The organism is Frankia sp. RB5, from assembly GCF_059816245.1.
This window is the reverse complement of sequence record NZ_JCBATA010000003.1, coordinates 115,344-173,014: the sequence shown is the minus strand read 5'-3', so window position 1 is coordinate 173,014 and position 57,671 is coordinate 115,344. Positions and strand designations below refer to the sequence as shown.

Sequence of the window (57,671 nt, the reverse complement as noted above, 5' to 3'; positions counted from 1 at the left end):
TCGGGCAGGTAGAGCTGCTTGGCGTGGGAGTCGGGGCAGTGGATGCGGAACGAGCCACCGCGCTCGGCGTCGAGCAGGCTCGCGAAGACCGACGGCGCGTCGAAGCGCTGCGGGCAGTACCAGTCGATCGTGCCGTCCGTGGCGACCAGGGCCACGGTGCGCAGGTCGCCGATGACCGCGTGCTCCTCGATGGGCGGGTAGTCGGTGTCGGGCATTCGTGGGCTCCGCGGGGCGTGATCGGGCCGAGGGTCCGGCCTTCGGTTTCCGCCGGCGCCTGGTCGGAGAGGACGCCACCGCGCCATCAGGCGACCCAGCCGGGGGCCGCCCGCGTCCTCCCGGCCGCCGCCGGTCGCCACCCGAGTCGAGGGGCGACCACGAGACGGTAACCCGCCGTGGGGCACTCCGCCCACGCCTGGCGGCAACCGGCCGGATCGGTCGGATCCACAGTGTGAACACCGGATGTCAGGGGCGGGTCGGGCGGCCTCACACCCGCTCCCCGGAGGTGGTGCGACCCCGGCTCCCGTTACGGTCCGGGGGCGCTGGCACGCCCGGACTGGTTAGCGATCCCACACCGGTGGGGGTCTGGCCGTTCGGGTGGTGGGACACCCCACCTACGATCACGCTATGGCCGCCCACCCATCGACCGCCGAGGACGGTCACGCCGCACTGGTGATGTTCGCTCGGGGAGACCGGGTCTTCCCGATCGACGACCTGGGCGGCGGGATCTGGTCGCGGCGCGGAACCGTGCTGGCCGTGCACCCCGCCGGACGGCGTGAGCCGACCGGGCAGACGGGGCCCGTGCGGGTAGAGTCCGCCCGAATTCCACTGCCGGTCACCGCGCGGGCGACCGTGCTCTGGGACGACGGCAGCGCCGAGGTGCTGGCCGAGGACCAGCTGTGCCTCGTGTATGACCAGGAGGCTCCCGTCGGCGTGCGGGTCGTCACGCTGCCGATGGACGAGCCGGTCGACGTGGTCCAGCACGGCGGGCACGTCGTGCTGGTGCTGCGGGACGGACTGCTCCCGCCCGTCGTGCTCGAGACGCTGCGGGACAAGCTGCGTCGCGTTCGCGCCGCGCTGACGCCGGCACGGCCGGATCAGGCCACGGCGGCCGAGCTTCGCCGCCGGGACCTGGATCTGCTTCGCGCGCTGATCGCCCAGCTCACGGGCGGCTGAGGCGGATGACTGCCGCGCGATCAGCCCGCCGCGCCGCTCAGGAGGTCGAGTACGGCCCGGGGCGCACGCCGGGGCCGTAGGCGTTGCCGTTCATGCCGGCCCGCGGCTGCTCGGTCATCGCCTGGCTGACCTTGGACGCGATCGCCTCGGTGAGCCGGATCGCCTGCGTCAGCGACAGGTTCAGCACGATCTCGCTGTCATCGGTCATCGCGAAGCGTACCGACACATCCGCCATGGTCGTTCCTCCCAGACTCGGTCCGCCCGACACCCGGTTGTGGGGGACCGACCCACCATCCCCGATCGTGGTCTCCGGCCAGACGCGGCCCCCCTCGTCGGGCGCGACAGCCGAGCTGCTAGGGGCGTACGTCATGAACTCCGGGTCATCGGTCAACTTCATGCGTCCCCGTTTCGGTGTCGTCAACCGGGCGGAAATGCCCATTGGTGATGATGGCATCGCAACGGGTGTTTATTGCTTGACGCTCAGCAGATTCGGTGAGGAAGATCACACCGGGACCACGGAGGGGTGCCCCGACCGGGCGATCAGATCCAGCCGGGGAACCACATCCGCGCCCGCCAGGAGGAGTAGGGGATCACCTGCGCGGCGAGCACCGGGTAGAAGTACGCGAACAGCAGCACCACGATGATCGTGTAGATGCCGACGGACAGGGCGCCGGCCAGCCGGCGGGTGTCGGACGCGTCCCGCGGGCCGAGCGCGAGGCCCGCCAGCCCCGTGATCCCGAGGATCAGGAACGGCAGGCTCGGCAGCGCGTAGAAGAAGAACATCGTGCGGGCCGGGAACAGCAGCCACGGCAGGAACGCCGAGCCGAAGCCCACCAGCACCAGCGCCGCCCGCCAGTCCCGTCGGGCGACCCACCAGGCCAGCGTCCCGACCAGGCTCGCCGTCCCGACCCACCACACCGCCGGATTGCCCAGCGCGATCACCTCCCGGGAGCAGCCGGACGGATCGTGGCAGCCGGACGTCCCGTAGGCGGGCGAGGAGTAGTAGTACGCGACCGGTCGGGCCATCACCAGCCAGCTCATCGGGTGGGAGGCGAAGTCGTGCCCCTGGTGCAGGCCCTCGTGGAACTTCAGCACCGCCATCTGGTACGACCACCAGCCGCGCCACGCGGCGACGAAGCCGTTGCCATACAGGTGCCGGTCGTAGCCGCCGTCGGTGACGAACCAGCCCGTCCAGGTGGCGAGGAACACGACAATCGGTACGGCGACGAACATCGCCAGCCACGGCGCGGCGTCCCGGCGCAGCGCGCCGAGCACCGGCCGGCGGGCCCCGGCGGTGCGCCGCGCGCCGATGTCCCAGGCGATCGCGAGCGCCGCGAACCCGATGATCGTGTACAGCGCGCTCCACTTGACGCCCACCGACAGGCCCAGTGCCACCCCGCAGGCCAGCCGCCACGGGCGGAACCCGAGCCGGGGGCCGAACATGTCGCGGCGCGGATCGTCACCGGGTTTCGTCCCCTCAAGGCGATCGGCGAGGCGCGCGCGGCCGAAGTCGCGGTCGAGCAGCAGGCAGGCCAGGGCGACGACGACCCCGGTCATCAGGAAGATGTCCAGGATGCCGATGCGGCTCTGGACGAACTCCAGCCCGTCCATGGCCAGCAGCAGACCGGCGAAGCAGCCGAGCACCGTGGAGCGGAACATCCGCCGGGCGGCGCGGGCGAGCACGAGCACCGCCAGCGTCCCGAACAGCGCCGAGGAGAACCGCCAGCCCAGCTCCGGACTGCCGTGCGGCACGCCGGCGCAGTTCGTGTACCCGAACAGGCCCTCGGACGCCGCCATCAGCCACTTGCCGAACGGTGGATGGACGACGTAGCCGGGCCCCGAACAGGTGCTCGAATTGATCTCGTAGCCGGCGGTGAGCAGGCCCCAGGCGTCCTTGGTGTAATAGACCTCGTCGAAGTACACGCCGCGGGGCTCGGTGAGGTGCCAGAAGCGCAGCACGCCCGCGAGCACCGCCACCGAGACCGTCGCCAGCCAGCCCATGAGCGCAGAGCCCGGCATCGGTGGGCACAATCGGTCGCGCAGGCTCTCGGCGGATGGCCGCCGCCGGTCGCGCGGCCCCCCGGCCGCGACTGCGGCCGGCTGGTCCTCGCGTCCGCTCGCACTCCAGGGCACGTGGGCCGTCGTCGCCGTCACACGGATCAGGGTAGGTCCTGACTCCTGCCACACTGGTCAGGTGTCCGGGACCCTGGTGCTGTGCGGTGCTCCGATCGGTGATGTGCGCGATGCGAGCCCCCGCCTCGCCGAGGTTCTCGCGACCGCCGACGTCATCGCCGCCGAGGACACCCGCCGGGTCCTGCGGCTCGCGCACGGCCTCGGCGTGACGATCAGCGGTCGGATCATGTCCTGCTACGACGCGGTGGAGGGCGCCCGCGCCGCGCAGCTCACCGACTACCTGCGCCAGGGCGCGACGGTCGCGCTGGTCACCGACGCGGGCATGCCCGCGGTGTCCGACCCGGGCTTCCGGGTCGTCGCCGCGGCCGCCGCCGCCGGAATGACCGTCACGGTGGTCCCCGGGCCGTCGGCGGTGACGGCGGCGCTGGCCGTCAGCGGGCTGCCGAGCGACCGGTGGACGTTCGAGGGCTTCCTGCCCCGCCGCGGCGCGGAGCGCCGGGCCCGGCTGCGGGAGCTGGCCGGCGAGACGCGCACCATGGTCTTCCTGGAATCGCCGCACCGGCTGGCGGCCGGGCTGCGCGACCTGCTCGCCGTGTTCGGCGCGGACCGGGCGGCGGTGCTCTGTCGCGAGCTGACGAAGACGTTCGAGGAGATCGTCCGGGGCGACCTGGCGGCGCTGGGGGCCTGGGCGACGGATGGCCGCGTCATCCGCGGTGAGTTCACCCTGGTCATTGCCGGTGCCGCCCGCCGCCCGCCGGTGACGGTGACCGGACTCGCCGGCGCCGCCGCGGACATCGCGCGGGACACGGGCACAGACGTCGCCGCGCAGGCGGGCGCGGCCACCGTCTCGGCCGCGGCACTGGCCGCCGAGGTGGAGCGGCGCAGCGCCGCCGGGATGTCACGCAACCAGGCGCGGCGGGCGGTGGCCGCCGAGCTCGGCGTCTCGCGCAACGACGTCTACGCCGCGGAACTCGCCGCCCGGCCGCCCGGCCCCGGTCGCCACGCGTGATCACGGCGCCGTCCGCGTAGTCGGGTCGGTCAGCAGGTTCGCTGCAGGAGCAGGGCCTTGCCCAGCGCCGCCCACTCGTAGGCGATCATGTAGGGCCACATCGTGCGTGGCAGCGGCACGCCGATCATCCGGGTCTCGCCGGAATAGCAGCGGGCCAGGCGCAGGTGCGCCCTGGTGCTCTGCGACGTCGCCGTGACCACGATCAGGGAGTTCCAGCCGCGTGCCCGTGCGGCCTCGGCGACCCACCGCGACTCGCCCTGGGTGGTGCGGGGACTGGGGGAGAAGCAGATGACCTCGACCCCGGGGATGTCCGTCGGGCAGGGGTCCTCGGCGGTCGGCTGCGACACGGCCAGGACCGGCGCGTAACCCGCCTGGGCGAGGGCGACGGCGCGCTCGAGCCTGCCGGGGCTGCCGGCGAACATCACGATCGCGTCCGCCCGGGCCGGGCGGTCCTGATGCGGGAGGACGAACAGCCTGGTCGTCGCCACCACGAAGGCGACGGCCAAGGCGGCGGCCACACCGAGGACGACGGCCCGGCGCCGGCCGGGCGTGGTCGCCGCCCCGGTGCCGAGCGGTGCCGTCGTCAAGGACGCCTCCTCCCGCCGCCGGGGCCGACGCAACCGTCGCCTCATCCTCCCCGGGTGGGCTGCGCGGCCGGACCCCGCCACGCCGCCGGTCGGCTGGTGATGAGCCGCGGATGGGCGAACGCGGCGCGGGCCGCCTCCCGCGGCCAGACGGTGTGCGACGCCCCGTCCTGCCACTGGACGACCGGGATCTGATGGCCGACCTGCAGTCCGGTGGCCTCGTCGAGGCGGAACCGGCCGAGCAGCGTCGTCGTGTCGATGCCGCGGGCGGCGGCGAGCACGGAGGCGTCCTGGACGCCGCCGCAGAACCGGATCGCCCGGCCCAGGACCAGCCCGGTGACGTAGGCCCAGGCGGCCGTCTCGGTCGGCGCGACACCGTGCAGCGCGGTGTAGTCGGCGGTGAACTCGCGCGCGGTCGGGCCGGTGGCCGTCCCCCGGGTGTCCTCCGGGATCCAGCTGCCCGGGGCGAGCAGGCGTTCGCGCAGGTCACCGAGGCTGGCGGTGGCCTGCGCGCTGACCGCGGTGGAGAACGCGGCCGCCCGCCACGGGCGGCGCAGCAGGATGTTCGCCGCGGCCAGCTCGTCGTCCGGCGCGGCGTGCACGATGAGGATGTCGCCGGGTGGCAGCCGGCTCGCCGCCTGGGTGGCCCGGCCCGGCGGGAAGACGTGTGAGGCGACCTCGAAGGCCTGCGCCCCCGCGGCCGCCCGCGTCCCCGAGGCGATCTCCACCGCGGTGTCGCCGGAGGCGAGTAGCACCACCTTGCGGGCCCGCCGGTCGGCCGCGCGCACCACCGAGAGCACCCCGCGCGGCCAGGTGGACGTGGCCGCCGCGATGTTGACGACGTTGGGGAACGCCTGGCGGACGAACCGGGTCGACGGCGCGCCCGTGTTGAACACCACTCGGTCCGTCGCCGCGCAGGCGGCCAGCGCCGCGCGGTGGCCGTACGGCCCGAGCAGGGCGTCCGGCCGGGCGGCGACGGCGGCGCGCATCGCCGCGGCCGGGTCAGGGTGGGCGTCGTAGGCGGTCAGGCTGATCTCGTCCCAGGGTGCCGGCAGATGCTCGTCGCGGGCCCACAGGGTGACCCCGCGCAGGCCGGCCAGCCCCTGGGCGGAGTCCGGCCCGGTCAGGGGAGTGACGAGGGCGACAGTCAGCGGCGTCGTCATGGTCGGTGTTCCTTGCGGTCGTTCACCTGTTAAGCGTCCCATGCGAGATATGCGGAATCTTCGGGACGCCTGTCCCGCCGTAGACTGCGCAGGAATGCGGGGAACAGGACGCGGGGCCGGAAGGCGGTTGGTGAGGTGGCGCGTAGCTCCAGTCGGACGGGCGATCCGCCGCCCCCGCCCGATCCGCTGCCGGTGGCCGTCGTCGACAGCCACTGCCATCTCGACCTGATGGACACCGAGGTGGCGCCGGCACTCGCCGCCGCCACCGCCGTCGGTGTCACCCGTGCGGTGACCGTCGGTGTCGATCTTCCCACGAGCCGGTGGCAGGCCGAGGTGGCGCGGGCCCATCCCCAGCTCTACGCCGCCGTCGCCATCCATCCCAACGAGGCGTCCCGCGGCGTGAGCGAACAGACATACGCCGATATCACCGAGCTAGCCCGACAGGACAAGGTCCGCGCGGTCGGGGAGACCGGTCTGGACTACTACCGGACGCCACCGGAGGGGCACCTCGCCCAGCAGGAGAGCTTCCGGCGGCACATCGCGATCGCCAAGGAGACCGGGCGCGCGCTGATGATCCACGATCGTGAGGCGCACGACGACACGCTGCGTATCCTCGCCGAGGAGGGCCCGCCCGAGACGGTCGTGTTCCACGCGTTCTCCGGCGACGCGGCGATGGCCCGGAGCTGCGCGGACGCCGGGTACGTGATGTCGTTCGCCGGCAACGTCACCTTCAAGAACGCGGCGAACCTGCGCGAGGCGGCCGCCGTCGCCCCCGCCGAGCTGCTGCTCGTCGAGACCGACGCGCCGTTTCTCACCCCCGTGCCGTGGCGTGGCCGGCCAGGTGGGCCGTACCTGATCCCGCTGACCCTGCGGGTGCTCGCCGAGACGCGGGGAGTGGGCGTCGCCGAGCTCGGTGCCGCGGTGGCGGCCAACTCGGAGCGGGTGTTCGGGCCCTGGTAGGCATCGATGCTTCGGGCGCTGGTGGCGCTGGTGGCGCTGGTGGCGCTGGTGGCGCTGGTGGCGCTGGTGGTGGTGGCGGGCTGCTCGCGGCGGCGGAGTTGCGGGCGTTGGCGCGTGCCCTTGACCTGCAGCCGACGAAGCGGCGCGGGCAGAACTTCCTCGTCGATCCGAACACCGTGCGCCGGCTGGTGCGTCTCGCCGGCGTCGGGCCGCAGGACACGGTGCTCGAGATCGGCCCAGGCCTCGGCTCGCTGACCCTGGGGCTGCTCGACGCGGCCGGGGCCGTCGTCGCGGTCGAGGTCGATCCGCCGCTGGCCGCGGCTCTGCCGGTGACCGTCGCCGCCCGGCTGGACCCCGCCATCGCCGGCCGGCTGCGCGTGGTGCTCGGTGACGGGATGACGGTGGGTCCGGACGACCTGCCGGAACTGGTGGCCGCGCCAGGCGTACTCGCGGCGAACCTGCCCTACAACGTCGCGGTACCGCTGCTGCTCGGCGTGCTGGAGCGGTTCCCGTCGCTGTGCCGTGGACTGGTGATGGTGCAGGCGGAGGTGGCCGAGCGGCTCACCGCCCCGCCCGGCGGTCGTGTCTACGGGGCGCCCAGCGTGAAGCTGGCCTGGTACGCGCGGTCCCGGCTGGCGGGCGGGGTGCCGCGTCCGGTGTTCTGGCCCCAGCCGAACGTCGACTCCGCGCTCGTCGCCTTCACCCGCCGGGACGAGCCGCCCGGGCGGCCTGAGCAGCGCCGCGCGGTGTTCGCCGCCATCGATGCCGCCTTCGCGCAGCGCCGCAAGACCCTTCGGACGGCGCTCTCGCCCTGGGCCGGCTCGCCGGCGCTCGCGGCGGAGTTCGCCCTCGCCGCCGGTGTTGACCCCGGCGCGCGTGGCGAGACGCTCTCCGTCGACGACTTCTGCCGGCTGGCGGACGCCCGCGCGGTCTCCACGCCGTAGTCGGCGGCTGCGACCGTCACTCGCTGCCTCCTCCCTGGAGGATTCTCTGGACTCTTCGTTGTCCACAGCCGTCGGACCGGGCCGGTCGCCTCGTCCACAGTCTTCAAACATGCGTTCGACAGTCCGGGTAGCTCGTCCTATGGTCGTTCCATGGTCATCCACGCGGCGCGGGGCGAGATTCCCGGCACCACACCGGTTCCCCCCGACCCACCGCCCCAGGCCGATGCCGACCTGTGCGGCCTTCTCGACTTCACCGCACCACCCGCCCCGTCCAGCGCACCGGACTCCGCCGACCCCCACGGCCCACCCGACCCGTCGGCCCGGCCGAGCGGCGGTTCCGATTCGCATTCCGGCGCCGCGGCGGGGAGTCTGGGGGCCCGGCTGACGATGATTGTCGAGCACATCCAGGGGATGCTGGCCGACGAGGCGTGGCCGCTGTCCGATGGCGAGCTCGACGCGCTGTTGGAGGGCGTCGGCCGATTGGGCGGTCCGGTGGCCGCGGTCAACAACCGGCTGATCACCGAGGCTCTCGACCGTGGTCTGGCACCTCGTCGCGGGGCCAGCGACATACCCAGCCTGCTCCGCGACCGGCTCGCCCTGTCCACTCGCGAGGCCCGCCGCCAGGTCGCGCTGGCCCGCGCCGTCAGCGACGGCCCGTGCGAGGCCACCGGGCAGGCCCTTGCCTGCGGCGACATCACCGTCGAGCACGCCCACGTCATCCGCGAGGCGATCGCCTCCCTGCCCATCGATATCACCCCCCAGGAGCGGGCCGACGCCGAACAGACCCTGCTCGGCCATGCCCGGGTCTTCGACCCCTATCGGCTAGTCAGGCTCGCCGCCCGCATCAGGGAGGACCTCACCCGCGTCGACCCTTCCCCCGGCGCCGACAGCAGGACCGGGCAGTCCGGTGATTCCCCACACGACGACAGCGACGATCCCGGCCGCGGGCCTGGCGACAGGGACAGCGACGCAGACACGCCGGGCAGCGAGGACAGGGGGTCCGGCGAGGACAGCGGGTCCGGTAGATCCGAAGGAGGAGACGAGGACCAGCGGCCGTCGCCTGACCCGGCCGCGGTCCGACGCCTCTCCTTGCGCGACACGCCCGAGGGCACCACGCTGATCAGTGGTGAGTTGGACGCCGAGGCCGCCGCGCTGCTGCGCACCGCGCTGGACGGCCTCGCCGCGCCACGCCCGGCCGTCGACGGCATCCCTGACATCCGAAGCCCGCAGCGCCGCCGCGCCGACGCCCTCGTCGAACTGGTCACGCGGGCGCTGACCGGTGCCGTCGTACCCGTCAGTGGCGGGGTGCGACCCCACCTCGTCGTGCACGTTCCCTGGGACACTCTCGTCAGGGGCGGCCTCGAGCCGGCCATGACCGACTGGGGGCTTCCGCTACCTCGTGGGGTCCTCACGAGGCTGGCCTGCGACGCCGAAGTCAGCAGGATCATCCTCGATCCCGCCGGAGTGCCGCTTGATGTCGGACGATCCACTCGAGTGGTCCCGTCGAGCCTCCGCCGTGCCCTCGTCGTCCGTGACCAAGGGTGCGCGTACCCGGGCTGCGACGTCCCGCCGAGCTGGACGGAGTGTCATCACATCACCCCGTGGCAGCACGGCGGGCGCACCATGCCCCGCAACCTGGTCCTGCTGTGCGGCGCCCACCACCGGCAGGTCCACCACGACAGGTGGCGGATCCTCGTCGAGGACGATGATCGGCCCTCCTTCATCCCACCGCCGCACATCGACCCCCGTCAGCGCCCCCGCCGCAACCCCTACGGTCAGCCCCCACCCACCCGCCGCAGGACATGACCGCGGGCTGCGGCGGCGGTCTGAGCACGCACCATCGGCAATCGGGCCGGCGGCTCGGGTCGGCGGGTCACTGCGGGCGAGACGCGCGGCGGGCCGGGATCAGCTGGTGGCGATGCCGATCGCGCGGCGGACGCCGGTCAGGACCGGGCGGGCTCGGTCGCGCGCCTGCTCGGCGCCGGTGGCGAGGATCACATCCAGCTCGCTCCCGGGGGCGACCAGCTCGTCGTAGCGCTCGCGCAGCGGGGACAGCCAGGAGCTGACGGCCTCGAACAGGGCGTTCTTCAGCTCACCCCAGCCGGTGCCGCCCTGCTCCAGGCGGGCCCGCATGTCCTTGACCTCCTCCGGTGTGGCGAAGTTCTCGTAGAGCGCGAAGGCCGCCGAGGTGTCGGGGTCCTTCGGGCCCTCCACCGGGGTGCTGTCGCTCACGATGCCGCGAACGAGCTTGCGCAGCTGCTTTTCCGGGGCGAACAGCGGAATGGTGTTCCGGTAGGACTTGCTCATCTTGCGGCCGTCGACACCGGGCAGCGCCTTCGCCGAGACACCGGCGGGATAGATGCCCTTCGGAACCGTCAGGCTGAAGCTGTCTCCGTAGAGGTGGTTGAACGTACCGGCGATGTCCGCAGCGTATTCCACGTGCTGCGTCTGGTCCTGCCCGACCGGCACGACGTCGGTGTTCATGATGAGAATATCGACGGCCATGAGAATGGGGTAGTTGAAAAGCCCCATGTTGACGCCGGCGTCCAGGTCCGTTGCTCCGGACTCGGCGTTGCGGTCTCGTGCGGCCTTGTAGGCGTGGGCCCGGTTCATCAGACCCTTGGCGGTGACGCAGGACAGCACCCACGACAGCTCGAAGATCTCGGGAACATCGGACTGGCGGTAGAAGATCGTGCGGGCCGGATCCAGGCCCAGCGCGATCCAGGTGGCCGCCACCGACCGGGTGTACGTCGCCAGCTCCACGCGATCACGGATCGAGGTCAGGGCGTGGTAGTCCGCGATGAAGTAGATCGACTCGTAGGTCGAGGTGAGCTCCAGCGAGGGCCGGATCGCTCCGATGTAGTTCCCGAGGTGCGGCTCACCGGTCGGCTTGATCCCGGTGAGCGCCACCTTGCGCTGCTCCGCTGCCATGGATGCGCAGTCTACGGACGTCGCGGGTGCCGCCGCCGCTGCCTCAGGCGTCGCCGCCGAACAGACCGGTCACCGAGCCGTCCTCGAAGACCGCCTTGATCGCGGCGGCGAGCAGCGGGGCGATCGACAGCTCGGTGATCTTGTCGATGCGGGCCTCGCTCGACAGCGGCAGGGTGTTGGTGAGCACGACCTCGCTGATCTCCGAGTTCTTCAGCCGGTCGGCCGCCGGACCGGACAGCACCCCGTGGGTGGCGGCGGCGATGACATCCGCGGCGCCGTGCGCCTTGAGCGACTCCGCGGCCTTGGTGATCGTGCCGGCGGTGTCGATCATGTCGTCGACGATGACGCAGGTACGGCCGCGGACCTCGCCGACGACGTCGAACATCTTGACCTGGTTCGGGACATCCGGGTCACGCCGCTTGTGGATGATCGCCAGCGGGCAGCCCAGCCGGTCGGTCCAGCGCTCGGCCACCCGCACCCGGCCCGAGTCCGGCGCGACGACGGTGACCTCGGAGGTGTCGAGCTTGTTCTCGATGTAGTCCGCCAGCAGCGGCAGCGCGAACAGATGGTCCACGGGGCCGTCGAAGAAGCCCTGGATCTGCGCGGTGTGCAGGTCGACGGACATGAGGCGGTGGGCGCCGGCGGTCTTGAACAGGTCGGCGACGAGCCGAGCGGAGATCGGCTCCCGGCCGCGGTGCTTCTTGTCCTGGCGCGCGTACGGGTAGAACGGCGCGACGACGGTGATGCGCTTCGCGCTCGCCCGCTTCAGCGCGTCCACCATGATCAGCTGTTCCATCAGCCAGGTGTTCACCGGCGCCGAGTGGCACTGCAGGACGAACGCGTCGCAGCCGCGGACCGACTCCTCGAAACGCACGAAGATCTCGCCGCTGGCGAACTCGTAGGCGTTGGTCGGCACCGGCGTGACGTCGAGCTCGGCCGCTACCTCGGCTGCCAGCGCCGGGTGGGAACGCCCGGAGAACAGCATCAGGTTCCGCCGGTTCTCGGTCTGGTAGGCCACCGCGTGTCTCCTCGGGCGTGAAGGATGATCAGACTGCTGTGCGCGATGCGCCGGCCCGGCTGTTCGCGCGGCCGGCAGCCGAGGGCGTATCCGGGTGGTACCCGGTGCCGCGCTGATTAGCGCGCCGGCGTGGGTGACCGGACGCAGCCCAGGCCGTGAGCATCCCCTCGCTGGTCAGAAGGTTGGAGGCCGACCCTTCTACGTTCTGCTTCCGGCGCCCGGAACGCCAGCGATGCCGGGCTCGGGCAGCCTGGTGTGCGCCAAGTCACCGGCGGAATCACGGTCCGCAGCGGGTAGGTCCGCCGGCCGCGGCGATTCCGGCACGGTCGGTCGCGAACCAGCCGCGGGTGCGGGTGCGGCGACGGTGGGCGCCCCGGCCGCCGAGGCCGCCGAGGCCGCCTGGTCGGCGGGGGAGCCAGGGCGGCGTCGGGCCACCCAGTCCTCGATGACGCGCTGACGGCCCTCCCGGATGGCCAGTGCCCCGGGCGGCACGTCCTCGCGGATGACGGCGCCGGCGCCCGTGTAGGCACCGTCTCCGACGGTCACGGGGGCGACGAGCATCGTGTCGCTGCCGATGCGGACATCCGAGCCGATGATCGTGCGGTGCTTGGCGACGCCGTCGTAGTTCACGAACACCGAGGTGCAACCGATGTTGCTGCGGTCGCCGACGACCGCGTCGCCGACGTAGGCCAGATGGGGGACCTTCGTCTCCTCACCGAGCTCGGCGGACTTCGTCTCCACGAAGGCCCCGATCTTGCCAGCGCGGCCGAGCCGGGTGCCGGGGCGCAGATGGCTGTAGGGGCCGACGGTGGCGTCGGCGCCGATCTCGGCACGCTCGGCGGTGGTGCGGATGACGGTCGCGCCGGGGCCGACGACGGTGTCGGTGAGAGTGCACTCGGGGCCGACCGTCGCCCCGCGGGCGACGTGGGTGCGGCCGTGCAGGGAGGTGTGCGGAGCGATCGTCGTGTCCGGCTCGAGGGTGACATCCGCGTCGATCCAGGTGGTCGCCGGATCGATGATCGTGGTGCCGCCACGCATCGCGGCCTCGACGACCCGGTCGCGCAGGGCCCGGCCGGCGGCGGCGAGCTGGACCCGGTCGTTGACGCCGGCCGCCTCGGCCGGGTCGGCGACGCTGCGGGCCGCCACCGGCTCGCCGTCGCCGACCAACAGGGCGACGACGTCCGTCAGGTACTCCTCGCCCTGGGCGTTGTCCCTGGTCAGACGGGCCAGAGCGGCCTGGAGCGAACCGGCGCGGAAGGCGTAGACGCCGGTGTTGATCTCGCGGATGGCCGCGGTCGCTGCGTCGGCGTCGCGGTGCTCGACGATCGCCCGCACCCCTCCGTCACCGTCCCGCACGACCCGGCCGTAGCCGGTGGCGTCGTCGAGGACGGCGGTCAGCACGGTCGCGGCGGCGTCGGTGGCGTCGTGGTGCTCGGCGAGGGCGGCGAGCGTCGCCCCGGTGAGCAGTGGGGTGTCACCCGGCAGCACGATCACCGTGTCCCGCTCCGCGAGGCCGTCGAGCGCGCCGAGCGCGACCCGCACGGCGTGACCCGTGCCGAGCTGGCGGTTCTGCACGGCGGTGACCGCCATGGGCGCCTGCTCGGCGAGCATGGCCGTGACCTGCTCCCGGCCGTGGCCGATGACGACGGCGGTCCGGGTGGCGGCGAGGGCGGCGGTGGCCTGCAGGACGTGCCCGAGCAGCGCGCGCCCCGCGACGCGGTGCAGCACCTTCGGCGTAGCCGAGCGCATCCGCTTACCCTCGCCCGCTGCCAGGATGATGACGGCCGCCGGACGTGGTGAGGTCACGCGATCTCCCGGGTCTCTGATCGGCACGATCTTCGATCGGCACGGTCTGTGATCGGCACGGCGATGGGGCGACGGGGACCACAGTACCGCGACGTTCCGGTGGCTCACGGGGAGGCGACGTTCGCCGTCTGGGTCTGCCTGTCCGGGTCTCCGTGCCGGCGGGTCATCGGTGGTCCGCCTCCGCGGTGTGCGACCCGAGTGCCGGGCGGATGCGCCATCCGGTCCGCGGTGGGGATCCGCAATGTAGTGGGTGCCGGGCACACGGGCGACGTGGATGGGAACCGCCTGGGCGCGGGCGGCGGAATTCGTGGATCCGGCGGCCTGACCGGCGCGGCGATACTTCCCGCCAATTTTTTGTGATGGTATTACTGGTAGTACTCCGGCTGTGCTCCGCCGCCACGACTCGAACGTGGACTAAGAGAACCAAAATCTCCTGTGCTGCCGATTACACTACGGCGGACCGCGGGGAAAACATGGCAACTCTACCATCGCGGGTGGCGCGGACGATAAAAGTCGGCCCAGCCGTCATCGCTGCCGCCCTCGCGCTGCCGTGCCTCGCCCGCGCGGCGGTCCCGCTGGAGAGAGCACATCTGGGCGCCTGCCTACGGGGTGGCGCCAGCGGGTGTCGATGGCGGGGCGGGTGTCCCGTCCAGGCGTAGTTCCACGGTGTGGTGGTTCGGGTCCGTACATGTGGCCGGTCCGGTGGGCACCGATCGCGGTTCCGTGGCCGCCGGAGCGCGTCTGCGGGTTGGTCCGCGTCTGCCGGGCGGATCTCCGGCTGGGCGGATCTCCAGTCGGGCGGCGCCGTTGCTCGGCAGGGGGCCGCTGGTGGTGACCGGGGGTCGTCGGGCGGCCGGCAGGCGCGCGGCCCCCTCGGCGAGCACGGGACCGCTCGGTGAGCGCGCGGGGGTGTGGGCCGTTTGCGCGGTGGACGTCGGTGATGGGGACTGTTGTCATATCGGCGGGCTACCGTGACCGATGGAGTGCCGGTGCAGTGAACCCGCCACAATGGCGGGACCTGCCGCGATGGACGGGACGAGGCGATGACCGCAACCGACACGGTGACCCAGGGTGATAATCGGGCGCCGGATGACGCCCGGGGACCCGACGGGAACCGGGCCGCGCGCCGCGCGGATCCCGCCAACACCGGTAAGGCCACCCGGCCGCGCTCGATGGCCAAGGCCCGGGCCGAGCAGGTCATCCTGCTCCTGGTGATCGTCGTCCCGCTCGCCGCGCTCGTGGCCGCGATCCCGGCCCTGTGGGGTCGATGGATCTCCTGGCGGGACGTCATCCTTGCCGCGGTCTTCTACGCGATCAGCGGCCACGGGGTGACCGTCGGATTCCACCGCTATCTGACGCATCGCGGCTTCCGGACGTCGCGACCGGTGCGGATCGCCCTGGCGGTGGCCGGCAACATGGCGATCGAGGGGCCGGTGATCCGCTGGGTCGCCGACCACCGCCGCCATCACGCGTTCAGCGACGCCGAGGGCGATCCGCACTCGCCGTGGCGCTACGGTCCCGGCACCTGGTCCATGCTCAAGGGTCTTTACCACGCGCACGTCGGCTGGCTGTTCGACCTGGAGCAGACCGATCAGCGCCGGTTCGCCCCGGACCTGCTGGATGATCCGGACATCGTCCGGGTCAGCCACTCGTTCGGGCTCTGCGCGTTCGTCAGCCTGGCCGCGCCCGCGCTCATCGGCGGGCTGTGGGGCGGCTCGTTCGAGGCCGCGGCGCAGGCGTTCTTCTGGGCGAGCCTGGTGCGGGTCGCGGTGCTGCACCACGTCACCTGGTCGGTGAACAGCATCTGCCACGTTCTCGGTTCCCGGCCGTACCGCAGCCGCGACCGGTCGACGAACGTGTGGCCCCTCGCGCTGCTGTCCATGGGCGAGTCCTGGCACAACCTGCACCACGCCGAGCCGACGTCGGCCCGCCACGGGGTACGTCCGTGGCAGATCGACACCAGCTTCTATCTGATCAAGCTGATGGAGACGCTGCGCCTGGTGCGGGACGTGCGCTGGCCGGACCCGGCGCGCCTCGCCGCCAAGCGGATCACCGCCCAACCCGCTGCGGCTGCCGAACCCGCGGCGTAGCCGCTACGCGCGGCATGGCCGTTGCGCGCGGCGTCAGCCGGCGATCTCGGTGAGCTCGAACCAGCGTGCCTCCAGGGCCGAGGTCTGCGCCTCGGCCTCCCGGAGTTCGTCGGTGAGCCGGCCGAGCCCCGTGTAGTCGCTCTGGTCGTGGGCCGCCATCCGCTCGTGGATGGCGGCGATGCGCTCAGAGAGCCGGTCGAGCTTGCGTTCCGTCGCGCTGAGCTCCTTGCGCGCGGCGCGTTCCTCGGCGGCGGACGGACGTGGTGCGGAGGCCGACGTGTCGGCGTTCGGCCCCGCCGCTCCTCGGGCGTCCGACCCCGTTCTGGCGCCTGCACCGCCTCCGCCTCGGGCGTCGGCCGTGCCCCGGCTCGTCGAGGAGGCCGTCCCGCGCAGCCGCAGGTACTCGTCCACGCCGCCGGGCAGATGGCGCAGCCGGCCGTCGATGATCGCGTACTGCTGGTCGGTGACGCGTTCCACCAGGTAGCGGTCGTGCGAGACGACGATGAGCGTGCCCGGCCAGGAGTCGAGCAGGTCCTCCATCGCGGCGAGCATGTCGGTGTCGACGTCGTTCGACGGCTCGTCGAGGATGAGGACGTTGGGTTCGGACAGCAGCACCAGCAGCAGCTGCAACCGGCGCTTCTGCCCGCCGGACAGGTCGCTGACCCGAGCCGAGAGGTGCTCGCGGGCGAAGCCGAGGCGCTCGAGGAGCTGCGCCGGGGTCAGCTCCCGGCCGTCGACCACGTAGGTCGTGCGGGTGCGGGCCAGCACGTCGCGCACCCGGTCGCCCGCGATGTCGTCGAGCTCGCGGAACTGCTGGTCGAGCACGGCCAGCCGGACGGTCTTGCCCTGCTTCACCCGGCCCGCCGTGGGTGCGACAGTGCCGGCGACGAGCCCGAGCAGGGTCGACTTGCCCGCGCCGTTCGCGCCGAGGATCGCCGTGCGCTCGCCCGGCGCGATCCGCCACTCGACGTCGCGCAGCACCTCGCGCCCGTCGAACGACACCCCCGCGTCCAGCAGGTCGATGACGTCCTTGCCGAGCCGCGCGGTCGCCATCCGGGCCAGCTCCAGCCGGTTGCGGGGCGGCGGGACGTCCTGGATGAGCTGGTTGGCGGCCTCGATGCGGAACTTCGGCTTGGAGGTGCGGGCGGGGGCGCCGCGCCGCAGCCAGGCCAGCTCCTTGTGCATGAGGTTCTGCCGCTTCGCCTCGGCGGCCGCGGCCTGCCGGTCGCGCTCGACCCGTTGGAGCACGTAGGCGGCGTAGCCGCCCTCGAACGGCTCGACGATCCGATCGTGGACCTCCCAGGTCGTCGTCGCGACCTCGTCGAGGAACCAGCGGTCGTGCGTGACGACCAGCAGGCCGCCCGCGCCCCGGGACCACCGTCCGCGCAGGTGCGCCGCGAGCCAGGTGATGCCTTCGACGTCGAGGTGGTTGGTCGGCTCGTCGAGAACGATGACGTCCCACTCGCCGACGAGCAGCGCGGCCAGCGCCACCCGGCGGCGCTGACCGCCACTGAGCGTGGCGATCCGGGTGTCCCACCCGATGTCGGGCACCAGGCCGGCGATCACGTCACGCACCTTCGGATCGCCGGCCCACTCGTGCTCGGGGCGGTCACCGATGATCGTGTCCCCCACCGTCGAGGCATCGTCCAAGGTGTCGGCCTGGTCGAGCGCGCCCGTCCGCACCCCGCCGCGACGTGTCACCCGTCCCGCGTCGGGCTCGATCCGGCCCGACAGCATCCCCAACAGCGATGACTTTCCGTCACCATTGCGGCCGACGATGCCGATCCGGTCGCCCTCGTTCACCCCGATCGTCACCGCGTCGAACACGACCCTGGTCGGGTACTCCAGGTGGAGGGACTCGCCCCCGAGAAGATGTGCCATCACGTCCAGCGTAGTCGGGCCGGGCCTGCCGCCAGACCGGCCGCCGGGGTCACGCGGGCCCCGGAACCCCTTCCGTCGCGGCCCCCTCCACGACCCGGGCGCCGGCGGCCGGACCCGAGGCGCGACGCACGGCCCGGGTCACACCCATGCCGGCCAGGCTCGCGGCGAGGTCGACGCTCTCGCTGGCACCCGCGGCGAGGAACGCGCAGGTGGGCCCGGAGCCGCTCACGATCGCCCCGACGGCGCCGAGCTCGCGGCCGGTCTCCAGGACCCGGCGCAGCGCAGGGCGTAGCCGCAGCGCCGCGGGCTGCAGATCGTTGACCAGGGCCGCGCCGAGCTGCGCCGGATCACCGGTGCGCAGTGCCGCGAGGACGTCGTCCGCCGGGGTGGGGCCGGTGCGCAGGCGTCCCTCGGCGAGCTTGTCGAACTCGGCGTAGACGGCCGGGGTGGACAGGCCGCCGTCGGCGAGCGCGAACACCCAGTGGTACTCGCCCGTCGCCAGCACGTCGGTCAGCCGTTCGCCCCTGCCGGTGCCGAGCGCGGTGCCGCCGGTCAGCGGGAACGGGACGTCGCTGCCGAGTCGCGCGGCGAGCTCCGCCAGGGTGGCCCGGTCCAGGCCGGTCTGCCACAGCGCGTCGCAGGCGACGAGCGCCGCCGCCGCGTCCGCGCTGCCGCCGGCCATCCCCGCGGCGACCGGGATGCCCTTGGTCAGCGCGAGGTGCACCCGCGCGGACGTGATCCCCGCGGCTTCGGCGACGAGATGCGCGGCACGCACGGCGATGTTGTCCATGCCGGTCGGGACGATGGACACGTCGGGCGTGGTGGTCGCCGGCCCGTGCGCGGCCGGATCGGCCCCCTCGCCGGTCACCTCGACGGTCACGACGATACCGTCGCCGTCGCCGTCGCCGTCGCCGTCGGGACCGAGGCTGGCCCGGCCGTCAGGATGGCCGTCCGCCGGTGGCCCGTGCGGGCCTTCGGAGCTCCCGCCCGCGGGCGCCGGGCCGCCATCCAGCGCGGCCGCGTCCGGCGCGGTGGCGATGAGATCGTCGAACAGCGAGACGGCCTGGAGAACGGTGATCACATCGTGGTAGCCGTCCGGGCGCAGCGGACCGACGCCGAGATGAAGATTGACCTTGGCCGGCGCCCGGACGGTGACGGTAGCGGAACCGGCTCCCGCGACGTGGCGCGGACCCGGGTGGGATCGAGGCAGCGGAGGCTCCTTCGCTCGGACTCACTCAGGTTCACGGGTTGGGTTGGACGCACGAGTCCGTCGGACTCACGAGGACCGGTGGTCCGCGCGGGCCAGTCTGGCGCGAACGGGCGAGGCCTGTCTGTTCCGGTGGTCACGCTGTCCCGGCCGGGCGGGCTCGCTCGTGCGCGGATGACCTGGCCCGAGCGGGCGGCGCGGTCAGCCGGATCCAACCTATCCACGGCGATGGGGCGTATGGCCGTGCACCCGCGGGGTACATGGCGGGAGGGGCCAGCCGCCGACCGCGACCGGCCGACCACGGCCCGGGTGGTCCTGTCCACGGCGCTGTGAGCGGGTGGCCGGGTGCACGGGCCGGTGACGCGTGAGCCTGCCCACGCACGGGTTCGTCGCACGCACGGGTTCGTCGCGGGCGGGGGCATCGAGTGCCCGGGCCGGGAGATCGACCCGGTGAGGGAGGAGACACCATGACTACGACCACCGGCGGCGGTAGCGCCGCTGGCAGCACCGGCACCAGAACGTCCCGCCAGACCGCTGGCGGCACCTGGTCGGCGGATTCCGCCACTTCCGCGGGCGGCGGGGGCACTGCCGTCGCCGAGCGCCACGGCGCCACCGACCTGCTCACGAGCAGAGGGCGGACCTCGATCTCGGACGCGGTCGTCCGCAAGATCGCCGGCGTGGCCGCGCGCGAGGTGGACGGCGTGCACACGCTCGGCACGGGCGGTGGCCGCGCCATCAACTCGATGAAGGCGCGCATTCCTGGCGCCTCGTCCAGCGTCGCCCGGGGCGTCGCGGTCGAGGTCGGCGAACGGCAGGCCGCCGTCGACCTGGACGTGGTGTGCGACTACGGGGTCTCGATCGTGGACCTCTCCCAGTCGATCCGCGGCAACGTCGTGTCCTCCGTGGAGGGAATGACCGGCCTGGAGGTCACCGAGGTCAACATCGCGGTCGACGACGTCTACATCGGCGAGGACGGCGAGGAAGAGCCGCGGCGAGTCGAATGAGCCCGGCCCGTACGGGTGGCGGGGACCACGCGACCTGGCTGCCCTGGGACCCGGACGAGGTGGCCCGCGCGGCGCTGGCGTGTGCCGGAGTGGCCCGGTTGGTGGCGACGCCCGCACCCGTCCGACCGCACCCGGCGCCCGCCGCCGCGGCGGAGGTGGCGACCTACCTGCCCGGTCGCCGCGTCGAGGGCGTGCGGGTACGCCCCGACGGCATCGCCGTGCAGGTCGAGTGCCACTTCGGGGAGCGCCTCGCCGGCCTCGCCGAGCGGGTCCGGGAGGCGGTCCTGGCCGCGGCACCCGGCTGCCCACGGGTCGACGTCCTCATCGGCGATCTCGTGCCTGGCCCGGACGGGTCATCATGAGCCGCCGGTCGGCGGACAGTCCGGTCGCCGGGGAGCGGGCGCGCCCGGCCGGGGGCGAGGCGGCCGCGGCCCGGCGGCGCGAGCAGCGGCGGGCCTTCATCCGGGCGCACCATCCCGACGTGGGCGGCGACCCCGTGCTGTTCGCCAAGGGTCTGCGTGTCTGGGCGGACGTGGGCGACGGCCGCCCGGTCGGCCCGGCCGGGCCGGCGACCCGGCCCGGGTCCGGGCCGACGGCGTATCGGCGGCGCTCGGTGGCCGCCCGGCTCGCCGGTCGGGCGGCGCTGCTGGGCCGGCTCCTTCGCGGCCGGGGCGATACCGATGGGCATCGGGGTGGCTGGTACCGCCAGCGGTGGGATCGGCTGGTGGGGGGCTGGCGCGGTGGGGCGCCGAGGACGGGTGGCGATCCAGCCAGGTGTGGTCCTCGAGTTCGCTGAGCCGACATCCCGCTCTCGCACGTCCCCGCCACGCGCGAGGCATGTGATCATCGCGCCCTGCCCTGGCCATCCTGGGACGCGACCCGCGTCACCCGCCCGGGCGGACTACGGAAAGCGGAAGGGGCGTCAACCATGCGAGCGTCAGCAGTCGGCCTTCTGACCGGGCTGATCGCCGGGCTTGCCCTGGCCTTCGGTGGCTTCGGCGAGTTCCTCATCGTGCTGGTCTTCGGCGCGATCGGCCTGGTCGTCGGCAAGGTCATCGACGGCGACCTGGACGTCACCCGGTACGTGGGCGGTGATCGACGCCGGAGTCGGCGGTGAGGAGCCACGCCGGGCCGGACGCGGCGGTGGTGCGGCACAGCCCGGCCGGCGCGGGGTCGTTGCGGGTCGCCGACCGGGTGGTGGAGAAGATCGCGGTCACGGCGGCCGCGGAGGTGTTCGGGGTGGCCGGGGCGCCGCGCCGGTTGGGTGGCTCGCGCGCCTGGGGTCGCCGGCCCCGGGCCACCGCCCGGGTGCGGGGCGGCGAGGCGCGGCTGACCATGGCGTTCGCCGTGCGCTACCCCGCGTCCGTGGACGAGATCACCGGCCGGGTCCGCGTGGCCGTGCGCGAGCGGGTCGCGGCCTTCGCCGGGATCCGGGTGGCTCGTCTCGACATCGCGGTGCCCGCGCTGCGCGTCGGCGACGGATCCAGTCCCAGTGTGCTCGATCGGACACGGGACGTGCATGGGATGGGTGGAACGGGGGATGAGGGCCAGGTGTGAGGTCCGCCGACGGAGGTGACGGGGGTGACGGTCCGATGGGGGAAAAGGTCGTGCGCGCGGGGCAGCGCCTCGCCGCGTGGGTGCTCGCCGGCCTGATCGCCGCCGCCGGGATCATCGCCGTCATCGAGATCGTCACCGCGGCGGCCGGTGCCGGGTACGTGATCGTCGACTGGCCGTCCTGGGCTGGCACGCTGGGGCGCACGGCCTGGTCGGCGCGCTCGGCGCGGGTGGGTGCGGCCGTCGCCGTGCTGCTCGGGCTGAGCCTGGTAGGCCTCGCCCTGCTGCGCGGCACGCCCGATCGGCTGCCCGCCCGCTGGAGCCGTCCGCGCGCGGGCGTGTACGTGGACCGGCGGGGCCTCGCGCGCGCCCTGCGGGCCAGCGCGCTCGATGTCGACGGCGTGGACGGGGCACGGGTGCGGGTCGGCCGGAGTACCGCGCAGGCGCGGCTTCGGTTGCGCGAGCGGGCCGCCGGCGGTGCGGCGCAGCGGGCGACGGCTGCCCTGCAGCGGGAACTCGACGCCTTCGGGCTCGTCCACCCGCCGAGCCTGATGGTCCGGGTGGATGGCCGGCCCGGGCGGGACTCGCCCACTCGGGCCGGGCAGGATCGGCCGGCCGGTGATGGACCTTCCGCCGGCTGGCGCGGTCCGGTCGGGTATGGCGGCCCGCCAGCCGGGGCCGGCCGGGCTGATCCGGACGGGCGGGACGGCAGCGCGTCCGGCGGTTGGGAAGCCTCGCCGTCCGGCCGGCGGGACGCCTCCCCGGCCGGGCGCCGGGGATCTCCGGGCGCGACGGGCGGGCGGTCGTGAGCACGCGGCGCGGGCCGTCGGCTGGCCGGGGCGAACGGGTGCTGCTCCTGGTCCTCGGCCTGCTGCTCGTCGCCGCCGGGGTGGTCGCGTTGCTGGCCGGGGCGGGGGTCCTCGGCGGGGACGCGTCCCGGCGGGCCGTGCTCGATCCGGCCCTGCGCCGGTTCGCCGCCCGCGAGGGCTGGTTCTGGCCGGCCGTCGGGGTCGGCTGCGGGCTGGTCGCCCTGCTCGCCCTGGGCTGGCTGGCCCGGCGGCCGAGGGGCGGCCGGGTCCGCGGGTTCGCGCTGGTGGCGGACGAGCTCGGCGTCGTGCAGATGCCGGCGGACGCGCTGACCGACGCGGTCTCGGCCGACGTCGCCGCGGTCGGCGGGGCTGCCGACTGCCGGACGCGGGTGCGCGACCGGCGCGATCCCGCGCTGGCGATCGCCGTGACCGTGCGCCGGGGCGCCGACGTGCCCGGCGTCGCCGCCGCCTCGGTCGGACCGGTGCTGGACCGCGCCCGGGTGGCGGTCGGCCGCTCCGACCTGCGGTGCGAGGTGGACATCGGGGCGCCACGACGGCGAGGACGCGTGTCGCGCGTGCGGTGAACACGCCGGGACGCGGTCCCCGGCCTCGCCGCGGCGGCGGTGTGGGCGGCGGTGTGGGCGGCGGTGTGGGCGGGGTTGTGGTCGCGGCTCGCGACGCCACGGGTCTTGACAGATCGGGGCGGTGCCGCCCGACGGCGAGGAGTCCGGTACTGTGAAGGACCGCGCCGCGGTGGTCCGTCCGCCCTCCGGCGAAGGAATCCCACTTCTGGAAGGATGAGCGTCGCCATGTCCGAGGTCCGCATCGCCGCGGAGCCGCGTACCGAGTTCGGTAAGGGCGGTGCTCGTCGCACGCGCCGCGCCGGCAAGGTCCCGGCCGTTCTCTACGGTCACGGCAAGCCGCCGCGCCACATCGCGCTTCCCGCGCACGACCTGCTGCACGCCTTCAAGACAGATGCCGGCACGAACGTCCTGCTGACGCTCGAGCTCGCCGACGGCACCGAGCTCGCGCTCGCGAAGGACGTCCAGCGGCACCCGATCAAGGGCAGCTACGAGCACATCGACCTGGTGCTCGTCGTCCGCGGCGAGAAGGTCGTCGCCGACATCCCGGTGCAGGTGATCGGTGAGCCGCACCCGGACACCCTGGTCGACCAGCAGGTCACCACCGTCGCGGTGAAGGCCGACGCCGCGCGGCTGCCGGGCCCGATCGACGTCGATATCACCGGCCTGGAGCCGGGCACGAGCGTGCTCGCCCGTCAGCTGCCGCTGCCGTCGGGTGCCGAGCTCGACGCCGATCCCGATCTCGTCGTCGTGCAGTGCCTGGCCAAGCGGACCACCGCGCAGGTCGAGGCCGAGCTCGGCGAGACGCCGGCTGAGAAGGCCGAGGGCGTCGGCGCGGCGAGCGCGTCCGCCTGAGCGCGGACGGCTCTCTCCGTCGGCACCCTCGTCCACGTCGCCCGGCGCCACCGAGACCGATTCGGCGCCATTGTGTGATGATGCGCGGTTGAGGAAGACGGCACGCGGTGGAGGACGGCCGCGTGCCGCGCGGACGATGGTGCGCGGATGAACAGGCGAGCGTGGGTGGGCAGGCGATGACGAACATCCCCACCGACGACGGGCCATGGCTCGTCGTTGGACTGGGTAATCCTGGGCCGAACTACGCCGGCAACCGGCACAACGCCGGTTTCATGGTCGTCGACCTGCTCGCCGAGCGGGCCGGGTCGAGGCTGAAGTCGCACCGGTCGCGGGCGGATGTCGCCGAGGTCCGCCTGGCCGGCGCCCGGGCCGTCCTAGCCCGGCCGCTGTCGTTCATGAACCTCTCCGGCGGGCCGGTCGGCGCGGTGCGCACGTTCTACAAGATCGATGTGTCGCGGATCGTCGTAGTGCACGACGAGCTGGACATCCCGTTCGGCGCCGTGCGGCTCAAGCGCGGCGGCGGCGACAACGGCCACAACGGCCTGCGGTCTATCTCGTCGGCGCTGGGCAGCCGCGACTACCTGCGGGTGCGGGTCGGCATCGGCCGGCCCCCCGGCCGGATGGATCCGGCCGACTTCGTGCTGCGCGACTTCGGAACCACCGAGCGCAGGGAACTGCCGCTCCTGCTGGAGCACGCCGCCGACTCGGTCGAGATGCTCATCACCGACGGCCTGGAGCCGGCCCAGAACCGTTATCACGCGCTGCTCTGAGGCCCGCGGCGTGTGCCCCACGCCCGCGGAGCGGCCGGCTTTGACTGGGCCGGCCAGCGCGGGTCAGGACAGGTGCTTCTGGATCTCGCGGATGAGCGCGGCGTGGTCGAGCTCGTGCAGGACGTAGGCACGGCCGGCGGCGCCGATCTCGGCGGCCCGCGCCGGGTCGGCCAGCAGTTCGCAGGCGGCGGCGGCGAACGCGCCCGGCTCGTCGGCGACGAGGAGATGGGTCCCGGCGGTCCAGCCCAGGCCGCGGCTGCCGGTCGGCGTGCTCACCACCGGCGTGCCGCTCGCCATCGCCTCGATGGCCTTGATGTTCACCCCGGAGCCGGAGCGCATCGGGTTCACCGACAGGCTAGCCGCGGCGAGGTACCCGGCGACGCTCGGGACGTCGGTGTGCAGCTCGACGCCGTCGAAGCCGGCGAGCCACGCGGCCAGGCCGTCCTCCGGGCGCCGGCCCACGACCTGGAACGTCGCGCGGGGATGGCGGACCCGGATCGTCGGCCAGCAGCCGCCGAGGAACCAGCGCAGCGCCTCGATGTTCGTCGAGGTGTCCAGCGAGCCGACGAAGACGAGCCGCTGGTCGGCCGCCGGATCGCCGACCCCGCCGGGGAGGGCGGCGGTTGGCTGGCCGGCGGCCGAGCCGGCACCGGCGGGCGTCAGGCTCGCGGCGGCGGCGCTGTCCGGCGAGCCGGCCCGCAGCGCGCCAACCGGCAGGAACGGCGGCAGGTGGAACGTCGGCACGCTTGCCCGGGCACGTCGCCACTCGTGGTCCTCGAGGGAGATGTCGGCGATGCAGGTGACCAGCGGCGAGTGGTGCAGCTCCTGCTCGGCGAGGCGGAGCTTGTGGTACTCCATCTCGTAGGCCACCGCGCGTGGGCCGGAGCTCGAGCGTGCCAGCACCCGGAAGAACTCCGAGTCGACGTTGTGCGCGCGCACGAGGTGCGGCAGCTTCCAGATCCGGGCGATCTCCTCGCCGAGGTGCGAGGACCGGCAGCTGTAGCTGATCACGGCGTCGGCGCGCGGCGGGGTGGCCTCCAGGGCACGGCGCAGCGGGCCGACCGGCCGGGACGCGTGCATGAACGGCCTGAGCGTCAGGTGTGAGCGGGGGCTGTCGTCGCGGTGTAGCCGAATGACGGCCGAGCCGGGGACGGCCTCCTCGTAGGCGGAGATGTCGAGTTCCTCGCGCGCGGGCACGAGGATCTGCATCCGGATGCCGGCCGCGGCCGCCGCGGTGAGGAAGCTGAATGTCTCCACCCGACCGCCGGCATCCGCCGGGAGGAAGGGTTCCTCGACCACGACGATCCAGCGTGTGGAGTCGCTCACCGGTCCCACTGTAACGGCCTGCGATAGCCCCCGACCGGGGGAGGGTCACCCCGCACACGGGGAAGGGACAACCCGGTCACGCGCCCGGAGCCGTTGGCCGGGACCGTCCACCGGAACGCTACGGTTGTTGTCATGACAGGTGTCCGGACCATCGGTCGAGGAGCCGCGGTCGCGGCGCTCGGAGCCGCCACCGTTTACGGTCACGTTCTGTATCCGGTCTACATCGGGCTGCGCAGCCGTGGGCTGGAGACGTCGACCCCGCCGGACCCGGACGTCTGGCCGGCGCTCAGCGTCGTCGTCTCCGCGTACCGGGAGGCGGCGGTCATCGGCACGAAGCTGGACGAACTGCAGGGTACGGACTATCCCGGCACGATGGAGATCATCGTCGTGGCGGACGACCCCGACACGGCCGAGGCCTCGCGCCGGCCGGGCGTGCGGGTGCTGTCGTCCGGTGAGCGGCTGGGCAAGGCGCGCGCGGTCAACCGAGGGGTGGCCGCCGCCTCCCATGACGTCGTCGTCCTCACCGACGCCAACGCGGTGCTGGCCCCCGGTGCGCTGCGGGCCGCCGCACGCCACTTCACCGACGAGACGGTCGGCGCGGTCGCCGGCGAGAAGCAGGTCGACGACCCGGACGGCGCCCAGGGCTTCTACTGGAAGTTCGAGTCGTGGCTCAAGCGCTGCGAGTCCGCGACCGGCGCGACCATCGGCGTGGTCGGCGAGATGCTGGCGTTCCGCCGCGCGGCGTTCCGGCCGCTGCCCGGCGACACCGCCGTGGACGACGCGTGGCTCGCGCTCGACGTCCTCGAGGGCGGCCTGCGGGTCGTCTACGAGCCCGCGGCCTACTCGATCGAGCAGGCGGCGCCCGACTACAACGGCGAGTGGGAGCGGCGGACCCGGATCGTCGCGGGGAACCTGGACATGCTCTGGCGGCGGCGGGCGACGCTGGTGCCGGGCGCGCTGCCGGTCACCCCGCAGCTGTGGGGGCACCGGCTGGTCCGCTCGTCGTTCGGGCCGATGGCGCACGTCGTGCTCGTCGGGATAGCGGTTCCGGCGGCGCGGCACAGCTGGGCCGCCCGGGTCTTCCTGGCGGGCAACGCGGTCGGCGCCGCGAGCACGGCCGCGCTGCTCACCGGCCGCACCCCGCCCGGCCCGACCCGCCTCGTCGCCCAGGTGTTCTTCCTGCAGGCCGTCGCGCTCGGTGGCGTGCGCCGCTTCCTGGCGCACGACCGCCCGGCCGTGTGGCCGAAGCCGGAGCGGCAGGCGGTTGCGGGGACCGTGGCCGCCGCGGGAGCGGTGGGCACCGGTGCCGGGAGCGCGGGTGCCGAGGGCGGAGCGCAGGCGGGTGGCGGCGAGCCGCCCGCCGCGTCGTCGCCGTCCGGGGCGCTGAGCTCCACCGGGGGCTGAGCCAGCAGGTCGCCGGCGCGGGCAGTCCAGGTCCGCGGCGGTATCGAACGTCAGCGCGGGGGCGGGGGCCGCCGCGCGGTAGGCAGAACAGGAGCGCGCCGCCGTGCCCGACGAGGAACCCAAGCGTTCCACCTGGCAGTACGAGCTCGTGCTGGTCAGCTACCACAGCCGCGAGCAGCTGGAGGGGTTGTTCGCGACCCTGCCGGTGGACATGCCGGTGGTGGTGGTCGACAACGCGAGCGGCGTCGACCGCGTCGACGAGCTGCTCGCCGACCGGCCGAACAGCCGCTACCTGGACTCGGGCGGTGGCAAGGGCTTCGCCAAGGCCGCCAACATGGGCATCCGCTCGTCCCGGTACGAATTCATCGTCCTCGGCAACCCGGACAGCCGCCCCACCGTCGAGGTCATCGACATCCTCGTGGATGACCTGCTCGCCGACCAGGAGCTGGTGACCAGCGCGGCGACGATGAAGGGTCACGACGGCCGGCCGGAGCTCGGCAACGGCGGGTGGGAGCCGACGCCCCGCCGGGTGCTGCTGCACGTCCTGGGCGCGCACAAGGTGGCGCCGAACTCGGCGCTGTTCGCCCGTCCGGTCCCGGGTCGCCCGATGAGCCCCGAGTGGCTGACCGGCGCCTGCATGGCGGTGCGCCGTTCGACGTTCCTCGAGCTCGGCGCCTTCGACGAGACGTTCTTCGTCTACAACGAGGACATGGCGCTCGGCCGGGCGATCCGCGAGGCGGGCCTGCGCCAGAAGCTGCACACCGACCTGCTCGTGCCGCATGGCGCCGGCGGCAGCGGCGCCGGCAAGACCTGGATGCTCCAGATGCGCGGTGCCTCGATGGTCCGCTACCTGCGCAAGCACAACGCCCCGAGCCGGGTGAACGTGATGCGCTCGATGCTGGTCGCCGGCTACGCCGGGCGCACCGTGCTCTCCCGCGCCCGCGGCCAGAAGGCCACCGCCGACGAGCACGCCGCCTACATCAAGGGCCTGCTGACCGGGCCGCCCGCCCCCTGACCGGCGGAACCTCCGGCAGGGCGGCGCGACGGGCGGGCCAGGACACCGCCCCGCCCCGCGTGATCCGCCCCGCGTGATCCGCTCCGCGGTCCGCACCGCGTGACCGCGCGGGGCCTGCGCCCGCGCTGGCCCCGCGCGGACGGGCCGGGCCCGCTCCGCTCAGGCGAAGCGAGCCACCCGCCATTCGCGCTTCCCACGGCGCACCAGGATCACCGAGCCGTGGAGCAGGTCCTTCTCGACGACGGTCGCCTCGGCGTCGACGCGGTCGCCGTTGACCAGCACGGCCTTGTTGCCGAGGTGCTCCCTGGCGTCGCGCCGGCTGGTGGCGAGGCCGGTGGCGAGCAGCAGGTCGACGACGGGCCAGCCGCCGTCCTTGCGCAGCAGCTCCACCGTCTCAATGATCGTCGGGACGTCGGCGAACACGTCGCCGAGCAGGTCCGCTCCGATCGCCCGCACGTCGCCGCTGAACAGCGCCGCCGACGCCGCCTCGGCCGCGTCGACCGCCGGCTGGCCGTGCACCAGCGCGGTGATCTCGCGGGCGAGGTGACGCTGCAGGGCCCGGCGGCCCGGCGCCTCGCCATGCTCGGCGAGCAGCCGCTCCAGCGGCCCGCGCTCGGTGAGCGAGAAGAACAGCGCGAACCGGCGTGCGTCCTCGTCCGACAGGTTGATCAGGAACTGGTAGAGCGTGTACGGGGACGTGCGGTCCGCCGTCAGCCACACCGCGCCCTTCTCGGACTTGCCGAACTTGGTGCCGTCGGAGCGCAGCAGCAGTGGGCAGGTCAGCCCGTGCACCTGGGTGCGCAGCACCCGTCGGACGTGGTCGATCCCGGCGACGATGTTGCCCCACTGGTCCGACGCGCCCATCTGCAGCGTCACGCCGTGGTCCTCGCACAGGCGGCGGTAGTCGTACGCCTGGAGCAGCGAGTAGCTGAACTCGGTGTAGGTCAGGCCGACATCGGGGTCGTCGAGGCGGCGGCGGACCGAGTCCCGGCGGATCATCTCGGTGACCGGGAAGTGCTTGCCCACGTCCCGCAGGAACTCGATCATGCCGAGGCCGCCGAGCCAGTTGGCGTTGTCGACGAACGTCGGGAGCTGGTCGGGGCCGAGCGCCCGGGTGAAGATCGTCTCCATGATCTCGCGGTGGTGGGCGACGTTGGCCCGCACGTCCTCGGTGGTGAGCAGGCTGCGCTCGACCGACTTGCCGGACGGGTCACCGATCAGCCCGGTGCCACCGCCGAACAGGACGACGGTGCCGACGCCCGCCCGGGCGGCGCGGATCAGCAGCGTGATCGGCAGCAGATTGCCGATGGTCAGCGACGGAGCGGTCGGGTCGAAGCCGATGTAGCAGCGCCGCCCGCCGCTGTCGAGATGGTCCCGCAACTCGGCGGGATCGGTACTGTCGTGGATCAGCCCACGCCAGGACAGCTCGTCCAGGAGCGCGTGTGTCATGACGCCATGTTAGGAGTGGTGCGGGAACGGCCCCCGCCGGTGCGGGCACCCGCCCGGGTCAGCCCAGCGGCGGCCCGGGCTGCGCGGTGAGCCGCGGCCCCGTCGCGGGGCGGTGCGACCGGCCGCGCGCGGCCCGCGCCTGTGCCCGGCGGGCATGGAGCAGATGCGCGCCGACGCCGAGCGCGCCGCCGAGCCAGACGGCGAATCCCAGGCCGGCGACCCAGGCCAGCGGGGACGCGCCACCGGGCCGCCAGCCGTCGTCCCGCGCCGTCGCGCGGCCGCCGTCGTCCCGCGCCGCCCCACCGGGCAGCGAGTCTGTGCCGGCCCTGCCGCCGATCGCCGGATCCTGGCCGGATCCCTGACCGCCGCCCTGGTCGGTGCCCTCACCGCCGCCGGTGCCGCCGGCTTCCGCCCCGGCATCGGTACCAGTGCCGCCGCCTTGTCCTGGACCGATGCCGGTTCCGGTGCCGGAGCTGCCCGGCCCGCCGCTCCCATCCGTCGCGCCGCCAGGCCCGGGCGCGCTCTGGCCGGAGCCGCCGCCAACCGGCCGGCCGCCCGTCCCCACGCCCTGATCGGCCCCCGCCGGCCCGTCACCGCCGGCCGGCGCCGCGGCCGCCGGGTCGGCGCCGGCCGGCGGCTGCCCGGGCGCGCCCCAGCGGGTGGGCGCGGGCAGCAGCGGATTGCTCGCGGCCACCGGCACCGACCTGGTGAGTGCCGCGACCGGGTCGACGATCCCGAAGCCGAACTCGACGTCGCGGCCCGGCGGGCCGGCGTCGCGCGCCGTGTGGACGAGCCGGGCGATGACCCCGGTCGCGTCCAGGTCCGGCCGGGCGGAGCGGATGAGCGCGACGACGCCCGAGACGATCGCCGCCGAGTTGGAGGTGCCGGAGCCGGTGTCCAGCCGGTCCGGCGAGATGGAGGCCGGCACGGGCGCGCGGACGCCGGGGGCGGGCGCGGCGATCACCGCCTGCGGGCCGTGCGCCGAGCCGTGCCAGAACGCCCCGCGCGCCGTCGAGCCGGTGACGGCCACGACACCCGGGATGTTCGCCGGCGAGTTGATCTCCGCGTCGGCGCCGTCGGTGTCGCCGCTGTCGACGTTGCCGGCCGAGGCGACCACGACCACGTCGTGCGCCAGCGCGTAGGAGACCGCCTCCCGCTCGTCGGCGGTCGCCGCGCCGACCGAGCCGAGGGACAGGTTGATGACGCCGGCGCCGAGGTCGACCGCCCGGTGGACGGCGATCGCGACCTCCTGCGAGTCGGTCTCCCGGCCGGTCGAGATCGGCAGGATGCGCGCGGCGGGGGCGATCCCGCGCACCTCGGGCGGGCCGTCGTCGTTGCGTCCGGCGATGATGCCGGCCATCGCGGTGCCGTGGCCGTCGGGGTCGTCGTCGCGCCAGCCGTCGGGGGCGGCGTCGGCGCCGATCCCGGCCCCCCGCAGCAGCTGGCCGCGCAGCTTGGGACTGGTCGCGTCCACCCCACCGTCGATGACCGCGACGACGACGCCGGCGCCCTGGCTGATCCGCTGGGCCTGGGCCAGCCCGAGCACGGTGTGGTACCACTGCGAGCCCCGCGCGGGGGTGACGGTGACCGCGGGCGCCGTGACCGGGCTCAGGGCCGGCGGCCGCGCGACGGCGAACGCCGGCGCCGCCAGGCTGACGAGCGCGGCAAGCGCGGCGAGCGCGATCGCGATGCGGGGCGTGGCGCGGGACTGCATGGACGGGGACCTGCCTCGGGACGAGCCACGCGGCGCGCCGACGGCGCGGGTGCGGGCGGCCGGACGGGTCGGGTGGTTCGGGTGGTGGGGCGCGGCGGGGTGGCCGGGGATGCGGACCCGTCCCGGCACCGCCCGGTGCGAGGGAGTTTTCCACATCGACGGCCCTATGCCGGGCAATGTCGGCAAGAGGATAGATGCACCCCCGTTGACCTGGCGTTGTGTGAGCGGTCGGCGTGGCGGGTCGGCCTGGGCGGGGCAATGTGTGCGCAGTCACACCAGCTGTCGACAACTACGTTTCGTATTCAGGCTGGTGCTTTTGGTTGGTTCGGGTGTGGCGTGCGCTGCCGTGCCGGTGGGTCGTCCGCGAGGTTCTGTTCGCTCGCGGTTTCGTAGCGACCGCCTATGCGGCTAAGGAAATGGATGTCCGGGCGCGCGTCGAATGTCGCTAACAGGGTGTTTGTCGGGTCTGCGGGCCGCCGCCGCGGCGGCGGCGGACCGACATTCAGTTCGAACCAACTCTCACGTGAGGGTAGAGTTTGGGCGGCTGGGCGCGGGTGCCAGGACGGGTGACACCGAGAGGGGCCGCAGGGATGACCGAACGAGGGGACACGGCGGTGGCGCAGGGCCCAGGCGCCGCCGGGTCGGCGTCCGACCCGCGGATCGCCGAGCTGATGGCGCGGGCCGCCGCGACCGAGCTGCCCACCGCGCGCATGTGCCGCGACCTGGCCGTCGCGCACGAGCGCGCCGGGGACGCGGCCGGCGCGGTGCGCTGGGCGCTGGCCCTCACCGACACCGACGCCGATCTCCCCGCGTGGTCCGCGGTCGCCGGCGTGCTGCGCCGCTGTGTGGCCCGTACCGCGCCGCTGGGGCGCACCGCTCAGGTCGCCGTCCTCGGCAGCTCCACGACGTCGCAGTTCACGGCGCTGCTGCCGCTCGCCGCGGCCCGGGCCGGTGTCGCCATCGAGACCTACGAGTGTGGGTACGGGCAGTACCGCCAGGAGATCCTCGATCCCGACAGCGGGCTGTACCGGTTCGACCCGGAGGTCGTGGTGCTCGCGGTGCATGCCGGTGACGCGCTGCTGCCCACCCTCGCGGACGACCCGGACGCCGCGGTCGCCGGCGAGGTGCTGCGCTGGACGTCGCTGTGGGACACCCTGCGGGAGCGCTGCGGCGCGAGGATCATCCAGCACGCGTTCGCGCTGCCGGGGGAGAGCACGCTCGGGCACCTCACGCTGCGCACCGCCGGCGCCCGCGCCACCCTGCTGGCCCGGGTGAACGCGGAGCTCGGCCGGGCGGCCGGTGACGGGGTCGCCCTGGTCGACTGTGACCGTCTCGCCGCGGAGGTCGGCCGCCGGTCCTGGTTCGACCCGCGCTACTGGCACCGGGCGAAGCAGGCCGTGTCGCTCGCCCACGTCCCCCTGCTCGCCCGGCACACCGCCGCCGTCCTCGGCGCGCAGCTCGGGGCGAGCCGCAAATGCCTCGTCCTCGACCTCGACAACACGCTGTGGGGCGGGGTGCTGGGGGAGGAGGGCCTGGCCGGCATCGCGCTCGGCGACGGTGCGGTCGGCGAGGCGTTCGCCGCCTTCCAGGAGTACGCGCTGGCGCTGCGGGAGCGCGGCGTCGTGCTCGCCGTCTGTTCCAAGAACAACGATGCCGACGCCCGCGAGGCCTTCGAGCGGCACCCCGGCATGCGGCTGCGCCTCGACGACATCGCGATGTTCAGCGCCAGCTGGGACGACAAGCCCACCCAGCTGCGCCGGATCGCCGCCGCCCTCGGCCTCGGCCTCGACGCGCTGGTCTTCGTCGACGACAATCCGGCCGAGCGGGAGGCGGTGCGCCAGCTGGTACCCGAGGTGGACGTGATCGCCCTGCCGGCCGACCCGCACGGCTACGTCCGGGCCCTGGCCGCCTACCCGTTCTTCGAGACGACCGCCGTCACCGCGGAGGACGCCGCCCGCACGGAGGCCTATCGGGCCCGCGCGCAGCTCGCCGCGGCCGAGGCCGCCGCGTCCTCGCTGGAGGAGTTCCACCGCGGGCTCGACATGACCGCGACCGTCGTCCCGCTCGACGAGCTCACCCTGCCGCGGGTCGCCCAGCTCATCGGGAAGACGAACCAGTTCAACCTCACCGGGCGCCGCCGCGGCGCCGAGGAGATCGCCCGCCTGGCCGCGGACCCCGCCACCACCGTCCTGTGCGTCCGCCTCGCCGACCGGTTCGCCGACCACGGGCTTGTCGCCGTCGTCATCGCCGTCGCGGACGGGGGCGCCCTCGCCGTCGACACCTGGCTGATGAGCTGCCGGGTCATCGGCCGGACCCTGGAGGACGAGGTCGCCGGGCTGCTCATGGCGGAGGCCCGCCGCCGCGGGCTCGCCCGCGTCATCGGCGAGTACTGGCCGTCCCCGAAGAACGCCCTGGTGGCCGGCCTCTATGAGCGGCTCGGCTACCAGCGCCTCGACGGTCCGGACGATCCGTCGGCGCCGGATGTGACGCGCTGGGCCCGCGCGGTCGACGAGCCGTACAGGCCGCCCGGGCTGATGCGCGTCGTGTCCACCTCCGCCCCAGCTCGACCCACCGCCACTGTGATCGCCCAGCCGCGTCCGCGCGACCGCAGGATGGAAGAGGTGCCCAGATAAATGGTGCAGGATCGACTACAGCAGATCTTCCGCGAGATCTTCGCCGACGACGATCTCCTCGTCACCGACGCCATGACGGCCGCCGACGTGCCCGGGTGGGACTCGCTCGCGCACATCAACCTGATCTACGCCGTCGAGCGTGAGTTCTCGATCCAGATCGCCGACGACCGCCTGGCCAGCTTCGCCACCGTGGGTGACATGCGCGAGCACATCGAGGAGCTGTCCGGTGTCCACTGACGCCGTCCCCGCCCGCAACGGGACCGCGCCCGAGCTGTCGCCGCCGACCCCGCTGATGCCGTCCGAGCGGTTCGGCGCCGCGGAAGCCCCCGACAACCCCAGCCACGCGCCGAGCACGTCGGACATGTCGGACACATCGGAGGCGCCCGCTGACACCAGGGATGCCGCCGAGCTCGGCCTGCGGGAGATCATCCGGGAGGACTTCCGGCGGCACTACAGTTCGTTCGCCCACCCGGGGCTGCACGTGCTCGCCGTCTACCGGCTCGGGCGGTGGCGGCTCACCCGCCGCGGGCCGCTGCGCACGATCGCGACCGTGGTCTACAAGGTGGTGAACAACCTCGTCATCCGGAACCTGTACGGAGTCGAGCTGTCCGACAAGGCACGGGTCGGCCGCCGCGTGCACATCGGGCACCACCAGACGATCCTGATTCCGCCCTACTGCGAGATCGGCGACGACTGCACCCTGCGGCACAACCTGACCATCGGGTACGCGTACGGCTCGGCCGAGCCGGGTGACGCGCCGAAGATCGGTGCCCGGGTGGAGATCGCTCCTGGTGTGCAGCTCATCGGCCGCATCACGATCGGCGACGACGTGCGGATCGGTCCCGGTTCGATCGTGATGTCGGACGTGCCCGCCGGCGCGACCGTCTTCGCGGCCCCCGCGCGCGTCATGCGTCCCGCGTCCCGCTGACCCACCGGCGGCACGCTGGCGGTGCCGCGGTGTCACGGCTGATGACCGGGCGTCTGCGGGCCGTGGCGGCCCGGGCCGGGTGGGTCGGTCGTCTGCACACGGCGGGATGTCGCCGGGCGAGCCGCGCGACCCACTCGGTACGGTTTGAGGCCGGAACGGCTGGCCCGAACGGGCCAGCCGGCGCCGCGGCCGAGATGGGGAGGACTCGCGGATGAAGGTGCTCGTGACGGGCACGGAGGGGTACCTGGGGTGCCTGCTCGCGCCTGAGCTGATGCGCGATGGCCACGAGGTCATCGGTGTCGACACCGGCTACTACAAGCACGGCTGGCTCTACCGGGGGACGGACCGGACGCCGCTCACCCTCGACAAGGACCTGCGCCACCTCACCGCGGCGGACCTCGAGGGTGTCGACGCCATCGTCCACATGGCCGAGCTGTCCAACGACCCGCTGGGCGCGCTCGCCCCGGAGGTCACCTACAAGGTCAACCATCTCGGCTCGGTGCGGCTGGCCAACCTGGCCAAGCAGGCCGGCGTCCAGCGCTTCGTCTACATGTCGTCGTGCAGCGTCTACGGTGTGGCGACCGGTTCCGACGTCACCGAGACGTCGCCGATCAACCCGCAGACCCCGTACGCCGAGTGCAAGGTGTACGTCGAGCGGGACGTCGCCCCGCTGGCCGACGACAGCTTCTCGCCGACCTTCCTGCGTAACGCCACCGCCTACGGCGCGTCGCCCCGGCAGCGGTTCGACATCGTCCTCAACAACCTCGCCGGCGTCGCCTGGACCACCGGCGAGATCGCGATGACCTCGGACGGCACCCCGTGGCGCCCGCTGGTGCACGGCCTCGACATCGCGAAGGCGATCCGCCTGGTGCTCACCGCCCCGCGCGACGTCATCCACAACCAGATCTTCAACGTGGGCGACAGCGAGCAGAACTACCAGGTCAAGGAGATCGCCGACGCGGTCGCGGCGGTGTTCACCGGCTGCCGGCTGAGCTTCGGCGACAACGGCAGCGACAACCGCAGCTACCGGGTGTCCTTCGACAAGATCGCCAGCACCCTGCCCGGGTTCTCCTGCGACTGGAACGCCTCGCGCGGCGCGCAGCAGCTACACGACGTGTTCAGCAGTATCCAGCTCGACGAGGAGACGTTCACCGGCCGCGGCCACACCCGCCTCAAGCAGCTCCAGTACCTGATCGGCACCGGCCAGGTCGACGACGAGCTGTTCTGGACGACTCGGTGATCGTCACGTCGACGGAGATCGACGGCGTCTGGATCGTCGACGTCGAGGCGTTCACCGACGAGCGCGGCCTGTTCGCCCGGACGTTCTGCGCCGAGGAGTTCGCCGCCGCCGGGCTCACCGTCGAGGTGGCCCAGTGCAGCGTCGCCTACAACGCCAGCGCCGGCACCGTCCGGGGCCTGCACTGGGCCGGCGAGCCCGTGCGCGAGACCAAGCTGGTGCGCTGCACCCGGGGCGCGCTGCTCGACGTCGTGGTCGACCCGCGGCCCGAGTCCGCGACCTACCTGCGCCACGTCGCGGTGGAGCTGACCGCGGACAACCACCGCGCGCTGTTCATCGACGCGGGCCTCGCGCACGGCTACCAGACCCTGGCAGACGCCACCGAGGCGACGTACCAGATGAACGTCCCCTTCACCCCGGGACACGACCGCGGCCTGCGGTACGACGACCCCCGGCTCGCCATCGACTGGCCGCTGCCGGTGTCGGTCATCTCCGCCAAGGACCAGGCCTGGCCTCTGCTGCCGGCCGCTGCCGGCGTGGGTGCCTGAACTGGCCATCCGGGCGGGTGGCCCGCGGTCCACGGGCCAGGTGGCGGGGCCTGCCGGGCCCGCCGCGCGGTCGCTCGCTCGGTTACGTTGTCGTCCCCGTCGCCCCCCGTTGTCCGTAGGTCCGGCCGGCCTGCGAAAATCAACGCGGACAGTGTCGGCGACGGCTCTCGTGACGATCACTCGACATTTCATCTAGGGGAGTGCATGTCAACCGGAACCCCGGCCCAGCCGCCGGCCGCCGCCGGCGGGATCGCCACGCCTGTCACCGCCTGTCGCTCCTGCTCGGGGCCGGCGCCGCGGCTGTTCCTCTCGCTCGGGTCGACCCCGATCGCGAACCGCCTGGTGCGCGCTGACGCCCTCGACGCCACCGACCCGTCCTTCCCGCTCGAGGTCGGGTTCTGCGAGACCTGCGCGCTGGTGCAGCTCACCCACGAGCTGCCGGCGTCGGAGATCTTCGACGAGGACTACCCGTACTTCTCGTCGTTCTCGGACATGCTCGTCCGTCACTCCGAGAAGCACGTGATCGACCTGATCGCCAGCCGTGACCTCGGCCCGGACAGTCTGGTCGTCGAGGTCGCGAGCAACGACGGCTACCTGCTGAAGGCGTTCGTCGAGCGCGGCATCCCGGTGCTGGGCATCGAGCCGACGCCGGGCCCGGCCGCCGCCGCCCGCGAGGCCGGCGTGCCGACCCGGGAGGAGTTCTTCGGCGCGGACCTCGCCCGTCAGCTCGTCGCCGAGGGGCTCAGGGCCGACGTGATCATCGCGAACAACGTGATGGCGCATGTGCCGGACCTCAACAGCTTCGTCGAGGGCTTCTCGATCCTGCTGAAGGACGACGGCCTCGTCGACGTCGAGAACCCGGGTGTCGGCGCGCTGCTGGCGCACACCGAGTTCGACACGGTGTACCACGAGCACTTCTGCTACTTCTCCACCATCGCCGTGCAGGCGCTCATGCGCCGCCACGGCCTCGACCTCGTCGGCGTCGAGGAGTTCCCCGAACTGCACGGCGGCACGCTGCGCTGGAGCATGCAGCACGCCGCCGCGGCCGCGCCGGCCGAGTCCGTCGCGGCGGTGCTCGGCGCCGAGCGGGCCGGGGGGCTCGACACGTTCGACCGGTATGCGACGTTCGGTGATGACGTGCGTACCGTCCAGCGTGAGCTGGTGGAGCTGCTGCGTTCGCTGCGCGCCGACGGGAAGACGGTCGCCGCCTACGGCGCGGCGGCGAAGGGCGCGACGCTGCTGAACTCCAGCGGCGTCACCACGGATCTCCTCGACTTCGTGGTCGACCGCAACGTCCACAAGCAGGGCAAGTACGTCCCCGGCGCGCGGCTGCCGATCCTCGATCCCGCCGTGCTGTTGGAGCGTCAGCCCGACTACCTGCTGCTGCTCGCCTGGAACGTGAAGAAGGAGATCATCGCGCAGCAGGCCGAGTATGCCGAGCGCGGCGGCCGGTTCATCGTGCCGGTACCCCGCCCGGTCGTGCTGTAGAGCAATCGTTCATCGTGGTGTGGGGTCGCGGGTGGGGGGCCGGCGCCTTCGGCTGGGGGGAAGCCGGTCAGGAGGGAGAGCATGACGGATATCGACGTGGACCTGCGGTCCTCGGGCGGCCAGGAGGATCCTCCACCGCGCCGGCCGCACGTCGATCCCGTCGAGTGGATGCACTCCGATCCCCAGGCGAATCCCCGTCCGGCCGATCGGGGCACCGAGGCTGGTGCCCCGCCGCGCGACCTGGGCTATGTGGGTTTCGAGGTCTCCACGCCCACCCCACCCGGCCTGCCCCTGCCCGCGTCGCCGGGCTGGGGGGCTCCCCCGGCGGGATCGGGCGTCGTCGTCCACGGTCCCGCGCCGGCCGATCGCGGCGCGCCGACGCCGGCGCCGGCTGAACGACAACCCGGCCATCGGCCCGTCGGCGACGGCTGGAACGGCAGCGGGGAATGGGGCCGCGCCGGGCCCGCCTCAGGTCCCGGCCCGGCTCCAGGCCACCCGCCCGCGCAGCCAGTGATGCCCCCACCCGCCGCTCTGCCGCCGCAGCCGGGCCCGCCGCCGGTGTCGGGTCCTTCGAGTGGGGGTGGCCGGATCGGCCGGATCCCAGCGGTCGGCCGCCCTGGTACCGGACCGCGACCCCGCCCGGCCGGTCCGGGCGCGAGCGGCTCGCCAAGCAGGCCCGGCTGGCAGCCGCAGGCCCCGACGCCGCGGCCGTCGGCCTACCCCGCCACGGGCTATCCCCCCGGCGGGACGAACCCCCGCGCCCCGGCCCCGGCCCCGGCCCCGGCACCGTCCGCGCCGCCCGGCGCCGGCCGGGGTGCGCCGGCCCCGGCCCCGATCCCGACCGGGATGCCCGAGCCACCTGCCGGGCCCCCGCCGCCGACGAGCGGCGGAGCATCGCCGTCGCGCACCGGAGCTCCGACGCCGTCGCCGAACGGACGTCCGTCGCCGACGCGGAACGCGGGCCCGTGGCCGACGCGGACCGGAGGTCCGTCGCCGAGCGGTACTCCGTGGCCGACGGAGACCGGGAGCCCACGGCCGACACCGAGCGGGGTCCCGTGGCCGACGGAGGCCGGGAGTCCGTCGACGGCGCTGCCGGGTATGGGTCCGGTGGCGTCTGGTTCGGCGATCTCGGTGGGCGTGCCGACGGGCGGGCAGGCTCCGGCGCCGCCTCCGCCTGGGCCGCCCGCGACCGTGACACCACCGATGACGGCGGCGCCCTACCCGTCGGCGCCGCCGGCCGCGGCGGGACGGGGAGCGCCGCCGGTGTCCCCGCCTGTACCTGCACGCCCGGCTGTGCCTGGGCCTGCGGCTGTGCCTGCATACTTTCCTGTCCCCGGGCCCCCGCCTGTGCCCGGGTCGGCAGTGCCTGGTGTGTCGGCTGCCCGTGGGGCGACGCCGGCGTCCGCTCCGCCCGCGGCCGTGGCGCCGGGAACGCCGGCCGGGCCCGATACGTCCGCGGCGACCGGGCGGCTGGCGTTCCGCCCACTGCCCGGCGGCGGGCCGATACCCACCACGATCACCTCGACGATCGACCTCACCGCGCTGCAGCAGCGCCTGCTCGCCGAGCACACCCAGGTCATCGACCGCATCGACGCGCCGGCACGCCCGTCGAGGCGCCGCCGGGAGGAGGCGGCGGACCCGGAGTCGACCCAGGTCGTCCCGCGTGGCCTGATACCCGGGCGAGCGCGGCGGTCCGTGCGGCCGGCTGGGGCGACCCGGCGGGGCTCGGCCGAGGTGGGCGCTGTCAGGGATCTCGACTCGGATCTCGGCACGGACCTCGCCGCGGGCGCTGCCGGAGCGGACGACGCCGTTGGCGAGTCCGGCGGTCCGGGGGCGGCCGAGGCCGGCAGCACCCGGTCGAAGGCGCTGTGGACCCTCGCCGACCAGGCGGTCTCCAGCGCGACCAACGCCGCGATCTCGTTCCTCATCGCCCATCAGGTCTCCAGCGTCGAGTACGGCGCCTTCGGCGTCGCCTACACGCTGTTCGCCCTGGTCATCGGTCTGTCGCGGGGCGCGACCTGCATGCCGCTGAGCATGTTCTACTCCGGGTCGTCGCCGTCGTCCTTCCGCGCCGCCGCATCGGCCACCACCGGGTCGTCGCTCGTCTTCGGCATCGCGATCGGGCTCGTCTTCGCTGGTGTCGGCGCAGTGATCGGCGGACCGGTGGGATCGGCGCTGCTGGCGATGGGGCTCGTGCTGCCCGGTCTGCTGCTCCAGGACGCCTGGCGGTATGTGTTCTTCGCTATGGGCCGGCCGTTCGGCGCGTTCCTGAACGACGTGGCGTGGGCGGTCGTGCAGGTCTTCGGGATCTGGCTGCTGATCCACCGGGGGGTCAGCGAGTCGTCGCCGCTGCTGCTCGCCTGGGGTGCGTCGGCGCTGGTCGCGGCCCTGCTGGGGATCGCGCAGGCGGGCTTCTACCCGTCGCCGGGGGCGACCCGCCGCTGGCTCGAGGAGAACCGGACGGACGCCACCTATCTGGCCGCCGAGTTCCTCACCGTGCAGGGCTCGCTGCAGGCCTCGATCCTGGCGATCGGCGCCGTCGGCTCGCTGTCGACGATCGGCGCGCTGCAGGGGGCGCGGACGCTGCTCGGACCCACCACCGTCGTCGGCGTCGGGGTGGTCAGCTTCGCGCTGCCGGAGTTCTCCAAGCGCACCTCGATGACCTCGCGTGAGCGGGAACGGGCAGCCATCGCACTGTCCGGACTCGTCATCGGGATCGGCGCAGCCTGGAGTGCGATCTTCTACTTCCTGCCGGAGCAGTACGGACGAGCTCTGCTGGGCGACAGCTGGGATGGCGTGAAGCAGATCCTGGGCCTGTCGATCCTGCATTACATCGCCGCCGCCGTCCCGGTCGGACCGGCCTGCATGATCTACGCGCTCGGGAAAACCAAGATCACATTCCGGGTGAACATCGCGTTTGCCCCGTTCCTGCTGGGTCTGCCGGTCCTCGGCGCGGTTGTCGGTGAGGCGCGGGGCGCGGTCATCGGTTTCAACATCGCTTTCTGGATCTTCGCTCCCGTCTGGTTCGTCCTGTTGCGTCGGGTCTGTCGGGAACATGACAGAGAGCAGGCAGCGTTGCGGGCGGCGGCGGACGCTGACGGTGCTCCGCCGTCCAGGCGGGATCGGTCCAGCGGCGACGCCCACGGTGACCGGCCGGAGATCGGCCGGCGCGGCGGCCGGCCGGGGACGCCGGACCGGCGCTCGCGTGCGTCCGCGTCCACCCGGACGGGCTGGAACGAGCCGAGCGACGTGGAGACAACCGGCAGTTGGGGGATCATGCCTGAAGGCGCGGCCAGGCGTGACAGGTCCATCGCGAGACGACGGGATGGAAATGGCCTCACAAAGGTCCGAAAAGCCGACGTGCCGGAAGAGCTGCGGCGTGAGGTGCCGCGTTCACGTCAGCCCCGGCCGGAACGCGACCGTTCCACATCCCGGGCGAAGCCAGCCGATTCCACGCGCCGTATCGGCAGGGTGGATGATGTGGACAGATCGGGTCGCACCCGGTCCGATCGTCCCGACGGAGGGGCCGGCGAGGGTCGCGGATCCGGTCCGCCGCGTGGCCGGCGCGGATCCTGAGCGCCATCTCGGCGTCAGTCATAGCTATGACCGTTTACTATCCGCTATCAGCTATGCTCACAAATCGGTTCGTCAGATCTAGCTGCTGGGGCCGGCAATCCGGCCGGATGCTCCTGTGGGGGGCTACATTGAGTCCGCTTCACGTCCTGCTGGAGGTGTCGGTGCGCACCGCGACCGGCTCTCCGATCCGCGTGCGGGCCCGGTCCGCCCGTCCTGAGTCCGGGGCGGGGGCGTCATGAGCCGCAACGCACAGGCGGGTGGCGAGACCAACCGGGCTCCGTCCGCGCCATCCCTGTTCAAGATCATAAAGCCGCGGCTGCTCATCATCGGCATCGTGGTCGTGATCTTCGCGGCGCTCGCGGCCATCTACTCGAAGGCGCAGTCCGCCACGTATACGGCGACCGCCCGGGTCTTCCTCTCGACGGACTCCAACACCCTGGGCGCCACCTCTGTGGACGCCGTCCGGTACGTCCAGACGCAGGCGCAGTTCGCCCAGTCGTCGGCCGCCATCGCCGAGATCGCGAAGAACCTCAAGTTGACCGACTCGGACGTCTCGAGCCGGCTGAGCACCTCACCGTCCGACTCTGGCTACTTCTTCACCTTCAAGGGCAAGGGCCCGAGCCAGGAGGCCGCGGTCAACCTGGTCACGGCGGCGGAGAAGGCCTACGGGACGCTTCTGACCAACTACGGGCCGAACAGCCCGGATTCGATCAAAGCGCTCACCGACCTGCGCATCAGGCTCATGACGGAGGCCGCCGCGGCGGGTCAGGGCGCCGACCCGAACGCCGCGAGCCGTACACAGCAGCTCAGCGACCTCAACAAGCAGATTGGTGCCGCTCAGACCGCACAGGCGACGAGCAGCACTGCCATCAAGCTGGCTGAGCCGCCGGTCGCGGACGGTCAGGGCGGGTCGAGCCTGCTGCGCAACGTGCTTGTCGCGGTGATCGTGGGTCTGCTCGGGTCGATCGCGGCGGTCTGGATCATGTACCAGCGTCGGCCGACGATCCTGGACCCGCACAACCCGTCCGACACTCTCGGCGTGCCGCTGATCGCCGCCCTGGAGCCGGGGCGCACCACCGCGAGCGCGGCGGAGACGCTGGTCTCGGCGATGTCGGCGGTGATGTCGCCGACGAGCAAGGTGGTCGCTTTCACCCCGGCCTCGCGCGGGGACCTGACGGCCGACCTGGTCGCCTCCGTCGCCGCCGCCTGGTCGGACGACCAGGGTGTCGTGCTCATCCTCGACACCTCGCCGTCGTCGGAGGTGCGGGCGTCGCTGGAGGGCCTGCCGCGGGCGACCTCCGGGGAGCTGCCCCGCTGGGCGCATGAGCCGACCTGCCTGGCCCGCTCGTCCGGCACCGGCCGCGGCCACATCCTCTACAACCGCGTCTCGCCTGCCCGGGCGGCTCGCCCCGGCGGTCTCGCGCCGATCCTGGCCGACCGCGCGCCCGTCGTCGACCTGGTCATCCTCGTCACCTCGGCACTCGCCGAGCTGCCGATGACCGCCGCCTCGGCGATCCAGGCCGACGCGGTGGTCGTCATCACCTCGCCGGAGACGCACCTCAAGGAGCTGGAGCAGGTCCCGCGGGACTGGCCGGCCCTCGCGGAACGGGTTGTCGGCGTCGTCCACGACGGCCGCACCGGCATCCGCAGGGTTACCGCCGCCACCCCCGAGCGCCGCAACTCCGTCGAGGCCATCACCTCGAGCTCGCAGGTCGGCCCCGACAACGGCAGCGGCCCGCCCAAGCGCGGCGGCCCTGTGGACGCCGAGCCCACCGACCGCTACGCCCGCCCCGCCCGCTGACCCCAGCCCTCACCGGCCGGCCAGCCGCACCGCACCGCTGAGAACCCCGAACGGCCCCGCTCCCAGGCGTCCTCACGCCCCCGAGCGGGGCCGTTCCGCTTTCCGTGACCCCCGCTCCAGGCCGCAGCCGCGCCGTTGTACCGGCCCCCCGGCCACCCCCCCACGTCCCCAGCCCCGCCCGCCACACCCTCTCCCGCCCGGCCGACCTGGGGGAGGCGCGGTGCGGTGGTGCGGAGGATCGGCTGGGCCATGTTCGGCGTCTACCCGTGGGCCGCGCGTGGGGCCGACTACCCGTGGGTGGGAAGGACATGCGGGGGAGGGCGGCGTCGTGTCGCGAACTCCGCGTTTTGTGTCCGCTTTGTCCCCCAGTTCGCGACACGGGCTGCCGTTACGTTGCCAAAACGCTGCCACGAAGCCGGCGGCGCGACAGCGGCCGCGAAGATCACGAACGCAGATCACAACTGCAAGGCGCGACCCTGGTTCACGACGGCGAGGACGAAGCCGTCCCAGCCTTTGGAGCCGACGGTCTGCAGCGCGGTGGCGGTCAGGCGGGGCTCGGCGCGGACGAGGTCGAGGAGCTCGCGGCTGCCCTGGGCGCGGTCGTCCGCGGCTGCGGGGTCGGCGACCGCGCCGGCGCGGACGACGTTGTCGACGACGATGGCGCTGCCTGGGCGGGTGAGGCTGAGGGCGGCGCGCAGGTAGCGGGCGTTGTTCTGCTTGTCCGCGTCGAGGAAGACCAGGTCGAACGGGTCGGTGTTGCCGGCGGCGACGAGCGCGTCCAGGGTGTCCGCGGCGGGGCCGACGACGATCTCGACCCGGTCGCCGACGCCGGCGTTGTCGAGGTTCTGGCGGGCGACCTGAGCGTGGTGCGGCTCGAGCTCCAGGGTCACGACGTGGCCGTCGGGACCCGCGCCGCGGGCCAGCCAGATCGTCGAGTAGCCGCCGAGGGTGCCGACCTCCAGCACCCGCCGGCCGCCGACCATCCGGACGAACAGCGACAGCAGGGCGCCCTGGTTGGCCGTCACCTCGATCGACGGCAGGCCGGCGGCCTGGCTCGCGGTGCGGGCGGCGCGCAGCGCGTCGTCCTCATCGACCACGGCACGAACGAGATAGTCGTCGACGGTCGCCCACTGATCCGCCGGGTTGCTCATCGATACGCACCTTTCGCCGAGGAGGCGATCCCTGCCGGCCGACCGGGGGAGACCGCGCTCAGATGGCCGCGAAGGACTTGCGTTGCGAGGGGGTGGGCGGCAGCGGTGCGGGTGGTCCCGCGTCGTCCGGATAGTGCTGGGCGTCCTCCGGCGTCACCGTGAACCAGGCGACGAGGAGCAGGCCGAGCCCGGTGACCACCGGCGCCAGCAGACCGCCGGACAGCACAGTATAGAAGAGGATCACTGACCCTGAGAGCACGAACGACTGCGAGCCGCGCACGAACATGGTCACGATGAAGCTGAGGAACGTCACCGTGCCGAGCACGCCGTACTCCAGTACCAGCTTCGGCACGAGGGCGTAGTTCAGTGGCAGGCCGGTGCGGTTGAAGAAGGCCGTCGCGTCGCGGTCGGCGAAGCCCGGGCCGGAGCCGAAGACGACCGTCGCCGGATCCTTGCCCAGCGCGTCCCAGGTGCGCTGATACGGCTGTACGAAGCGCAGGCTGCCGCTGGAGGTGGACGAGGACGTCTCCGTGGCGCGGGCGGCGAAAATGCTCGACGCGGGGGTGAAGCTGATGATCAGGACGATCAGGCTGACCCCGAGCAACGCGCTCAGGGCGAACTTCGCGCCCTTGTGCACCGCGAGCAGCACGCCGGCGCCGGCGAGCAGCAGGACGCCGGTGCCGGAGACCGTGCTCAGGATCGCCAGGATGAACATGACGAGCCGCCACCAGCCGCCGTTACGCAGTACGCAGACCACGATTCCGAACCCGAGGAACTGCGAGCAGAACGACGCCTCCAGGCAGACGAAGGCGTTCGACTTGTAGAGCGACGATCCGTACTGGACCGGGTAGGACGTGTTGAACCCGTGCATCAGGAACTGCGACGGAACGACGTCCTTCACGACATCCGTGTACGGCACACCGACGAGCTGGCTGGCGAACTGGAACAGCGCCATCCCCGCCAGCACCGTGATCATGATGAGGAACCGGTCGAGCAGCCGGGGAAGGATCGCCCGGGCGTCCGGCGGGCGCAGGCCGTAGACGAACGGCACGTACGTCGCCAGCAGCAGCAACAGCGAGGTGACGGACGTGTCGTCCTTCTGCCGCAGGAAGGACGCGAGGCCGGACAGCGCGCACGCCGTCATCGCGACCAGATAGCCCGTCATCCGGCTGTTGTTCCGCGACAGCAGGCCGCGGCGCAGCATCAGGAACACGATGACGTAGGTGATCGGCAGGATCACCTGGACCTGCGAGCCGCCCACGGGCAGCGCGATCCGCTGGAAGAAGATCTCGAAGAAGAGCAGGATCGTGAGCAGCCGCAGAGTGGCGTCGTTCGCCGTGCGGCCGCTGCCCGCCTCCTGGGTCGGGATCACCCACGACCGTGGAATCCTGGTCGTGAGGGTGGTGGTGACCACGGGTATCCCGTCCCCCGTTCCTGGCTGGCGGGCTCCCGGCGCCGGATCGGATCGGCGGCGCCGCCGGCCCAGTGTAACGGGCGGCCGTACGGTGACCGACAAGCCGGTCGTCCCGTCATTACCTTGGGCATAGGGTCAGTCGGACGTCACTGTTCGGAGTCGATTCGGGGTGCCTTCCGTGCACCATGCGTCATCGGGTCAATAATGAAGGCGTCGCCGGGGTGCCGTCGGCCGGAGTGACATCCGGGCGCGGGAACTTTGCGCCGATGGCCCACGTCCCCTTCGGTGAGAGCGCCGGATTCCGGTGGCTGATTCTGGTTCTTCCGTTGTCGTCAGGGTGTCGGGTCCACTACCTGGAAGCAACATTCCGGTCATTCTGACGACTCCGGACGATCCGGCTCGCTCGGGAGGTGTAGCGTGCGCTACCCCGGCAGTGTGCCGATGCCCGGTAGCCCGATGGCTGGCCGAGGCGGGCGGTGACAGTGATGCCGGGGGATGACGGGCCCGACGGGTCCGGTGCTGGTGCCGCGGATGTCGGCACGGTGCCGCTGGCGGGCTTGCGGACCTCGGGGTCCGTGGACTCTGGCGCGTCCACGGGCCCCGAGCCGTCTTCTGCGGCGGCCTCGCGGTCCAGGCCAGCGCCTCCGACGGCGAACGCGTCTGTCAGGGCAAGCGGGACCATCAGGGCAAGCGGGACTGTCAGGGCGAGCGGGACGACGGGTACGGGGACGGCGACGGCGAGAACGGGTCCGGGGACGGAGCCGATCCGGCGGATGCGTGCCGGGGCCGCGTCGAGTGGCTTCGGAGACCGGGCCTGGCCGAGCGGGCCGCCGCCGCGGAGACGGCGGCCGCGCACGCGCCGCGGCCGGCTCCTCGCGCTGACCGGGTTCGCCATCGTCCTCGCGGTGGCGCTCGGGACGCTCGGGCTGACGGTGCTGCGTGACCAGGGCAGCAGTGACCAGGGCCGGCCCGACGGCCCGACGGCGACCGCCGGCCACCCACCGACGGCCGCCGCCAGCCCGGCGGCGCCCGAGGCCGGCGTGTCCTGGCCCTCCGGGGCGAACGCCAACCCGCCGCACGACCTGGCCACCTGGGAACGCTGGACCGGTCGGCGCACCGACATCGCCGTCGTCTTCACCATCCGGGACAGCTGGCAGTCGATCGCCGCGTCCGACTGGCCGCTGTCCCAGCTGCGTCCGGCCAGCTATCCCGGCCAGGTCTCGATCGCCCAGCCGCTGTTCCCGCAGAGCGGCAACGAGGCCGCCTGCGCCCGCGGCGACTACGACGGTTACTGGGAGACGTTCGGCCGGACTCTGGTGCGTAGCGGGCGTGGCGACGCCTACGTCCGGCTCGGCTGGGAGTTCAACGGCAACTGGTTCTGGTGGTATCCGCGCGACACCGCCACCTGGCGGACCTGTTTCCAGCGGGAGGTGACCGCGCTGCGCCGGACGGCGCCCGCGGTGCGCGTCGACTGGAACATCTCCGCGCACCGGGACGCGATGCCGAACGGCGACAGCATCTGGGCCGCCTACCCCGGCGACCAGTTCGTCGACGTCGTCAGCGTCGACGCCTACGACTCCTACCCGCCCTCGTTCACCCAGGAGACGTTCGACCGGCAGTGCGACCAGTCCTCGGGGGCCTGCACGATCGCCCGCTTCGCCCGTGAGCACGGCAAGCGGTTCGCCGTACCGGAGTGGGGCGTCGTGCGCTCGGCGGGCGGCGGCGGCGACAACCCGTACTTCGTCCAGAAGATGTACGAGCTGTTCGCCGCCAACCGGGCGAACCTCGCCTACGAGGCGTACTTCACCGCGACCGACGCGGGCAACGTCCAGTCCGCCCTGGTCGACCCGCCGAGCAACCCGCGCGCCGCCGATCGTTACCGCGAGCTCTTCGGCGCCGCCGTACCCGGCGCCGCCGTACCCGGCGCCGCGGGCCGCTGATCGCCGTGGCGGCGAGGTAGCGGCGCGGGCGGCGCCGGGAGCGAGGTCAGTAGCTCTTCTTCGCGGGACGCAGGTGCAGCTCGGTGACCTCCGCGGTCGCCGGCAGGTGGAGCAGGTAGGCGATCAGGCCGGCGACGTCGTCGGCCTGGATGAGCAGCTCCGGCGCGTACGCACGGCCCTCGCGGGCGTAGATCGTCTCCTGTCGCGGTGTCGCCGTGCGGCCGAGGTGGATGGTGGCGACGCGGACGCCGTCGGCGTTGATCTCCTGGCGGAGGCTGTCGGCGAAGCCGCGCATGGCGTGCTGGGTGGCGGCGAACTGGCTGGTGCCGGCGCCGGCCCGCACCCCCTGGGTCGAGTTCACGACGACGATGTCGGCGCCGCCGTCGGCCCCGGCGACCCGCAGCGCCGGCAGCAGCCCCTGGGTGAGCGCGTACGGGGCCCGCACGTTCGCCGCGTACTGCGCGTCCAGGTCGGCGATCGTCGCGTCGTCGACCCGGGCGCTGCCGTAGGCCCCGGCGCTGTGCACCAGATGGTCGACCCGGCCGTGGCGGGCGAGGACCTCGGCGGCGAAGGTGGTGCGCGCCTCGTCGTCGGTGAGGTCGAGCCGCACCGGCACCAGGTCGCCGGGGCCGGTGGCCTGCTTGGCGACGTCGTCGAGACGGGCCTGGTCCCGGCCGAGCGCGAGCACCGTCGCGCCGGCGGCGGCGAGGCGCAGCGCGGTGGCGCGTCCGATGCCGCTGGACGCACCCGTCACGACGGCGACATGCCCGGCGAGCGTCACCGCGTCGGAGCCGGCAGCGGCCGTGGCCGGCGGCGTCGCGTCAGCCGGCGGCGTCATGCCGAGGTGGAGTGGGAGAACACCAGGACCGCGTCCTCGCGCGGCGGGGCGGTGTCGTAGCTGAGGCAGGTCTCCTCGTCGATCCGGCTGAGGTCGGTGCCGCGCAGGTAGTCGCGCATCGTCGTGCCGGTGCACTCGGAGTCGACGTTCGGGGCGCCGACGTGGTTCACGACGTCGTCGAGGTGGACGGTGCGGAAGTCCATGCTGAACCGGGTGCGGCCGGAGTTGTTCGGCACCGAGGAGTGCAGCTGCGCCGCCGAGAAGATCAGCATGCCGCCGGACGGCGCGACCACCCGGGTCTGCGGGAAGATCTCCACTTCCTCCTCGGGCTTCGGCTGCTTGCGGGTGTCGGACCTGATGTGCTTCGCGGCGCTAGCGCGGTTCTTCGCGTTCCACTCGTAGTAGTCGTAGTCGCGCGAGCCGTTGCGCACGGGCTGCGAGAAGTACCGCGGGTGGAAGGCCAGGCCGTTCTCCGGGACGATGTCGAAGATCGGCATCCACCAGTTGAGCTGGCAGAACGGCGCGGAGTACCAGGTGTCGCGGTGCGGGTGGAAGGCGTAGGCGATGCCGGAGGTCAGGTAGTCGTCCGAGGTGGACGTCCGCAGCCGGGGCACGTCGAAGTAGGTCTTCGACGGGTCGGCGCCGTGCTCGGCGAGGATCGCCGGCAGCAGCTCCTTGCAGGTCGGGTGGTGGATGAACCGCGGCTTGAGCTCGGCGAGCAGCGCCGCGTAGTCCTCGACCGGCATGTGGTACTGGGCGGTCTCCGGGTCGAGGTCGCCGAACGCGTCGCGGATCAGCGCCCGGCTGAACTCGACGAACTCGCGGGTCGCCGGCTTCGGCGCGTAGACGAACAGATCGCCCTGGTAGAGCTTGGCCCTGCGCTCGTCATCGGACAGCGTGGACTCGACCAGCACCGAACTCATCGTGTTCCCCTCCGGAACGTACGTGGGTGAGCAGCAGCCGGGCCATGGCGAGTTCGTCCGGCGTGGTGACATGGATGTTGGCGGGTTCGCCGGGGACGATGACGACCTGGCCGCCGGCCGCCGCCACCATCGCCGAGTCCTCCACCGCCTCGTCCGCCCGCGCGTGCGCGGCCCGCAGCAGGTCGGCGCGGAAGGCATGCGGGGTCTGCACCAGCCGGTGCTCCTCCCGGGCCAGCGAGGCGCCGGCGACGAGCCGCGCGCCCGCCCCACCCGGGCCGGCGACCGGGCGCGCCTGCTTGACGACCTCCGTCAGCTGCAGGCCCGGCACGGCGGCGTCGGCGCCGGCGCGGACCTCGTCGACGACCCGCCGGTACAGCGCCGCGGTCGCCAGCGGGTGCGCGGCGTCGGTGATGACGATGATCCCGGCGTCCAGCGGGACGCCGGCGAGCCCCGCGCGGACGGACTGCGCCCGCGTCGCCCCGCCGTCGACGATCCGCACGCCGGGCGGTGGCGTCCAGGTCGCGTGATACGCCCGTCCCGCGGCCCCGCCGGCGGCCTGCTCGGCCACGGCTGGGGTGACGTCGGCCACGGCCGGAGTGACGACGACGATGCCGTCGCTGGCCGGGGACGCGGCGGCGACGGGATGGGCGACGAGCGGCTCGCCGCCGAGGTCGAAGAACTGCTTGCGCCCGCCGAAGCGGGTGCCGCCCCCGGCCGCGAGCACGATCGTCCAGACCGGCCCGAGGGACGCCGGCTCAGCCACCGGACGCCCCGCCGCCGACACCGGCACCAACACCGGCACCAACACCAACACCGGCAGGACCCGCGGACTCGTCGGCGAGCAGGTCGACACCGGCCAGCGCGTCCGCGGCCTCGGCGACGGTGTCGAACGGCAGGTCGGCGCGCTCGGCGATGTCGAGCAGGCTGCGCGTGCCGTCGGCGAGGTTGAGCACCCACAGCAGCGCCATCTCGACGGCCTGGCGGTTCATCGTCGCCCCGATGGCCCGGTACAGGCCGCGCCGGCCGAGCTGCGGCTCGCCGTAGGGTGCGGTGTTGCGCCAGGTGCGGTTGCGCTCGCAGATCTCGACGATCCGGCGCAGCAGGGCGTAGGAGTCGGCGAGCGACTCCGGCGTGACGAAGTCCAGGTCGTCCGCGCTGGTGTGGTACTGCGGGTACTCGCCGTGCTGGCCCCGGCCGAGGCGGCCGACCGGCAGGTCGAAGCCGGGCGAGCAGAACTGCCGCTCGTCGTAGCCGTAGGGCGAGAAGTCGACGACCCGGTGGGGCCGTCCCGTCTCGGTGAGGGCGACGGCGGCGGCCCGGTCGACGGTGGCGGCACCGCGCCGGCTGCGCTTGTAGGTCAGGTCGGACCGGTCGCCGAGGCCGGTGAGCACCAGGCCGTGGCGGACGCGGCCGACGTCGGCCCGGTGCCCGGCGAGCCACGTGATCGAGCCGATCGTGCCCGGGATGAACAGCAGCCGGAACGTGTGCCGGCGCCGCTCGGTGGCGGCCAGCGTCCGCGCGAGCAGGGCCGCGACGGCGATGCCCGAGCAGTTGTCGTTGGCCATCGCCGGATGGCAGGTGTGCGTCGTGATCAGGAACTCGTCGTCCGTCTCGCCGGGCAGCACGATCTCGCCGTAGGTGAGCGAGCCGCCGTCGTCGAGCGTCGTGTCGATCTCGACCTCGTACTCGCCGTCGGGCAGCGCGGCGAGCTGCCGGTCGGTCAGGCAGAAGCCCCAGTTCTCGTTGTAGTACGACGTCCGGTAGGGCACCCAGTCCGGCCGGTCGGGCATCGAGAACAGGTGCGGGCGCAGCTCGTCGAGGCTCATCCGTGCGTGCAGCGGGGTGCTGTAACCCAGCAGGTGCAGCGGGTTGTCGGCCGCGTCGACGACGGTCCTGCCGTCCGGACCGATCAGCCGGGCCGAGGTGACGTTCCACTCCCGGGGGACCGTCCAGTCCAGGACCGGGGTGCCGCTGGGCACCTCATGCACGGTGAACGGGACGCCAGGGCCGAGCGCGCGGGCGACGGTGCGCAGCGTGGTGCGCACGCCCTCGCCGGTGATGCTGCGCATCGGCGGGAGCAGGTCGGCGACCAGGTCGTGCAGCCAGCGGCCGGTGTCGTCGGCCGCCGGCGGCACGGCGGGGGATGCGGTCATCGTCGTCGTGGGGGCGTCGTCGGGACGGTCAGTCCGCCCACACCCGCCACGGCGCGGAGCCGGAGTCCCACAGCTGGTTGAGCTCGGTCCAGTCGCGGAAGGTGTCCATGCCCATCCAGAACCCGTCGTGGGTGTGCAGGGTGAGCTCGCTGTCGCGGGCCAGCGTCTGCAGCGGGGCGCGCTCGAGCAGCAGGGCCGGGTCGTCGTCGAGGTACTTGTCGATGAACTCGCGCTCGAAGACGAAGTAACCGCCGCTCACCCAGCCGGTCTGCGGCGGCTTCTCGGCGAACAGGGTGACCTTGCCGCCCTCGGTCTCCAGCTCGCCGTAGCGGCTCGACGGGCGCACGCCCGTCACCGTCCCGATGCGGCCCGACGCCACGTGGTCGTCCAGCACCGCGCGCACATCCACCGCGCCGACGCCGTCGCCGTAGGTGAGCATGAAGCGGGGGCCGTCCAGGTACTGGGCGACCCGGCGCAGACGGGCGCCGGTGCCGGTGAGCAGGCCGGTCTCCGCGAAGGTGACCTCCCACCTCTCGTCGCCGACGGCGTTGTGGAAGCGGGGGGTGTGGTCGTCCGAGAGCGTAAGCGTGAAGTCGGCGACCTGGGCGCGGTAGGCCAGGAAGTAGTTCTTGATCAGATCGCTCTTGTAGCCGAGGCACAGCACGAACTTGCGGAACCCGTAATGCTCGTAGGTCTTCATGATGTGCCAGAGCACCGGCTTGCCGCCGATGTCCACCAGCGGCTTGGGCAGCTTCTCGCTGGCCTCCCGCAGCCGGGTTCCCATGCCGCCGCAGAGGATGACGACGGGGATGTCGGCGGGGTCGACGGTCTCGGTGGTCTTCGGGCTGTCGGTGCTCAAGGCTGTTGCGTCTCCCGTGCTCATGCCCCGGTCGAGGCGTCGGCGTGGCGGATGGGCGCGTGACGGCTTAGGTCGCCGCGGGACCGCGGCGGATTCCGGGTGACCCACACCGGCCCGCCGCCACTCGCCGACCGATGCCGGGGGCCGGGGCCGGCGGGGACAGCCACCGGTCGCCTCCCGGGCGCGCGGGATGGCACGATCCCGCACCCGAGGACGCCCCGAACCTGCCGGGACGTCGCTACCTCGCCCGCGTTCCAGGCGCGCGCGGGCGTGATCCCCCTCCGCCGTCTTCTGGTGGACACCGGGCGACGGACCGCCGTGATCGGCGCCCCCCCGGCACTGCCGTCGCAACGGTACCGCACGTCCCACAGCTCGCCGTCCGTGTCCCTCCAACCCGTTCCGGCCCGGGTGCGACACCGGCGGACGGCGCGGGCATCCCGCCGTCGTCGCGCCGTTTCCCCACACTGCACGTATCACGGCGTAGTCTTCCGATAGCTGTGCGCTGAGTGCCCTGTCCCGCGCCGGCTGGTCGGGCGCGTCTCGCGGCGCGTCCCCTGGAGATTCCCGCCACGCCGCCGCCGGTCGGCCGCGTGGCGGTGCCGGAGTCGACCCTGCGGCGGCCGGTCGGAGCTCGTGGAAAAACGACATTTGCCCAGGTCAAGGCATGTAAAGAGGGCCTTTAGCATGGATCGGGTCGGTGTCTGCGGCGGCCCGGCGGGAAGCGCGCCATCGAGCGTGCTGGCGGGGCGAGGGCACTGCGCGGCCCACCTTCGTGGCGAACAACCGATAGATAGTGCCAGATCCTCGCGGCGACGGCAACGACTGCTGCCGAGTCCGCGTCATTTCTGGTGGGTCCCGCGCTGACGCGGGATCAGGCGCGCCGGCTGTCGCCGGTTGCCTGCCCACGGAGCGGAAGGGGTGTTGGTGCCGGTGCGGATGATCGTTGCTGTCCGTGATTGGCCGAGGCCGCCGACATCGCTCTTCGTGCGTTGTTGTTACGGTTCGTCCGTCACTGCTGGATTGGTGAGGAATAAGCCCTCGCTCGTGGCGCCGCCGCTGCCGACGGACCCCCACAGGGATCCGGCGGATCGAGGGATTGTCACCCTTGGTGAGAGTTGCGCGCCGGATACACCGAGATGTTTCGTTGGGGGACAGAGCACGATCTGGGGTGATGCGGGTGCGCGAGCGCTCCTGGTCGGATGAGCCCCCGCCCGAGGCGGACCCGCGCCGCCGGGCGCGTGGGCCCCGGGCCGGCCAGCCTCGCGTGACCGATCACCGTGACCTCACCGGCCATGCCACCACTGATCGTGACGACTACGGCGGCGACGTCGGTCGCGCGGACGGCGGCCGGGGCGAGGCCCTCGGCACGCCGTGGGAGGCGCGCCCGGGCCAGGTCCGGATCCCGCGCCGCCGCCATGGCGACGAGGACGACCATCCGCCGAGGCCAGGCCAGCCCGGTGACCACGCCGCCGCGCGCGGCCGCCACCCGGGACAGCGGCCGCCCGCCGGGTTCACCGGGGACGGCGAGGCCGAGGACGACGAGAGGTACCCCGGCGCGGCCGGGCACCCCACCCCTCGTCGACGCACCCCTCCCGTCGTCCTGCTGCCGCCGGCGATGGCCCGCCGGGTGACCGAGGCACGGGCCGCGGCCGACCTTCCGCCGCCCGCCGCTGCGGCCACCGAGTGGTACGACGAGCCCGTCTCCTCTTCTGGACCCCGCCTCCAGGGGACCGCCGACGCCGCCCTGGAGTCCGCGCCCGGCTGGGACGCGAGTCCGGCGTGGGATGGGAGCCCCGCCTGGGGCGGGAGCTCCGGATGGGACGAGGGCCGGGGCACCGACACGCCCTCGCCGGCCGGCGCGGGACCTGCCACCGGCGCGGGTTCGAGCACCGGCGCCGGCCGGGACGCGGCGACCGGCTGGGACGCCGGTACCGGCTGGGAGACCGGCACGGGCCGGGACGGCGGTATGGGCCGGGACGGCGGCGCCGGCCGCGACGTCGGTGGGGACGCGCGGCGGGATGCCGGCGCGAGCGTGGGGCCGGCCTGGCCATGGGGCCCGCGGGACGGGGAAGCGGGCGTCGGTGACGCGCAGGCCCGCCTCGACGCGGGGGCCTATGGGCGTGACCACGACGCGCGCCTGCCCGACGTCGGCCCGGCTGATCCGTACGTCGGCCCGGCTGATCCGTGGTCGGTGGAGTCCGGCTCGAGCGGCGCCGACGCCGCCGGCCCGCCGCCGACCGCGCCGGGTCCCCGGTCCGCGCCCGCCGCGCCGAGCCCGGCACGGCCCGGCACCGGGCCTGGTGATCTGTACGACCCCGGCGCCTGGCCGCCCGCGCAGCCGCCCTTCGTGACACGGGCCGGCGGCGGGCTGTCCGTCGAGCCGCCCGCGCGCGCGGACGCTCCCGCCGGGCAGTCCGAGCCGGCGGCCGCCCCCGACTGGATGCACGAGAGCACCGCCCTGCTCCAGACCCGTCGCGGTGGTTCCCCCGACATCGACGGCCGGCACGGTGCGGGCGGTGGAACCGAGGGACTCGCGGTCCGACCGCCGCAGCCCCCGCCCCCGCCCTCGGTGCCGCCTCCGTCCGAACGGGCACACTCCGGGCGGCAGCCGTCCGCGGGCTCGCCGTCCGTGGGCGGGACGGGATGGCGTCCGCCGGTGCCGACCGAGGGCACGCCGGCGGGGATGGACGACACCGGCGTGTTGCGCTGGACGGGGCCCGGTCCCGCCACGGGGCTGGACCGGCGCGACCCCCGGCGGCCTGACGCCCAGCCGGCCATCGGTCGGGATGACGACGCCGATCACACGCGCACGCTGGCTCGCGTTCCGGGCACGGGGCCACGCCCGGATCACCGCGACCCACCCTCCCGTCCTGGCGCCGACCGGTGGGACGACCCGCGGGACCGGTCCCCTCGAGCGGACCGCGGCGACCGCCGCGACCCAGATGGCCGTGACGGCGGCCGGGACCGCGCCGATCGGGGCGGTTATGACAACCGGGACGGCCCGGACAAGCGGGGCGGATACGCCGACCGGGACGGTTACGACGATCAGGCCGGCCGGCGTCGTGTCGCCGGTCGCCGCGACCAGGACGGCCGGGCGCCGCGGGCCGACGACCCGCGGGAGCGGACGAGCCGGGGCAGCCGGCCCGACCGCGTCGTCGTGGGGCCCGTCGAGGGCGCGGACCGGCCGCGGCGGGTCGCCGGGGAGCGCGGGACGGCCGGCCGTCCGGGCGCCACGCGTTCGGCGGGCACCCGCACGGCTGGCATCCGCACCGCCGGCACGCGGACCGGGGGCACGAGGACCGGCGCGACGCGTTCGGGCGGCACCCGCTCGGGCCAGACCCGCACCGGCTCCACCGGTTCCGGCCTCGGCGGGTCCGGCGCCGGCTCGGCGACCGGCGGCCGTGGCGGCGCGGACCGGCAGCCGGCCGGGCGGTCCGGCACGGGCAGCCGTGCGAGCTGGGCGGATGACCGGTCCTGGTCCGACGGGCCCGACCGGGACCGGTCGGCGCCACGGGACCGGTCCGCCTTGCGGGAGACGGCGCGTCCGGCCCCCTCAGCCGCGCGGCTGGAGACGGACGGCGGCTCCGGTCGGTCCCGCGCCGCGGCGTGGATCACGGCGCACTGGGGCGGCGCGAGCCGGGTCCCGCACCTGCCGGTCATCGCGGTCGCGGTGGCGGTCGTGCTCACGCTCGTCGCGGTCACCGCCCTGCTGCTGGTGCCCTCCCGGCACGCCGATCCGGACGCGGTGGCCACCGGCACCGTCGCGCCGCAGAGCCCGACGCCGGGGGCCACCGCGGCGCCCGGCGCGGCGGCGGCACCCGCGTCGACCGTCCCGCGGGTGGCACGGGCCGCGACCACCGGCCCGTTCCCGAGCGGTGTAGCGGCGCACACCCTCGCCGAGGCGAACACCTGGGCGACGTTCCGTGGCCGGCCGAACGACGTGGTCGTCATGTACACCGACCGCAGCAGCTGGAACTCGCTGACCAGCCCGTGGATGGGCGGCAGCGCGTCGACGTTCGCCGGGTTCTCCGGTACCTGGGTCATCACCCAGCCGCTGTTCCCCGACTCCGGGCCGGAGAAGGGCAACCTCGCCGACTGCGCCGCCGGTGACTACGACGCGCACTGGCGGCAGTTCGGACGCTGGCTGGTCAACATGGGCCGGGGCGACTCGTTCGTCCGGCTGGGTTGGGAGTTCAACGGGCTGTGGTTCGCCTGGGCGGCGACGGATCCGCAGCAGTGGATCCAGTGCTTCCGGCACGCGTCGTCGGCGATCAGGGCGGCCAGTCCGAAGGCCCGGATCGACTGGAACCTCAACGCGCACGGGTCGAGCACGCCGGTCGGAGCGTTCGATCTGTATCCGGGTGACCAGTACGTCGACGTCATCGGGATCGACAGCTACGACCAGTACCCGGCGAGCCCGACATACGCCGACTTCGACGCCCAGTGCAACGGTGACGCGGGCCTGTGCCAGGCGATCACCTTCGCGCGGATCCACAACAAGCTGTTCTCGGTGCCCGAGTGGGGCGTCGTCAGCCAGCAGAACACCAAGGCCGGACGGGCCGGGGCGGCGGGCGGGGACAACCCCGTCTACGTCGAGAAGATGTACGAGACGTTCACCCACAACGCCGACATCCTCGCCTACGAGGCGTACTTCCCCGACTCGGAGATCAACAACGTCCGGTCGTCCCTGGTGAGCCCGAACCTCAATCCGGCCGCGGCCGCCGTCTACCGGCGGCTCTGGGGCTGACGGACCCCGGGCCCGCACACGCCGACGCCCCGCGCGCTCCCGACCTGGGACGGCG

At 73.5% G+C, this 57,671-nt stretch carries 47 protein-coding genes and 1 tRNA gene (1 of these 48 only partly in view); 27 read left to right on the top strand and 21 right to left on the bottom strand.

Annotation, left to right across the window (positions count from 1 at the left end):
• A protein-coding gene (locus AC6EXY_RS02780; RefSeq protein ID WP_101831665.1) for a glycoside hydrolase family 15 protein crosses the window boundary here: on the bottom strand, positions 1-215 show its 5' portion. It extends 1,570 nt beyond the left edge of the window; only the first 215 of its 1,785 coding nucleotides appear in the window; it begins with the start codon at positions 213-215; its stop codon lies beyond the left edge, outside the window.
• A gap of 409 nt (positions 216-624) precedes the next feature.
• On the opposite strand from AC6EXY_RS02780, the gene AC6EXY_RS02775 reads away from it, so the two are divergent.
• On the top strand, positions 625-1,173 hold the full coding sequence (locus tag AC6EXY_RS02775; protein WP_101831664.1) for a hypothetical protein: 549 nt from the start codon (positions 625-627) through the stop codon (positions 1,171-1,173).
• Between the two features lie 37 nt (positions 1,174-1,210).
• Here AC6EXY_RS02775 and AC6EXY_RS02770 read toward each other — a convergent pair whose 3' ends face one another.
• Together AC6EXY_RS02770 and AC6EXY_RS02765 are read right to left on the bottom strand one after the other, a co-directional pair.
• Positions 1,211-1,408, bottom strand: a complete 198-nt coding sequence (locus tag AC6EXY_RS02770) for a hypothetical protein (RefSeq protein ID WP_006541195.1) — start codon at positions 1,406-1,408, stop codon at positions 1,211-1,213.
• A 305-nt stretch (positions 1,409-1,713) separates the two neighbouring features.
• Positions 1,714-3,327 (bottom strand): dolichyl-phosphate-mannose--protein mannosyltransferase, encoded by a 1,614-nt coding sequence (locus AC6EXY_RS02765; RefSeq protein WP_499818362.1) that lies wholly within the window; start codon positions 3,325-3,327, stop codon positions 1,714-1,716.
• Between the two features lie 40 nt (positions 3,328-3,367).
• Here AC6EXY_RS02765 and rsmI point away from each other — a divergent pair, with 40 nt between their 5' ends.
• Positions 3,368-4,315 carry a 16S rRNA (cytidine(1402)-2'-O)-methyltransferase gene (gene rsmI / locus AC6EXY_RS02760; RefSeq protein ID WP_499818363.1) on the top strand — a complete coding sequence of 316 codons (948 nt, stop codon included), beginning with the start codon at positions 3,368-3,370 and terminating at the stop codon, positions 4,313-4,315.
• Between the two features lie 29 nt (positions 4,316-4,344).
• Here the strand turns inward: rsmI and AC6EXY_RS02755 are convergent, their stop codons facing one another.
• Positions 4,345-4,902 carry a YdcF family protein gene (locus tag AC6EXY_RS02755; RefSeq protein WP_499818364.1) on the bottom strand — a complete coding sequence of 186 codons (558 nt, stop codon included), beginning with the start codon at positions 4,900-4,902 and terminating at the stop codon, positions 4,345-4,347.
• Between the two features lie 41 nt (positions 4,903-4,943).
• The gene (locus AC6EXY_RS02750) at positions 4,944-6,062 is read right to left on the bottom strand and encodes an ABC transporter substrate-binding protein (RefSeq protein ID WP_101831660.1); all 1,119 of its coding nucleotides are present in this window, start codon (positions 6,060-6,062) and stop codon (positions 4,944-4,946) included.
• A 135-nt stretch (positions 6,063-6,197) separates the two neighbouring features.
• Between AC6EXY_RS02750 and AC6EXY_RS02745 the strand changes: the two genes are divergently transcribed.
• From AC6EXY_RS02745 to AC6EXY_RS02735, 3 genes are all read left to right on the top strand, one after another.
• Complete coding sequence (locus tag AC6EXY_RS02745; protein ID WP_101831659.1) at positions 6,198-7,022, top strand: TatD family hydrolase; 825 nt, start codon at positions 6,198-6,200, stop codon at positions 7,020-7,022.
• A gap of 176 nt (positions 7,023-7,198) precedes the next feature.
• Complete coding sequence (gene rsmA / locus AC6EXY_RS02740; protein WP_499818369.1) at positions 7,199-7,966, top strand: 16S rRNA (adenine(1518)-N(6)/adenine(1519)-N(6))-dimethyltransferase RsmA; 768 nt, start codon at positions 7,199-7,201, stop codon at positions 7,964-7,966.
• 150 nt (positions 7,967-8,116) lie between these two features.
• Positions 8,117-9,772: an HNH endonuclease signature motif containing protein gene (locus tag AC6EXY_RS02735; protein ID WP_499818365.1), complete on the top strand. Its 1,656-nt coding sequence runs from the start codon at positions 8,117-8,119 to the stop codon at positions 9,770-9,772.
• Positions 9,773-9,871: 99 nt separating this feature from the next.
• Here AC6EXY_RS02735 and AC6EXY_RS02730 read toward each other — a convergent pair whose 3' ends face one another.
• The 4 genes from AC6EXY_RS02730 to AC6EXY_RS02715 form a co-directional block, all read right to left on the bottom strand.
• On the bottom strand, positions 9,872-10,897 hold the full coding sequence (locus AC6EXY_RS02730) for a tryptophan--tRNA ligase (protein WP_101835635.1): 1,026 nt from the start codon (positions 10,895-10,897) through the stop codon (positions 9,872-9,874).
• Between the two features lie 43 nt (positions 10,898-10,940).
• A complete protein-coding gene (locus tag AC6EXY_RS02725) occupies positions 10,941-11,915 on the bottom strand; it encodes a ribose-phosphate diphosphokinase (RefSeq protein ID WP_101835637.1) in 975 nt (324 codons plus the stop codon).
• Between the two features lie 198 nt (positions 11,916-12,113).
• The gene (gene glmU, locus AC6EXY_RS02720) at positions 12,114-13,721 is read right to left on the bottom strand and encodes a bifunctional UDP-N-acetylglucosamine diphosphorylase/glucosamine-1-phosphate N-acetyltransferase GlmU (RefSeq protein ID WP_101835639.1); all 1,608 of its coding nucleotides are present in this window, start codon (positions 13,719-13,721) and stop codon (positions 12,114-12,116) included.
• Between the two features lie 388 nt (positions 13,722-14,109).
• Positions 14,110-14,181 (bottom strand) — tRNA-Gln (locus AC6EXY_RS02715).
• 583 nt (positions 14,182-14,764) lie between these two features.
• Between AC6EXY_RS02715 and AC6EXY_RS02710 the strand changes: the two genes are divergently transcribed.
• Positions 14,765-15,811 carry an acyl-CoA desaturase gene (locus AC6EXY_RS02710; protein ID WP_423748169.1) on the top strand — a complete coding sequence of 349 codons (1,047 nt, stop codon included), beginning with the start codon at positions 14,765-14,767 and terminating at the stop codon, positions 15,809-15,811.
• Positions 15,812-15,844: 33 nt separating this feature from the next.
• Here the strand turns inward: AC6EXY_RS02710 and AC6EXY_RS02705 are convergent, their stop codons facing one another.
• Positions 15,845-17,692, bottom strand: coding sequence for an ABC-F family ATP-binding cassette domain-containing protein (locus AC6EXY_RS02705; RefSeq protein ID WP_101835641.1), 1,848 nt, complete (start codon positions 17,690-17,692; stop codon positions 15,845-15,847).
• A gap of 49 nt (positions 17,693-17,741) precedes the next feature.
• Complete coding sequence (locus AC6EXY_RS02700; protein ID WP_101835643.1) at positions 17,742-18,902, bottom strand: 4-(cytidine 5'-diphospho)-2-C-methyl-D-erythritol kinase; 1,161 nt, start codon at positions 18,900-18,902, stop codon at positions 17,742-17,744.
• A 464-nt stretch (positions 18,903-19,366) separates the two neighbouring features.
• On the opposite strand from AC6EXY_RS02700, the gene AC6EXY_RS02695 reads away from it, so the two are divergent.
• The 9 genes from AC6EXY_RS02695 (at position 19,367) to pth (ending at position 24,472) form a co-directional block, all read left to right on the top strand.
• Positions 19,367-19,903 carry an Asp23/Gls24 family envelope stress response protein gene (locus AC6EXY_RS02695; RefSeq protein ID WP_499818366.1) on the top strand — a complete coding sequence of 179 codons (537 nt, stop codon included), beginning with the start codon at positions 19,367-19,369 and terminating at the stop codon, positions 19,901-19,903.
• The gene (locus AC6EXY_RS02690; protein WP_101835647.1) at positions 19,900-20,265 is read left to right on the top strand and encodes a hypothetical protein; all 366 of its coding nucleotides are present in this window, start codon (positions 19,900-19,902) and stop codon (positions 20,263-20,265) included. Before AC6EXY_RS02695 ends, AC6EXY_RS02690 begins: the two co-directional genes overlap by 4 nt.
• Complete coding sequence (locus AC6EXY_RS02685) at positions 20,262-20,699, top strand: GTP-binding protein (RefSeq protein ID WP_101835649.1); 438 nt, start codon at positions 20,262-20,264, stop codon at positions 20,697-20,699. Before AC6EXY_RS02690 ends, AC6EXY_RS02685 begins: the two co-directional genes overlap by 4 nt.
• 132 nt (positions 20,700-20,831) lie before the next feature.
• Positions 20,832-21,020 carry a DUF2273 domain-containing protein gene (locus AC6EXY_RS02680; RefSeq protein ID WP_101835651.1) on the top strand — a complete coding sequence of 63 codons (189 nt, stop codon included), beginning with the start codon at positions 20,832-20,834 and terminating at the stop codon, positions 21,018-21,020.
• Positions 21,017-21,460, top strand: a complete 444-nt coding sequence (locus tag AC6EXY_RS02675) for an Asp23/Gls24 family envelope stress response protein (RefSeq protein ID WP_101835653.1) — start codon at positions 21,017-21,019, stop codon at positions 21,458-21,460. Before AC6EXY_RS02680 ends, AC6EXY_RS02675 begins: the two co-directional genes overlap by 4 nt.
• Before the next feature lie 35 nt (positions 21,461-21,495).
• Positions 21,496-22,266 carry a DUF6286 domain-containing protein gene (locus AC6EXY_RS02670; RefSeq protein ID WP_133150882.1) on the top strand — a complete coding sequence of 257 codons (771 nt, stop codon included), beginning with the start codon at positions 21,496-21,498 and terminating at the stop codon, positions 22,264-22,266.
• Positions 22,263-22,850: an alkaline shock response membrane anchor protein AmaP gene (locus AC6EXY_RS02665; RefSeq protein WP_101835677.1), complete on the top strand. Its 588-nt coding sequence runs from the start codon at positions 22,263-22,265 to the stop codon at positions 22,848-22,850. The genes AC6EXY_RS02670 and AC6EXY_RS02665 overlap by 4 nt, the downstream gene beginning before the upstream one ends.
• A gap of 225 nt (positions 22,851-23,075) precedes the next feature.
• A complete protein-coding gene (locus AC6EXY_RS02660; RefSeq protein WP_101835657.1) occupies positions 23,076-23,702 on the top strand; it encodes a 50S ribosomal protein L25/general stress protein Ctc in 627 nt (208 codons plus the stop codon).
• 176 nt (positions 23,703-23,878) lie between these two features.
• Positions 23,879-24,472: an aminoacyl-tRNA hydrolase gene (gene pth / locus AC6EXY_RS02655; protein ID WP_101835679.1), complete on the top strand. Its 594-nt coding sequence runs from the start codon at positions 23,879-23,881 to the stop codon at positions 24,470-24,472.
• A 63-nt stretch (positions 24,473-24,535) separates the two neighbouring features.
• Here pth and AC6EXY_RS02650 read toward each other — a convergent pair whose 3' ends face one another.
• On the bottom strand, positions 24,536-25,798 hold the full coding sequence (locus tag AC6EXY_RS02650) for a glycosyltransferase (RefSeq protein ID WP_101835658.1): 1,263 nt from the start codon (positions 25,796-25,798) through the stop codon (positions 24,536-24,538).
• A 132-nt stretch (positions 25,799-25,930) separates the two neighbouring features.
• Here AC6EXY_RS02650 and AC6EXY_RS02645 point away from each other — a divergent pair, with 132 nt between their 5' ends.
• Together AC6EXY_RS02645 and AC6EXY_RS02640 are read left to right on the top strand one after the other, a co-directional pair.
• Positions 25,931-27,202, top strand: coding sequence for a glycosyltransferase family 2 protein (locus tag AC6EXY_RS02645; RefSeq protein ID WP_101835660.1), 1,272 nt, complete (start codon positions 25,931-25,933; stop codon positions 27,200-27,202).
• A gap of 103 nt (positions 27,203-27,305) precedes the next feature.
• Positions 27,306-28,217, top strand: coding sequence for a glycosyltransferase family 2 protein (locus tag AC6EXY_RS02640; protein ID WP_101835662.1), 912 nt, complete (start codon positions 27,306-27,308; stop codon positions 28,215-28,217).
• A gap of 159 nt (positions 28,218-28,376) precedes the next feature.
• Here AC6EXY_RS02640 and tyrS read toward each other — a convergent pair whose 3' ends face one another.
• Together tyrS and AC6EXY_RS02630 are read right to left on the bottom strand one after the other, a co-directional pair.
• Positions 28,377-29,666, bottom strand: coding sequence for a tyrosine--tRNA ligase (tyrS, locus tag AC6EXY_RS02635; protein WP_101835663.1), 1,290 nt, complete (start codon positions 29,664-29,666; stop codon positions 28,377-28,379).
• 58 nt (positions 29,667-29,724) lie between these two features.
• Entirely contained in the window at positions 29,725-31,380 is a 1,656-nt protein-coding gene (locus AC6EXY_RS02630; protein ID WP_101835681.1) for a S8 family serine peptidase, read from the bottom strand.
• A 590-nt stretch (positions 31,381-31,970) separates the two neighbouring features.
• Here AC6EXY_RS02630 and AC6EXY_RS02625 point away from each other — a divergent pair.
• From AC6EXY_RS02625 to AC6EXY_RS02590, 8 genes are all read left to right on the top strand, one after another.
• Positions 31,971-34,013 (top strand): HAD-IIIC family phosphatase, encoded by a 2,043-nt coding sequence (locus tag AC6EXY_RS02625; RefSeq protein ID WP_101835665.1) that lies wholly within the window; start codon positions 31,971-31,973, stop codon positions 34,011-34,013.
• On the top strand, positions 34,014-34,250 hold the full coding sequence (locus AC6EXY_RS02620; RefSeq protein ID WP_101835667.1) for an acyl carrier protein: 237 nt from the start codon (positions 34,014-34,016) through the stop codon (positions 34,248-34,250).
• Positions 34,240-34,941 (top strand): serine O-acetyltransferase, encoded by a 702-nt coding sequence (locus AC6EXY_RS02615; RefSeq protein WP_499817033.1) that lies wholly within the window; start codon positions 34,240-34,242, stop codon positions 34,939-34,941. The genes AC6EXY_RS02620 and AC6EXY_RS02615 overlap by 11 nt, the downstream gene beginning before the upstream one ends.
• 211 nt (positions 34,942-35,152) lie before the next feature.
• The gene (locus tag AC6EXY_RS02610) at positions 35,153-36,181 is read left to right on the top strand and encodes an NAD-dependent epimerase/dehydratase family protein (RefSeq protein WP_101835669.1); all 1,029 of its coding nucleotides are present in this window, start codon (positions 35,153-35,155) and stop codon (positions 36,179-36,181) included.
• Positions 36,178-36,726 (top strand): dTDP-4-dehydrorhamnose 3,5-epimerase family protein, encoded by a 549-nt coding sequence (locus tag AC6EXY_RS02605; RefSeq protein ID WP_499817034.1) that lies wholly within the window; start codon positions 36,178-36,180, stop codon positions 36,724-36,726. The genes AC6EXY_RS02610 and AC6EXY_RS02605 overlap by 4 nt, the downstream gene beginning before the upstream one ends.
• Positions 36,727-36,930: 204 nt before the next feature.
• Positions 36,931-38,214 carry a class I SAM-dependent methyltransferase gene (locus AC6EXY_RS02600; protein WP_101835673.1) on the top strand — a complete coding sequence of 428 codons (1,284 nt, stop codon included), beginning with the start codon at positions 36,931-36,933 and terminating at the stop codon, positions 38,212-38,214.
• 1,371 nt (positions 38,215-39,585) lie between these two features.
• Entirely contained in the window at positions 39,586-41,790 is a 2,205-nt protein-coding gene (locus tag AC6EXY_RS02595; RefSeq protein WP_499817035.1) for a hypothetical protein, read from the top strand.
• 235 nt (positions 41,791-42,025) lie between these two features.
• Positions 42,026-43,591, top strand: coding sequence for a Wzz/FepE/Etk N-terminal domain-containing protein (locus tag AC6EXY_RS02590; protein WP_499817036.1), 1,566 nt, complete (start codon positions 42,026-42,028; stop codon positions 43,589-43,591).
• Positions 43,592-44,046: 455 nt separating this feature from the next.
• Here the strand turns inward: AC6EXY_RS02590 and AC6EXY_RS02585 are convergent, their stop codons facing one another.
• Positions 44,047-44,742, bottom strand: a complete 696-nt coding sequence (locus tag AC6EXY_RS02585; RefSeq protein ID WP_101835079.1) for an O-methyltransferase — start codon at positions 44,740-44,742, stop codon at positions 44,047-44,049.
• A gap of 58 nt (positions 44,743-44,800) precedes the next feature.
• A complete protein-coding gene (locus tag AC6EXY_RS02580) occupies positions 44,801-46,114 on the bottom strand; it encodes a hypothetical protein (protein ID WP_499842282.1) in 1,314 nt (437 codons plus the stop codon).
• A gap of 815 nt (positions 46,115-46,929) precedes the next feature.
• Here AC6EXY_RS02580 and AC6EXY_RS02575 point away from each other — a divergent pair.
• On the top strand, positions 46,930-48,096 hold the full coding sequence (locus AC6EXY_RS02575; protein WP_243408035.1) for a glycoside hydrolase family 26 protein: 1,167 nt from the start codon (positions 46,930-46,932) through the stop codon (positions 48,094-48,096).
• A 46-nt stretch (positions 48,097-48,142) separates the two neighbouring features.
• Here AC6EXY_RS02575 and AC6EXY_RS02570 read toward each other — a convergent pair whose 3' ends face one another.
• The 5 genes from AC6EXY_RS02570 to AC6EXY_RS02550 are packed head-to-tail and all read right to left on the bottom strand — an operon-like array spanning position 48,143 to position 52,893.
• Positions 48,143-48,934, bottom strand: a complete 792-nt coding sequence (locus AC6EXY_RS02570; protein WP_499817038.1) for an SDR family oxidoreductase — start codon at positions 48,932-48,934, stop codon at positions 48,143-48,145.
• Positions 48,931-49,857: a phytanoyl-CoA dioxygenase family protein gene (locus tag AC6EXY_RS02565; protein WP_101835084.1), complete on the bottom strand. Its 927-nt coding sequence runs from the start codon at positions 49,855-49,857 to the stop codon at positions 48,931-48,933. The genes AC6EXY_RS02570 and AC6EXY_RS02565 overlap by 4 nt, the downstream gene beginning before the upstream one ends.
• Positions 49,820-50,620: an IspD/TarI family cytidylyltransferase gene (locus AC6EXY_RS02560; protein ID WP_499817039.1), complete on the bottom strand. Its 801-nt coding sequence runs from the start codon at positions 50,618-50,620 to the stop codon at positions 49,820-49,822. Before AC6EXY_RS02560 ends, AC6EXY_RS02565 begins: the two co-directional genes overlap by 38 nt.
• A complete protein-coding gene (locus AC6EXY_RS02555; RefSeq protein ID WP_499817040.1) occupies positions 50,613-52,010 on the bottom strand; it encodes a DUF4910 domain-containing protein in 1,398 nt (465 codons plus the stop codon). Before AC6EXY_RS02555 ends, AC6EXY_RS02560 begins: the two co-directional genes overlap by 8 nt.
• A gap of 28 nt (positions 52,011-52,038) precedes the next feature.
• Entirely contained in the window at positions 52,039-52,893 is an 855-nt protein-coding gene (locus AC6EXY_RS02550; protein WP_101835088.1) for a sugar phosphate nucleotidyltransferase, read from the bottom strand.
• Positions 52,894-54,133: 1,240 nt separating this feature from the next.
• Between AC6EXY_RS02550 and AC6EXY_RS02545 the strand changes: the two genes are divergently transcribed.
• Positions 54,134-57,616, top strand: coding sequence for a glycosyl hydrolase (locus AC6EXY_RS02545; protein ID WP_499817041.1), 3,483 nt, complete (start codon positions 54,134-54,136; stop codon positions 57,614-57,616).
• Positions 57,617-57,671: the final 55 nt, after the last annotated feature.

Excerpts from the sequence above, each read along its gene's own strand:
- tyrS (WP_101835663.1), bottom strand. The coding sequence starts at position 29,666 with ATGACACACGCGCTCCTGGACGAGCTGTCCTGGCGTGGGCTGATCCAC.
- AC6EXY_RS02610 (WP_101835669.1), top strand. The coding sequence starts at position 35,153 with ATGAAGGTGCTCGTGACGGGCACGGAGGGGTACCTGGGGTGCCTGCTC.
- AC6EXY_RS02645 (WP_101835660.1), top strand. The coding sequence starts at position 25,931 with ATGACAGGTGTCCGGACCATCGGTCGAGGAGCCGCGGTCGCGGCGCTC.
- AC6EXY_RS02555 (WP_499817040.1), bottom strand. The coding sequence starts at position 52,010 with ATGACCGCATCCCCCGCCGTGCCGCCGGCGGCCGACGACACCGGCCGC.
- AC6EXY_RS02565 (WP_101835084.1), bottom strand. The coding sequence starts at position 49,857 with ATGAGTTCGGTGCTGGTCGAGTCCACGCTGTCCGATGACGAGCGCAGG.
- AC6EXY_RS02730 (WP_101835635.1), bottom strand. The coding sequence starts at position 10,897 with ATGGCAGCGGAGCAGCGCAAGGTGGCGCTCACCGGGATCAAGCCGACC.
- AC6EXY_RS02750 (WP_101831660.1), bottom strand. The coding sequence starts at position 6,062 with ATGACGACGCCGCTGACTGTCGCCCTCGTCACTCCCCTGACCGGGCCG.
- AC6EXY_RS02695 (WP_499818366.1), top strand. The coding sequence starts at position 19,367 with ATGACTACGACCACCGGCGGCGGTAGCGCCGCTGGCAGCACCGGCACC.
- AC6EXY_RS02705 (WP_101835641.1), bottom strand. The coding sequence starts at position 17,692 with ATGGCACATCTTCTCGGGGGCGAGTCCCTCCACCTGGAGTACCCGACC.
- AC6EXY_RS02550 (WP_101835088.1), bottom strand. The coding sequence starts at position 52,893 with ATGAGCACGGGAGACGCAACAGCCTTGAGCACCGACAGCCCGAAGACC.
- AC6EXY_RS02630 (WP_101835681.1), bottom strand. The coding sequence starts at position 31,380 with ATGCAGTCCCGCGCCACGCCCCGCATCGCGATCGCGCTCGCCGCGCTT.
- AC6EXY_RS02685 (WP_101835649.1), top strand. The coding sequence starts at position 20,262 with ATGAGCCGCCGGTCGGCGGACAGTCCGGTCGCCGGGGAGCGGGCGCGC.
- AC6EXY_RS02585 (WP_101835079.1), bottom strand. The coding sequence starts at position 44,742 with ATGAGCAACCCGGCGGATCAGTGGGCGACCGTCGACGACTATCTCGTT.
- AC6EXY_RS02570 (WP_499817038.1), bottom strand. The coding sequence starts at position 48,934 with ATGACGCCGCCGGCTGACGCGACGCCGCCGGCCACGGCCGCTGCCGGC.
- AC6EXY_RS02600 (WP_101835673.1), top strand. The coding sequence starts at position 36,931 with ATGTCAACCGGAACCCCGGCCCAGCCGCCGGCCGCCGCCGGCGGGATC.
- AC6EXY_RS02660 (WP_101835657.1), top strand. The coding sequence starts at position 23,076 with ATGTCCGAGGTCCGCATCGCCGCGGAGCCGCGTACCGAGTTCGGTAAG.
- AC6EXY_RS02620 (WP_101835667.1), top strand. The coding sequence starts at position 34,014 with ATGGTGCAGGATCGACTACAGCAGATCTTCCGCGAGATCTTCGCCGAC.
- pth (WP_101835679.1), top strand. The coding sequence starts at position 23,879 with ATGACGAACATCCCCACCGACGACGGGCCATGGCTCGTCGTTGGACTG.
- AC6EXY_RS02590 (WP_499817036.1), top strand. The coding sequence starts at position 42,026 with ATGAGCCGCAACGCACAGGCGGGTGGCGAGACCAACCGGGCTCCGTCC.
- AC6EXY_RS02770 (WP_006541195.1), bottom strand. The coding sequence starts at position 1,408 with ATGGCGGATGTGTCGGTACGCTTCGCGATGACCGATGACAGCGAGATC.
- AC6EXY_RS02625 (WP_101835665.1), top strand. The coding sequence starts at position 31,971 with ATGACCGAACGAGGGGACACGGCGGTGGCGCAGGGCCCAGGCGCCGCC.
- AC6EXY_RS02575 (WP_243408035.1), top strand. The coding sequence starts at position 46,930 with ATGCGTGCCGGGGCCGCGTCGAGTGGCTTCGGAGACCGGGCCTGGCCG.
- AC6EXY_RS02680 (WP_101835651.1), top strand. The coding sequence starts at position 20,832 with ATGCGAGCGTCAGCAGTCGGCCTTCTGACCGGGCTGATCGCCGGGCTT.
- AC6EXY_RS02710 (WP_423748169.1), top strand. The coding sequence starts at position 14,765 with ATGACCGCAACCGACACGGTGACCCAGGGTGATAATCGGGCGCCGGAT.
- AC6EXY_RS02735 (WP_499818365.1), top strand. The coding sequence starts at position 8,117 with ATGGTCATCCACGCGGCGCGGGGCGAGATTCCCGGCACCACACCGGTT.
- AC6EXY_RS02690 (WP_101835647.1), top strand. The coding sequence starts at position 19,900 with ATGAGCCCGGCCCGTACGGGTGGCGGGGACCACGCGACCTGGCTGCCC.
- AC6EXY_RS02775 (WP_101831664.1), top strand. The coding sequence starts at position 625 with ATGGCCGCCCACCCATCGACCGCCGAGGACGGTCACGCCGCACTGGTG.
- AC6EXY_RS02670 (WP_133150882.1), top strand. The coding sequence starts at position 21,496 with ATGGGGGAAAAGGTCGTGCGCGCGGGGCAGCGCCTCGCCGCGTGGGTG.